The sequence below is a fragment of the Amycolatopsis sp. GA6-003 genome (assembly GCF_046267895.1).
Lineage (GTDB): Bacteria > Actinomycetota > Actinomycetes > Mycobacteriales > Pseudonocardiaceae > Amycolatopsis.
This window is the reverse complement of sequence record NZ_CP176499.1, coordinates 7,905,490-7,963,160: the sequence shown is the minus strand read 5'-3', so window position 1 is coordinate 7,963,160 and position 57,671 is coordinate 7,905,490. Positions and strand designations below refer to the sequence as shown.

Annotated in this window: 43 protein-coding genes and 2 tRNA genes (2 of these 45 only partly in view); 24 read left to right on the top strand and 21 right to left on the bottom strand. The window is 69.4% G+C overall.

Annotation, left to right across the window (positions count from 1 at the left end):
• Both F9C12_RS35860 and F9C12_RS35855 read left to right on the top strand, forming a co-directional pair.
• Positions 1 to 172 carry the 3' end of a hypothetical protein gene (locus tag F9C12_RS35860; protein ID WP_409463404.1) on the top strand. The gene continues 302 nt to the left of window position 1, outside the view, so the window shows 172 of its 474 coding nt (coding positions 303-474); the start codon falls outside the window, past its left edge; its stop codon occupies positions 170 to 172.
• Positions 173 to 990: 818 nt separating this feature from the next.
• A complete protein-coding gene (locus tag F9C12_RS35855; protein WP_409463403.1) occupies positions 991 to 1,455 on the top strand; it encodes a hypothetical protein in 465 nt (154 codons plus the stop codon).
• Between the two features lie 96 nt (positions 1,456 to 1,551).
• On the opposite strand, the gene F9C12_RS35850 is transcribed toward F9C12_RS35855, so the two are convergent.
• From F9C12_RS35850 to F9C12_RS35835, 4 genes are all read right to left on the bottom strand, one after another.
• On the bottom strand, positions 1,552 to 2,166 hold the full coding sequence (locus tag F9C12_RS35850) for a hypothetical protein (protein WP_409467131.1): 615 nt from the start codon (positions 2,164 to 2,166) through the stop codon (positions 1,552 to 1,554).
• A gap of 1,126 nt (positions 2,167 to 3,292) precedes the next feature.
• Complete coding sequence (locus F9C12_RS35845) at positions 3,293 to 3,661, bottom strand: hypothetical protein (RefSeq protein WP_409463402.1); 369 nt, start codon at positions 3,659 to 3,661, stop codon at positions 3,293 to 3,295.
• Between the two features lie 60 nt (positions 3,662 to 3,721).
• Positions 3,722 to 12,955: a DNRLRE domain-containing protein gene (locus F9C12_RS35840; protein ID WP_409463401.1), complete on the bottom strand. Its 9,234-nt coding sequence runs from the start codon at positions 12,953 to 12,955 to the stop codon at positions 3,722 to 3,724.
• Between the two features lie 100 nt (positions 12,956 to 13,055).
• Positions 13,056 to 14,993 (bottom strand): tachylectin-related carbohydrate-binding protein, encoded by a 1,938-nt coding sequence (locus F9C12_RS35835; protein WP_409463400.1) that lies wholly within the window; start codon positions 14,991 to 14,993, stop codon positions 13,056 to 13,058.
• Positions 14,994 to 15,464: 471 nt separating this feature from the next.
• On the opposite strand from F9C12_RS35835, the gene F9C12_RS35830 reads away from it, so the two are divergent.
• Complete coding sequence (locus tag F9C12_RS35830) at positions 15,465 to 16,694, top strand: hypothetical protein (RefSeq protein ID WP_409463399.1); 1,230 nt, start codon at positions 15,465 to 15,467, stop codon at positions 16,692 to 16,694.
• Between the two features lie 191 nt (positions 16,695 to 16,885).
• Here the strand turns inward: F9C12_RS35830 and F9C12_RS35825 are convergent, their stop codons facing one another.
• Entirely contained in the window at positions 16,886 to 18,085 is a 1,200-nt protein-coding gene (locus F9C12_RS35825; protein WP_409463398.1) for a citrate/2-methylcitrate synthase, read from the bottom strand.
• 46 nt (positions 18,086 to 18,131) lie between these two features.
• On the opposite strand from F9C12_RS35825, the gene F9C12_RS35820 reads away from it, so the two are divergent.
• The 3 genes from F9C12_RS35820 to F9C12_RS35810 all read left to right on the top strand — a co-directional run bounded on the left by F9C12_RS35820 (position 18,132) and on the right by F9C12_RS35810 (position 20,946).
• Positions 18,132 to 19,346 carry an MFS transporter gene (locus tag F9C12_RS35820; protein ID WP_409463397.1) on the top strand — a complete coding sequence of 405 codons (1,215 nt, stop codon included), beginning with the start codon at positions 18,132 to 18,134 and terminating at the stop codon, positions 19,344 to 19,346.
• Between the two features lie 191 nt (positions 19,347 to 19,537).
• On the top strand, positions 19,538 to 20,293 hold the full coding sequence (locus tag F9C12_RS35815) for a nucleotidyltransferase domain-containing protein (RefSeq protein WP_409463396.1): 756 nt from the start codon (positions 19,538 to 19,540) through the stop codon (positions 20,291 to 20,293).
• Complete coding sequence (locus F9C12_RS35810; RefSeq protein WP_409463395.1) at positions 20,290 to 20,946, top strand: GDSL-type esterase/lipase family protein; 657 nt, start codon at positions 20,290 to 20,292, stop codon at positions 20,944 to 20,946. Before F9C12_RS35815 ends, F9C12_RS35810 begins: the two co-directional genes overlap by 4 nt.
• A 66-nt stretch (positions 20,947 to 21,012) precedes the next feature.
• On the opposite strand, the gene F9C12_RS35805 is transcribed toward F9C12_RS35810, so the two are convergent.
• Together F9C12_RS35805 and F9C12_RS35800 are read right to left on the bottom strand one after the other, a co-directional pair.
• Positions 21,013 to 21,210 carry a hypothetical protein gene (locus F9C12_RS35805; RefSeq protein ID WP_409463394.1) on the bottom strand — a complete coding sequence of 66 codons (198 nt, stop codon included), beginning with the start codon at positions 21,208 to 21,210 and terminating at the stop codon, positions 21,013 to 21,015.
• Positions 21,211 to 21,325: 115 nt separating this feature from the next.
• Complete coding sequence (locus F9C12_RS35800) at positions 21,326 to 22,219, bottom strand: NADP-dependent oxidoreductase (protein ID WP_409463393.1); 894 nt, start codon at positions 22,217 to 22,219, stop codon at positions 21,326 to 21,328.
• A gap of 113 nt (positions 22,220 to 22,332) precedes the next feature.
• Here F9C12_RS35800 and F9C12_RS35795 point away from each other — a divergent pair, with 113 nt between their 5' ends.
• Entirely contained in the window at positions 22,333 to 23,259 is a 927-nt protein-coding gene (locus tag F9C12_RS35795; protein WP_409463392.1) for an ankyrin repeat domain-containing protein, read from the top strand.
• On the opposite strand, the gene F9C12_RS35790 is transcribed toward F9C12_RS35795, so the two are convergent.
• Entirely contained in the window at positions 23,256 to 24,176 is a 921-nt protein-coding gene (locus tag F9C12_RS35790) for a DMT family transporter (RefSeq protein WP_409463391.1), read from the bottom strand. The genes F9C12_RS35795 and F9C12_RS35790 overlap by 4 nt on opposite strands.
• Here F9C12_RS35790 and F9C12_RS35785 point away from each other — a divergent pair.
• Positions 24,175 to 25,584, top strand: a complete 1,410-nt coding sequence (locus F9C12_RS35785; RefSeq protein WP_409463390.1) for a PLP-dependent aminotransferase family protein — start codon at positions 24,175 to 24,177, stop codon at positions 25,582 to 25,584. The genes F9C12_RS35790 and F9C12_RS35785 overlap by 2 nt on opposite strands.
• On the opposite strand, the gene F9C12_RS35780 is transcribed toward F9C12_RS35785, so the two are convergent.
• Together F9C12_RS35780 and F9C12_RS35775 are read right to left on the bottom strand one after the other, a co-directional pair.
• Entirely contained in the window at positions 25,585 to 27,075 is a 1,491-nt protein-coding gene (locus tag F9C12_RS35780; RefSeq protein ID WP_409463389.1) for a class I adenylate-forming enzyme family protein, read from the bottom strand. It abuts the gene before it with no gap.
• Between the two features lie 190 nt (positions 27,076 to 27,265).
• Entirely contained in the window at positions 27,266 to 29,083 is a 1,818-nt protein-coding gene (locus F9C12_RS35775; RefSeq protein WP_409463388.1) for an NAD(P)-binding domain-containing protein, read from the bottom strand.
• Positions 29,084 to 29,237: 154 nt separating this feature from the next.
• Between F9C12_RS35775 and F9C12_RS35770 the strand changes: the two genes are divergently transcribed.
• From F9C12_RS35770 to F9C12_RS35755, 4 genes are all read left to right on the top strand, one after another.
• Positions 29,238 to 30,428 (top strand): transcriptional regulator, encoded by a 1,191-nt coding sequence (locus F9C12_RS35770; RefSeq protein WP_409463387.1) that lies wholly within the window; start codon positions 29,238 to 29,240, stop codon positions 30,426 to 30,428.
• Between the two features lie 83 nt (positions 30,429 to 30,511).
• A tRNA-Val gene (locus F9C12_RS35765) sits at positions 30,512 to 30,583 on the top strand.
• A 34-nt stretch (positions 30,584 to 30,617) separates the two neighbouring features.
• Positions 30,618 to 30,692 (top strand) — tRNA-Val (locus F9C12_RS35760).
• 145 nt (positions 30,693 to 30,837) lie between these two features.
• Positions 30,838 to 31,167 carry a hypothetical protein gene (locus tag F9C12_RS35755; protein WP_409463386.1) on the top strand — a complete coding sequence of 110 codons (330 nt, stop codon included), beginning with the start codon at positions 30,838 to 30,840 and terminating at the stop codon, positions 31,165 to 31,167.
• Between the two features lie 34 nt (positions 31,168 to 31,201).
• Here F9C12_RS35755 and F9C12_RS35750 read toward each other — a convergent pair whose 3' ends face one another.
• Genes F9C12_RS35750 through F9C12_RS35735 form a run of 4 tightly spaced genes read right to left on the bottom strand, consistent with a single transcriptional unit; the run spans position 31,202 to position 36,873 of the window.
• Positions 31,202 to 31,732, bottom strand: coding sequence for a hypothetical protein (locus tag F9C12_RS35750; RefSeq protein ID WP_409463385.1), 531 nt, complete (start codon positions 31,730 to 31,732; stop codon positions 31,202 to 31,204).
• Positions 31,720 to 35,994, bottom strand: a complete 4,275-nt coding sequence (locus F9C12_RS35745; protein ID WP_409463384.1) for a DUF6531 domain-containing protein — start codon at positions 35,992 to 35,994, stop codon at positions 31,720 to 31,722. Before F9C12_RS35745 ends, F9C12_RS35750 begins: the two co-directional genes overlap by 13 nt.
• A complete protein-coding gene (locus F9C12_RS35740; RefSeq protein WP_409186159.1) occupies positions 35,991 to 36,323 on the bottom strand; it encodes a type VII secretion target in 333 nt (110 codons plus the stop codon). Before F9C12_RS35740 ends, F9C12_RS35745 begins: the two co-directional genes overlap by 4 nt.
• 13 nt (positions 36,324 to 36,336) lie before the next feature.
• The gene (locus F9C12_RS35735; RefSeq protein WP_409463383.1) at positions 36,337 to 36,873 is read right to left on the bottom strand and encodes a YbaB/EbfC family nucleoid-associated protein; all 537 of its coding nucleotides are present in this window, start codon (positions 36,871 to 36,873) and stop codon (positions 36,337 to 36,339) included.
• 367 nt (positions 36,874 to 37,240) lie between these two features.
• Between F9C12_RS35735 and F9C12_RS35730 the strand changes: the two genes are divergently transcribed.
• Positions 37,241 to 39,376 (top strand): phosphocholine-specific phospholipase C, encoded by a 2,136-nt coding sequence (locus tag F9C12_RS35730; RefSeq protein WP_409463382.1) that lies wholly within the window; start codon positions 37,241 to 37,243, stop codon positions 39,374 to 39,376.
• Between the two features lie 118 nt (positions 39,377 to 39,494).
• Here the strand turns inward: F9C12_RS35730 and F9C12_RS35725 are convergent, their stop codons facing one another.
• Together F9C12_RS35725 and F9C12_RS35720 are read right to left on the bottom strand one after the other, a co-directional pair.
• Entirely contained in the window at positions 39,495 to 40,685 is a 1,191-nt protein-coding gene (locus F9C12_RS35725) for an acyl-CoA dehydrogenase family protein (protein WP_409463381.1), read from the bottom strand.
• Positions 40,682 to 41,806, bottom strand: coding sequence for a CaiB/BaiF CoA transferase family protein (locus tag F9C12_RS35720; RefSeq protein ID WP_409467130.1), 1,125 nt, complete (start codon positions 41,804 to 41,806; stop codon positions 40,682 to 40,684). The genes F9C12_RS35725 and F9C12_RS35720 overlap by 4 nt, the downstream gene beginning before the upstream one ends.
• Before the next feature lie 106 nt (positions 41,807 to 41,912).
• On the opposite strand from F9C12_RS35720, the gene F9C12_RS35715 reads away from it, so the two are divergent.
• Together F9C12_RS35715 and F9C12_RS35710 are read left to right on the top strand one after the other, a co-directional pair.
• Positions 41,913 to 42,659: an IclR family transcriptional regulator gene (locus F9C12_RS35715; RefSeq protein WP_409186155.1), complete on the top strand. Its 747-nt coding sequence runs from the start codon at positions 41,913 to 41,915 to the stop codon at positions 42,657 to 42,659.
• 41 nt (positions 42,660 to 42,700) lie between these two features.
• The gene (locus F9C12_RS35710) at positions 42,701 to 43,027 is read left to right on the top strand and encodes a hypothetical protein (protein ID WP_409463380.1); all 327 of its coding nucleotides are present in this window, start codon (positions 42,701 to 42,703) and stop codon (positions 43,025 to 43,027) included.
• A 6-nt stretch (positions 43,028 to 43,033) separates the two neighbouring features.
• Here the strand turns inward: F9C12_RS35710 and F9C12_RS35705 are convergent, their stop codons facing one another.
• Entirely contained in the window at positions 43,034 to 43,441 is a 408-nt protein-coding gene (locus F9C12_RS35705) for a MarR family winged helix-turn-helix transcriptional regulator (protein ID WP_409463379.1), read from the bottom strand.
• A gap of 95 nt (positions 43,442 to 43,536) precedes the next feature.
• Between F9C12_RS35705 and F9C12_RS35700 the strand changes: the two genes are divergently transcribed.
• From F9C12_RS35700 to F9C12_RS35670, 7 genes are all read left to right on the top strand, one after another.
• Positions 43,537 to 44,607 (top strand): substrate-binding domain-containing protein, encoded by a 1,071-nt coding sequence (locus F9C12_RS35700; RefSeq protein WP_409186152.1) that lies wholly within the window; start codon positions 43,537 to 43,539, stop codon positions 44,605 to 44,607.
• Positions 44,608 to 44,695: 88 nt separating this feature from the next.
• Positions 44,696 to 45,322, top strand: coding sequence for an AmiS/UreI family transporter (locus F9C12_RS35695; protein WP_409186151.1), 627 nt, complete (start codon positions 44,696 to 44,698; stop codon positions 45,320 to 45,322).
• A gap of 25 nt (positions 45,323 to 45,347) precedes the next feature.
• Complete coding sequence (locus F9C12_RS35690) at positions 45,348 to 46,385, top strand: aliphatic amidase (protein WP_409186150.1); 1,038 nt, start codon at positions 45,348 to 45,350, stop codon at positions 46,383 to 46,385.
• Between the two features lie 43 nt (positions 46,386 to 46,428).
• Complete coding sequence (locus tag F9C12_RS35685; RefSeq protein WP_409463378.1) at positions 46,429 to 47,484, top strand: AAA family ATPase; 1,056 nt, start codon at positions 46,429 to 46,431, stop codon at positions 47,482 to 47,484.
• Positions 47,485 to 47,563: 79 nt separating this feature from the next.
• On the top strand, positions 47,564 to 48,718 hold the full coding sequence (locus F9C12_RS35680) for a sialidase family protein (protein ID WP_409463377.1): 1,155 nt from the start codon (positions 47,564 to 47,566) through the stop codon (positions 48,716 to 48,718).
• A gap of 29 nt (positions 48,719 to 48,747) precedes the next feature.
• The gene (locus F9C12_RS35675; RefSeq protein WP_409186147.1) at positions 48,748 to 49,482 is read left to right on the top strand and encodes a thioesterase II family protein; all 735 of its coding nucleotides are present in this window, start codon (positions 48,748 to 48,750) and stop codon (positions 49,480 to 49,482) included.
• Positions 49,483 to 50,170: 688 nt separating this feature from the next.
• Positions 50,171 to 50,650: a nitroreductase family deazaflavin-dependent oxidoreductase gene (locus F9C12_RS35670; RefSeq protein WP_409463376.1), complete on the top strand. Its 480-nt coding sequence runs from the start codon at positions 50,171 to 50,173 to the stop codon at positions 50,648 to 50,650.
• Positions 50,651 to 51,625: 975 nt separating this feature from the next.
• On the opposite strand, the gene F9C12_RS35665 is transcribed toward F9C12_RS35670, so the two are convergent.
• Genes F9C12_RS35665 through F9C12_RS35655 form a run of 3 tightly spaced genes read right to left on the bottom strand, consistent with a single transcriptional unit; the run spans position 51,626 to position 54,370 of the window.
• On the bottom strand, positions 51,626 to 52,870 hold the full coding sequence (locus F9C12_RS35665; protein WP_409463375.1) for an RNA polymerase sigma factor: 1,245 nt from the start codon (positions 52,868 to 52,870) through the stop codon (positions 51,626 to 51,628).
• On the bottom strand, positions 52,870 to 53,253 hold the full coding sequence (locus F9C12_RS35660) for a YciI family protein (protein ID WP_409186144.1): 384 nt from the start codon (positions 53,251 to 53,253) through the stop codon (positions 52,870 to 52,872). Before F9C12_RS35660 ends, F9C12_RS35665 begins: the two co-directional genes overlap by 1 nt.
• Before the next feature lie 34 nt (positions 53,254 to 53,287).
• Positions 53,288 to 54,370 carry a TetR/AcrR family transcriptional regulator gene (locus tag F9C12_RS35655; protein WP_409463374.1) on the bottom strand — a complete coding sequence of 361 codons (1,083 nt, stop codon included), beginning with the start codon at positions 54,368 to 54,370 and terminating at the stop codon, positions 53,288 to 53,290.
• 44 nt (positions 54,371 to 54,414) lie between these two features.
• Here F9C12_RS35655 and F9C12_RS35650 point away from each other — a divergent pair, with 44 nt between their 5' ends.
• A complete protein-coding gene (locus F9C12_RS35650) occupies positions 54,415 to 56,013 on the top strand; it encodes an FAD-dependent monooxygenase (protein ID WP_409463373.1) in 1,599 nt (532 codons plus the stop codon).
• An 815-nt stretch (positions 56,014 to 56,828) separates the two neighbouring features.
• On the opposite strand, the gene F9C12_RS35645 is transcribed toward F9C12_RS35650, so the two are convergent.
• A complete protein-coding gene (locus F9C12_RS35645) occupies positions 56,829 to 57,449 on the bottom strand; it encodes an L-threonylcarbamoyladenylate synthase (protein ID WP_409463372.1) in 621 nt (206 codons plus the stop codon).
• Positions 57,450 to 57,555: 106 nt separating this feature from the next.
• On the opposite strand from F9C12_RS35645, the gene F9C12_RS35640 reads away from it, so the two are divergent.
• A protein-coding gene (locus F9C12_RS35640) for an MgtC/SapB family protein (RefSeq protein ID WP_409186140.1) crosses the window boundary here: on the top strand, positions 57,556 to 57,671 show its start. Its footprint extends 604 nt past the window's final position; the window shows 116 of its 720 coding nt (coding positions 1-116); its start codon is at positions 57,556 to 57,558; the stop codon falls past the right edge of the window.

The following is a 57,671-nucleotide window of genomic DNA, read 5'->3' as shown; positions in this document are numbered from 1 at the left end:
CGCTGTCTTGCGCATCGTCGTCCGCAACGGCTTCAGCCACGACTTCGTCGAAACCCTCCGGCTCGCGCTGCCTCGGCTGCGAGGACAGGACAAACCGCAGCGAGGCAAGGAAGCAGCGACCTTCTCCCACCAGGCCGACACTCGCGACACGCCCGGCGAGAGCTGGCCGTGACTGATTCAGCAACGAACCGGCCGGACGCCCCGGAACCTGTGGTGACCGGACGGCCTCCGCTCTCCGCATCATGTCCGCATTTCCTTGCACAACAAGACCTGAGCCGATGTCGAGCACAGCGCCGCCCGAATTTCGGCTCGGAACGGGATGGACGGTATTCCCCCGGACCGGCTCCGGAACCCAGTCCAGGCATGAGGAGAAACGCGGAGACGTTCGCTCATCGCTCCTAGGGCATACGCAGCGGACGGCGGCAGCGCCGCGAAAATCGCATAGCCACCAAAAGGTTATTGATCTTGCGAGTCGGTTCACCGCCTCACCAGGGTCGCCAGCCGAAACTTCAGCACTCCGCAACGGTGCCTCGACCCAGGTTTGCCCTCAGTGAACCAGGCGAACTGCGGTATCGGTGCGCGGTCACTGAACTTAAGCAGCGTTGCCAGAGCGCGGAATACGGTACACCCGAGCAGGCCCTTCCAGACACGGGGACGCCACGCGCCGGTTGTCGTCTCCCGCGATCCCGGCCCGCCCGTCCCCACGCCCGGGTAGCGCTCCGGCGCGGTGCCTCGAATCCACGAGCGGATCGCGCCGGGAGGGGTCCCGGGCGTCTGACGCAAACTTTTCCCGTCGCACAGACGGCAGAAATTCCCAAGAAAGTCAACATCGTCTAATGGTTAGCAAGTCGACACGGGAGAGGAACGAGAATGCGTTTCAATAATTGTGCGATCGCGATCGCAGCGCTGGTGACACTGGCAGTATGCGGCGGCGCGGATTCCGCCGCCGCGGCCACCGCCAGCTCACGCGTCCGCTTTACGTCGCAGGCCGTGAGCGCCGGGCTGACCCTGGAACAGGCCACTGCGCTGCAATCGACGGCCGACCGGTATCTGGCCGCATTGGGCGGCAGGCAGGTCGCGGCGAACCAGATCGACCTCAACGGCAAGGGACTGTTGACGATCGCGCTGCCCGGGGAGAAGAAAGCGCGCGGCATCGGGAACCACGCCGCCGTTCGGTCAGCGGACGACCCCTGCCTCGGCGGCGCTTTTCCCGGCTACTTCTGCGCATACAGCATGGCATGGGGCGACGGTGACTCGCTGGCCATGTTCATGTGTTCCGAATACGTACTGCCCGGCTGGACTGGGCTCGGTTCGTGGGACAACAATCAGACGACCGGAACTCAGGCGCAAATGAGGGGAAGAGGCGGGAAGGTCCTTTTCACCACGCCCGGAGCGTACAGCAATCAGATGACCGGATTCGACTGGAATCCGGTCTGGGGCGTCTCCCCTTGCTGAACATGCCACGCCAGCCCGTCGACTGGACGATCGCCACCGCGTCGTCCGGTCGACGCGCACAGCATGGTCGGGTCGGCCCCGGCCGCAGACGAGGACTCAGCCGGGCGGGAGGTCGAGGACGCGGGCGAGTGCCGTGGTGACCCGGGAGGTGTAGCCGGGCAGGTTGCGAGCGGTCCAGTCGGCCGCCAGCGCGAAGAAATCGACGAGGTCCTGCTCGACGCCGGCAAGCAGGCGCTGCACTGCGACGACTGGCAGCTCGAGCACGGGACTGTCGCTCTGCTCGGCGTTGACGGCAAGCCGGACCAGGTCGCCGCGACGCTCGGCGCACGGGGTGGGATCGTGCCCGAACCAGGCCTGGCCGCCGACCTCGAGGACGCGGCTCCACTCGCGCCAGTCCTCCAGGCCGTTGCAGCAACCCGGCAGGAACACCACGGCCGCCGCTGTGTCCGTGACCCGCACGCCGCCGGACGCGAAAAGGCGGTCGCACGTCAGCAGGCCGTGCAGGAACGACCCCAACTCGTCCGCAGGACGCGGCGGGCGGCCATCGTGTTCCGGGTCGACGTCGTTGCAGCTGGCGATGCACATCAACGCCGTTCCGACCTCATGAGGCGTGAGATTGCCGCTGAGCGCTAGATAGCTGCGCGGCTCGACCGCAGCGATCGGCCAGAGGGCAAAGCCGTCTTGCGCACATACCTCGACGACCGGCTGCATCGTGATCACCTGCGCAGTGTCGCGCACCCCGCTTGCCCTCGCCTCCCATTTTGCTCTGGCACGCATCCCGGCACCGGCGGTGCAACCGCGGGCATCGCCGCGCCGGAAACGTTCATACTGATCGAGAGCCGGTCGCACCACCGACTACACCTCCGCCAGCGTCATCGACCCGCTTGGGGACGTCGACGTCAACCCCGAGAGCAAACTCGGCACCATCACCGCGCCGCTGGCCAAGAACGGAGCACTCAGCGGCAAACTCCGCGACGAGTTCATGGCGCAAAGCCTCGTCGGACGGCTGCTCATCTCCACCGCCTACGCTTCCCCGCGGTCAAGAACCGCCAGAAGGAGTGCGTCGGCGATAAGGCCGTCCACCCGCGGCCGCTGCCCGAAGGCGGGTGCGCTGACGCCGGAGCGAGTGGACGCTGCCGGCTCGACTGTCCCGCAGCAGGGGTGCAAGATCCACGGGTCCGCAAGCGTGAGCGATGCCGGTTCGCAGCAGAATCAGCTTGGGCAGTGCATCTCTCGTGGCATTGCAGTCAAATACTTGGCCGATCGCGCTGCGCTGTTCATACGGAACGCGAAGTACTCCGACCGCTCTCCCAGAGGCAGGCTCGCGACCCTCAGATGCATTCGGCGCTTGATACCTGGACGCCACTGTCGAAGGTGAGCCCAGACCGTGTTACCAGCGACCTTCGCTGGGAACACGGTCCGCTGTACGTGCGGCACGGAGGCTTCGTCGACCGTTACTGCGAGACACCCGCCGATGCGGCGTCGGCCATCGAGGATCCGGACGGGAATCTGATGTCAGATCGTTGGCTGCCTGCCTTTACTCAGCCAGACTGGGTGACCATCCTCCGATTCCTGGAAACGTCTCTTAACGGCCCGCTTACCAGAAAGTCCAACTGCCGCGAGAAATGTGCCAGAAGTGCACCTCCGCCCAGTGCCCCACCCCGCTGCCGGGACCGGCGACCGCGGCCCAGATGCTCAAGGCCGCCAGGACGACGACTCTCGGGCGGCTGTGCCGCAGGCCGGATTGGAGCATGCCGGAGGCGGATGGACCCGCCCAAACCAGGACGACAAGACACGCTACGGCATATCCGACGCCAAGCAACCGGACGAAACGCCGTCAATCAGCGTTGCGCTTAACCCAGTCCCAATCAGGATCTCGAGAGAATCTCGCAAGGACCTCTTCAAATTCTATGAGCTCGTCGAAATCCGTGTCCAAAAGACCGGAAAGACCATTCAGTACAACCTGCAGGAGCGGGCGAATGCATGAAACACCCGAATACTCGAGCGCAACTGGTGCGACAGACCCGAACCGTTCGATTAGTTCCGCCTTCTCATGGTCGTAGTAATCGTCCATCACATCCCCGGAAAGATCGACTCCAAACGTGCAGTCTCCCACCACGAGGTAGTCGAAAATTTCACCATTCTCATAGCGGCCCGCTCCGCGCAATCGAGTTTCGATTGTCTTGCGCGTATCCGGGTCGCACAAGAGCACTATAATCGGACGCACAGCAAACCTCCCTCGGCCCAGGAATTCCAATAATGGGAACTAGGGAGCAAGCAAGTCCAACAGCAGGTTCTTGTCACGAGTGACCATGATGCCAGCACGCTCCAGGCTCTTGACAACACTTCCCCGCCCCTGAGGAAGGTATACGATCACAGGGTAATCAGTGAGTCCCTGCGTAATCACTGCCTGTCTCAACGCCCCCTTGCCTGACCCTGTCTTGACTTGGATCACCGCGTTGCGGGTCACGATGTCGAAGTCGGTCAGCGACTCCCCATTGGCGCCGTTGACCACGACTCCCTGTGCACGGACATGTCCGGGATACCGAGCATTGATGTCCGCGACAAGCTCCGGAACTGCGGGATCGTCACCTTTGCCGACCACATGACCATCAGCCGTCGACGTCTCGCCGACCGCGTCATGGACGTCGCCAGCTTCGCAGACCACTCCGGTTCTGGCGGCCCCGCCGTTGAAGTCGTCGCGGAGCACGCCGCCCCCGCAGTTGTCCCAGGCCGAAACCTGGGTCGGCAGCAGCGGCGACAGGATCGGCAGATCCGCGTCGCGCACGACCGGGTTCTTCGGGTCCAGGACCTGCTGGAGGAAGCCCTGGTAGAGGCTGGCCAGATCCTGCAGGTTTCCGAGCAGGCCGGCCACCGCGTTCGCCGGCAGGTTCGGATCGGACGAGACCACACCGCCGCCGTAGTACGGGTTCTTGGCTTGGTCCGGGATCGGGTCGGCTACGTTGCGCGCCCTCTCGTTCTGGTCGATCCGCGCCTGGATGCCGGGCGGCGGCGGAGGCGGAGGAGGCGGGCACCAGCATCCGCCCCCACCTCCGTGCGGCCATCCGCCCCCGCCTCTGCGGGGCGGGTGCTGGTGCCCGCCGCGGCCGCCGGGGCCGGGCGGGCTGACGCTCTGCGTCCTGCCGGGACGCCAGGACGGGTTCCAGCTGCGGTCGCTCTTGCCCCAGCTGCTCGTGTCGACAGCGGGAAGGCAGGCAGACGGGTGCCCATGGCAATACGCCCGCCATTTGATCGGGCTCAGCCCCGGGCAAGGCCGCCCGGCCGAATCGCTGATCTCGCACCCGTAGCCGGCGGGATCCACGTCCCAGAAGAAGCGGTAGAGATTTCCCAGCGGGCCGGTAAACCGGCCGCCCAGCCTGCCGAAGATGCTCTCGAAGGTCTTTTCCCCGACCTTTCCTCCGGTGCCGGGCGGAGCGAGGGTTCCGGTGGAGTGACCGTCCCGGTCGATGCCGTTGACCGGGCTTGCGTTGCCGTAGGCGAAGCGGTTCGCCGCGGCCGACGGGGTGCTGGGCAGCGGCACGCCGTCACGGGCGCTGAACGTGCCCGAGCCCGGCGAATACCAGCGCGCCCCCATGTCGACCGCGCCGGTCGCCGGATCCGTGTAGTCGGACTGGAAACCCAGCGACGACATAGCACCGGTCTGAGCCGTCCGCGCCCCGAACGGGTCGAAGCTCGAAGAGCCGGCGAGCCCGCCCGTCGGCGACAGGCTGCCGATGACGTCGGCGTGCAGGTCGGTGAGGACGACCTGGTTGCTTCCGCCGCTGCCTTGAGCTTGCAGTTCGCCTCGCGGACCCCGGGAGAAGCTCGACGTGCCGTCCGAGATCAGGTCGAGGCTGGCGCCGTCGTAGGTCAGCGGCTGATCGTTCCTCGACGATGTCCGGTCGAGACCGTCGTAGGAATACGTTGCCGCGCCTTGCTTCACCATGCGGTCGAACGCGTCGAACCCGGATTCCGTCGTCGCGGCAGGGCCGGTGCGGGTGTTCAGGGTTCCTCGTGCGCTCCACGTCAGCGCGTCGGAGCCGTCGGTCAGCTGGCGGTTCCGTTCGTCGAACGTCGAGGTTCGGTCGCCTGCGCGCACGCGGTTGCCCGAAGCGTCCCACGAATACTCGGTCGCGGTGCTCCCGCTTGTCCAGGACGTGAGCCGGCCGGCCTGGTCGTAGCCGTACGCGTTGTCGCCTGCTCCCGCCAGTCCGGTCGTCTTTTTGCCGGTGAGCCGGTCGTCCAGGTCGTAGCTGTATGCGAGCGCGGCGAGGGTCGCGCCGTCGCCGCCCTTGAGCTCGTCGCTGGTCTGGCGACCGAAGTCGTCGTAACCGTACGACCGGACGCGGCCGCCGCCGTAGTCGACGGACCTGACGTTGCCGGCATCGTCGTAACCGAGCGTCTGCCGGACGCCGGTCAGCCCGTCCTGCTGGGTCGACAGGCGGCCCTGCGAGTATCCGAAGATCGCCGTGCCCGCGCCGTCGGCTCGTTGCGTCAGCCGCCCGGAACCGTCGTAGGAATAGGTCGCGGCGCCCGACGACGGGCCGGTGCTGGAGAGCAGGTCGCCCCGGTCGTCGTAAGCGAACGTCTTCTCTCCGCCCGGCGCGCTCACCGCCAGCAGCCGGCCGGCCGGGTCGAACCGCTGGACCCGGTCCGCGGTCGGCTCAGCAGCGCCGGTCCCGGTCTCGAGCGTCAGGCGTCCGAGCGCGTCGAACGTCCGCTGCCGGACTACCCCGCCCGGCGCCCGGACGGTCACCGGTCTGCCCGCGGTGTCGTAGGACGTCGTCCAGGTGCGGTCTTCCGCGGCCGGATGCGCCGCGGTCGCCGGCTCGACGACCGATTCCGGCAGGCCCAGCGAGTTGTACGTCTCGATCGTCCTGTTGCCGCGGCCGTCGGTCGACCTCGTCCGGTTGCCCGCTGGGTCGTAGCCGAACGAGGTCGTGATCGACTCCGTGTCGGAGACCGGCTCTTGCTGCCGGACGAGCGATCCGCGGGCGTCGTAGCCGAAGCGGGTCACCCGGCCCAGAGCATCGGTCGCCGAGATCTTGTTGCCGTCCGCGTCGTAGCCGGATTCGCTCTTGCGCAGCACATGCTCGGCCGGATCCAGGCTGTAGAAACCGGTCGCCCGGCCCGCGGGATCGTAGCTCGTGTAGCCGGTCCGGCCGTGGCCGTCGGACAGCCTTACCTGCCGTCCGGCGAAGTCGTAGCCGAACCGCGAGACGACGCCTGCCGGGTCCGTGGCAGCGGTCCGCTGACCGAGCACGTCGTATTCGTTCTTCGTGATTTCGCCGGTCGGAGCCGTCGTCGAGACGAGGTTTCCCGCGTCGTCGTAGCGAAGCTTGGCGGTGTAGGCGGCCGGTGCGGGGTAGCGCTCGATCCGGGTAGCGGTCACCTGCCGCCCGAGGTCGTCGTAGGTGGCCTCCGTCCGCGACCCGGTCGGGCCGGTGATCGACAGCACGTCCCCTTCGGTCGTGTAGCCGTACTGCCACACTCCGCCCGGCTGATCGCCGGCGGCCGGAGCCGGATCGATGCGCTCCACCGGCCTGCCGAGCTGGTCGTACCGGTACCGGGTGATCGCGCCTGCCGGGTCCGTGACGCTCAGCAAGTTGCCGAGCGCGTCGTACTGCCGGGTCGTTGCGACCTTCGCCGCCGCGGTGTCGCCCGGTTTCCGGTAATCGGGCGACGCGGCCTTGACGACCCGGCCTGCCCGGTCGTAACCGACCGTCCGGACGTTGCCGTTCGGATCCTTCGTCTCGGTCTGGTCGCCGAAAGTGTCATACCCGGCAACGGTTTCCGGGCGCACCTGTGCCGGCGCGGCACCTCCGGACTCGGCCGCCACGAGCGGCTGCGCGGTCCGGACGAGCCGGCCGAGCTTGTCGTAGGTCAGATTCGTCGTGAACGCGGCCGGGTCCGCGTCGCGGACGTTGCCGCGCGGCGAGGTGATCGCGGTGACCTGGCCGCGCTCGTCGTAGCGGTAGGTCGTAGTCAGCTTCTCGGTCGCGCTCTTGACCACCGACTGGCCGGTCTGGCGACCGGCCTGGTCATAGGCGTACTCGACGGTCTCCCGGTTGCCGAGGTCCAGCCGGGTGCTGTTCGAGCTTTGTCCGGTGTGGACGGTCTTCACGACGTCGCCGCCCGGTCCATACGTCCATTCGGTCCGGTTGGCCAGTCCCGCGGGATCGACCGTCTGTGCCGTTCCGCGGCCGGACGCGTCGTACTCGAACGTCGTGACGCGCCCGCCCGGCTCGGTCAGCCGGATCTTCTGCCCGGCAGCGTCGTAGGCGAACTCCCGCAGCGTGACATCGCGCTTCGGGGCCGCCGCATTGAACGGATCGCGCAGGTCGTGGGCGATGACCTTCCAGACCTTGCCGTCTCCGAAGTACTGGTATCGAGTGGTGCGCCCCATCGAGTCGGTCTCGCGCACCCTCCGGCCGGCGAGGTCGTAGGCGTAGGAAGCGAGCACCAAGGTCGGCGCGGAGGTCGTGTCGCCGGCGCCGTCGGTGTCACCGCCCCCGCTCGCCGGATCGGTCGCTTGGCCGCTCCAGGCTCGCAGCCGCACTTCGGCCAGTGCGTTGCGCGCGGTGTAGCCGAATTCGTACTTGTTTCCGCCGGCGTCGACCGTCCACACGCGGTTGCCGAACGGGTCGTAGCCGGAGGAGGTGATCCCGCCTTCCGGGTCGACGACCCGGTTCGCCCTGCCGAAGTCGTCGTAACCGGTAGTCGTGACCCGCACGGGGTCGCCGCCGGTCAGGTCTTTGTCCTCGGTACGGACGACGTTGCCGTCGGCGTCGTAGCCGATCAGCGTCTGCGCGGTGTGGGTGACCCCGGTGATCGCGTTGGAGACGCCTGGCCCGGTCGCGGCGGTCTGGCGCGACCGGGAGTCGTAGGCATAGGTCGTCGTCGCGCCGGCCGGATCGGAAGCGCTGCTGTGCGTTTCGGTCTTCTTGCGACCGAAGACGTCGTAGGTGTAGCTCGTGGAAAGACCGGCCGGATCGGTGACTTTCGCCAAGTCGCCGTTCCGGTAGTAGGAATAGCTGGTGACGCCGTTGCGCGGGTCGGTTGTCTGCAGACGCAGGCCGGCGGGCACATTGCCGCCGCCGACCGCCGCTTCCGTGCCGTCCGAGTACGTGTGGCGAGTGACCGCGCCGTCCGGTGCGGTCTCCGTAGCCAGCAAACCCCGGACGCCCACATCCGTGTAGGTGTAGGTCGTCGCGTAGGCCGGATCGTCCGCGTTCGCCGAGCGAGCGTCGCGGACGGACAGGACCTTGTCGTTGCGCGGGTCCGTGACGTCGGCGGCGTTCACGTAGTAGCTGGAGTACGACGTCTGGCAGTCGCCAGGCGCGACACGGCAGGTTTTGCGAGCGAGGATGTTGCCGCGCTCGTCGTTGGTCAGGACGACGGCGTTGCCGAGCTCGTCGCCGATCGTGGTCTGGAAGCCCTTGTCGTCGTAGTCGTAGGTCCGGACGCCTTGGCCGTTGACCGGTCCTCCGACCCACGTGCCGTCGCCGCCGACCGGACCGCCGCAGTACGACGGGTCGCTCGGGTCCTGGGGCGCCGAAGGATCGCAAGACGGCTTGTCCGGCGGCAGCGGGTTGCCGTCGCCGTCGCGCCGGTCCTCCGGACGGATGCCCTGGCCCAGCGGAGCGATGTAGCGCAGGATGCGGCCCCGCGCCGGGTCGTAGTCGTAGAAGTGCAGGCGGTTCCCAGGGTCGGTGACCTGCGTCGTGCGGACCAGGTTGTTCTCGGCGCCGGTCACGACCGGCCGACCGACGCCCCAGTGCCCGCCGTTGCGGTCCACGACCTCGGTGAGGCGGTCGGCGGCGGTGTCATAGCTCAGCTGTGCGGCCGTCCGGCCGCTGGGAAGAGTGATCTTGGCCAGCGAGCTGGCCGCCGAACGAGCCTGGAAGTGGGCCGCCGCGGTCGTCGGACCGACGGCGTACTCGTAGTACGCGGCTTCGGCGATCTGCCCCGAGAAGAAGCGGCGTGCGTCGGTCCCCCAGGCCGGCCAAGCCGAGGGCGGGACGGTGTAGGCGGCGCCGATCTGGTTGTAGACCACGTCGTCGTGCGCGATCTCGCCCTGGACCGTGCCGACGGCCCGGCCGTCCAGGTAGAGCGTCTGGGTGGCCAGTGCCCCGGAAAGCACCACATGGTGCCACGCGTTGTCGTTGACCGCCGCCGCCGAGGTGATCGGGGCGGCACTGCCATTCCAGAACTGGCCGCGCAGCTTGCCGTCCGTGCCGACGTACAACGCCGGCACCGCGCCGGTCGGGATGCCGCTGATCGGCGCTCTCTGATAACCGAACAGGGGACCGCCCGCCGTGGTGCGGAACCACATTTCCACGGCCAGGTCGCGGTTTTTGCGGACCAGGCCGTCCGGCAGGGTCACCACCGACGAGGCGCCGTTGAACGTCGCCGCGGTCCCGGTTCCGGTCAAGGGCCCCGGCTGCCCGAGAACGACGTCCTTGTACGTCCCGGCGTCCTTGCCGAGCCTGAGCCCGTTCTCGCTCGCGGCGACCGTGCCGGTGGTCTCCGCGAAGCGCCAGTACGACGAGGGGCGGGCATCGACGACGGAGCTGCGGTAGTGCGAACCCGCCGTGTGGTCATAGCCGGTGCAGCCGCCGTCGGGGTCGCAGACCTTCGTCAGCCGGTCGCCGTCATAGGTGTAGGTCCACGTCAGCTGCTTGCCGTCGATCGGGTCGGTGCTCACCGAGGTGACGTGGTTGCCGGTCCACGTGAAGTAGAGGATCCGGTCGCTGGTGCGGCTGATCGCCCGGCGCAAGTGCTCCGGCGTGCCGTAGTCGAGTTCGATGTGGTGCCCGGCCTGGTCGTAGATCTCGATGAGCCGGCCGTCGGGACGGAAGCGGTAGAGCGTGGCGGCCTTGTCCGTCAGCACCCAGCCTCCGCCGGCGGCCTCGACCTCCGTCCGGAAGTTCGCCTGCCTGCCTGGCGGCGGTGCGAAGGTGCCGTCGCTGTTGCGGCCGAAACGAACCTGCTGCCCGTCGGGATAGGTCACCACGACGTTGCCCGAGCCGTCGTCGTCGGGCACGACCTTCATGTCGTAGCGCGTTGACCAGCCCGCACCGAACGTCAAGTCAGTACGGGGGTCGAGGCTGTTGTACGTGCGGGCGACGGTCAGCTCCGGTCCCGTTACTTGCACGGCCGCGTCGACCGCGCTCGAGAAGTAGTTGCCCGTCTGCGGGTCGAAGTCCCGCTGCGCGCCGCTGTAGGGCGCGTTCGCCAGGTGCGAGGTGATCTCCGGCTGCGGAACCGCCGTGAGCAGATGGCTCGGAGTGAGCTTTTCGCTCTCGGCGTTCCCGTCGTAGGCGAAAACGCGCCACTGGTAGTCCTTGCTCCAGCGCAGCGCCCCGGTCGGGACGGTCCACGTCCGCTTGGCGACGTAGCCGGAATCCACGCAGGACACACCGGTCAGCGTTCCGTCCGGCTTGGCGTCGTATCGTTCGCAGACCTCGAAGCGGTACTTGAGGGTCGAGGACACCGGAGAGTCGACGTCGACCGCGTCGGCCCACAGCTGCGGGGTGAGCGTGGCCGCCGAGAAGCCGTTCGGCGGGTACTGCGCCTTGACGATCGGGGGGACGTCGAACACGGTCATCGACAGGCGGGTCGGCGGGATCTGCTCGTCGGTGAACCATGCTCCGCCGCGGCGGAGCATGCTGAAGTCGAACATGTAGTTGCCCGGCTCGGTCGCCTTGACAGTGGCATCGAGCGTCACCGATGCGCCTCGCGGCACGTCGCTGGGCAGCGAGGCGGCTTCGACCGCCCCGACCGGTGCCCCGGCCGCGGTGAAGACCCGGTAGCCGAGTGCGAAGCCCGCCGCGGTCCAGGTGTCGGCGCCGCGGTTGGTGACGGTGATCTTGACCTTGCCGGACTGGGTGCGGGTCACCGGCGGCTGGGGAACGCCGCGGTCGACGCGGTATTCGGCGTCGTAGGCGGTGTGCGTGACGAACAGCCGCGGCGGGTTCGCCGTGCGGTTGCCGGTGAACTTCTTCCAGCCGTACGGGTCGGTTTCCGAGGCGCGGACCGCGAGGCCGTAGTTGGGCTGGGCACCGGTGACCCAGCGCTGCACGAGGTCGCGGCCGCCGGTCCCGAGCGGAATCAGCTCGGTCGCCGACGGGCAGCTCGAAGCGTGCTGCTGGAGACCGATGTAGCCGTGGGCGAAGGATTCCTGGGCGAGGGCGGGGCCGAAGCCGGGGCCGGGGAAGCCGGACGCGGTGTTCCACGGCGCCGTGACTCCGTGCACCGTCACCGGCCGCGGCTGGCACGACCAGGACCACGTGCTCTTCAGCGTCAGCTGGGCGCCGAGGATTTTGTGGTTGTGGAGCCGGTTCTCGACGCCGCCGAAGGACAGATAGCTCGCGGCCTTGATCGACCCGGTCGTCCCGATTTTCAGCTCCGTCCCGCCGTCGAGACGGGATCCGTTCTGGAACACGGCGCCGCCGTCGGACGCCGTGGTCTCGACGCTGGGGTCGACCTCCACCGGATAGAGCCGCGCCGGATCGTTCAGCCAGCTCGCGTCCAGCTTCACCCGGAGCGTGAACGCACCGGCGTTCTCCACCAGTTCATAGGTCACGCCGTCGGACCGAGCGGGGTCGCCGGTCGCCGGATCGCGCCGGGAGTCGGTCATGAATCCCGCCGGGATCCGGGCGCGCTCGCGTCCGGCAGCGTCGGCGAGCGAGATCCTGCCGTCCACAAGGGACGGACGAAGACCCCTCAGCCGCAACGGAAAGTCCCATGTCGACGCAGCCTGCGGCGTGTTCAGAACCAGCGTTTCCTTGACACCGCCGGGCACCACGTCGAGCCGGAGATCGGCACCGGGCCGCACACCCGGGTAGACGATACGGCTGCCCGACACCGTGCCTGCCGACGGCACGGCACCGCCGAGGCCGTATCCGAATTCATGCTCACCGTCGACAGCGATCCGGACGAGATCGCTTTCGCCCGCCTTCGCGGCGAAGGTGAGCCGTTCGGCGTCGGCCGCGTTGGACCAGCCGTTGCCAGCGGGGACGATCGCCGTGTCGACCGGCTGGTAGCTGCCGTCCGGTGCGCGGAAGTTGATCGGTTCCTGGCCGAACTCCGTGGTGAGGGTGCCGTCGGTGTTGGCGTAGGTCCGGTCGGTGGCGGTACGCCGGTCCGGCAGCTCACGGCTGGTTTTCTCGTCGAACCCGGTCACGTGCGCGGGCGGGCGTTCGACCCGCACGGCGTTCTCGCCGACCTTCGCCTCGCCGGCGGCCACCGCAGGATATTTCGACTGCGACGACTTCGGCGCGGCGGTATTGGCTCGGCCGCGCACTTCGTCCGCCTGCTCCCCCGCCGTCCCCGCCAGCTGCTTCGGCGCGAGGGCCGCGGCTTCCTGCAGAAGCTGAGCGCCGACGTCCGGCCCGGACGGAATCGACGGCCCGACCACTCCTGCCATCAGCGTGACAACGAGGACCAGCAACCCGGCGCTGCGCACATGCCCGGTCTTGCGTCGTGGAGAAAACATCGGGAATCCCGCCCTCTTCGGTCGAACCACAGCACGGCTGGGAGACAGCCGGGCGGCCCCCGACGACGTCGAGGCCCGCCCGTCTGCCGGGCAAAATGGGTCAGAGAGACGGCTTCGGCAGCGGACCGCCGGTGAACGCCGTCCCCGGGGACGTGCTGCGCGCCGTCGTGGAAGCGGCCGTGGCACCCGAACCGAAGGCGTAAGTAACGCCGTCGCTGTCCCGGTAGGTCACCGCCACGCCGCCGGCCGAAAGCCCGGTGAACGTCGGGTCCGTCGCAGTCTGGTACGCCGCCCCGGTCCGGGAGTCGACCAGCTTCTGCCATGCCTGGTAGCCGGTGCTGCCGGGCGCGTTCTGCTGGCTGACGTAAACGAAGCCGTCGGTGGCGCGGACGGCCACGTGGACCACGCCGCCGCCGTCGACCGCGGCGGCCGGGGACCCCTGCGCGGCGACTCCGGGAATCGGCTTCCAGACGCCGGTGAAGCCCGCCGCCTGTTCACGCTGGGTGACGACCGCACCGTCCGGCTGGACGGCGAAGGCTTCGAGGTTCTGGTCGGGGTTCGCCGTGGCGGCGAGCTTGCCGGTCCACCCAGTTCCCGGTACTGCGCTCCACGCGCTCAGGGCGCCGTCGAGGTAGGTCGTCTTGGTGAAGGAACCGTTCGTGGTCCGGGCGACGATGTCGATTCCGTCCGTTTGGACTACCGCGGTCAGGTCCGAGGTCAGGCCGGACGAGGGCAGAGGCCGCCACGGCAGGAACTGCTTGCTGGCAGGGTCCTGCGGGCGGGCCCACAGGACGCCCGCGCCGTCGACCGCGAATGCCGTGCCGACGCCGGAGCGCTGGACGAGGACGGCGGCGCCGGGGGTCCAGCCGCCGAACCCGGTGGCAGCGGACCAGGTCGTGGTGGCAGCGGCCTGTGTGCTGCGGCGAGTCTCGCTGTCCTGGCCGAGAGCCGTCACCAGCAGACTGTCGTCGCTGGCGCGCAGCGCGCTCGGGGTACCGGTGTACTGCTGATAGCCGGGTACCACGGCGAAGTCGACGACAGTGAGGTCCGTGGACCGCTGTCTCCCATGGATCAGACGGCCGAAGCCGTCGACGTAGAAGTGCTGGAGCTTGCCGCCGACACCTTCGACGACTGCGCTCGCCGCGTCGCCGGCAACCGGGACCACCGGGCGAGAGGGCAGCCCTGGGTCGACCAGCTTGCAGTCGTCGGTCGTGACGCTCAGCTGGTAGTCCGCGCCGACCGTGCCGATGACGTTCCGGCCCGTCCAGTTGCCACCGCCGAGATAGCGGTACCACCTGATCTGCCCGGTGGACTTGTCCAGCGCGTAGAGCACGTCACCGCCCGCGGACGCGATCTGGCTGTAGTTCTGCCAGCCGCCGTTGCCCACTAGCCGGGCGTACTCGAGCCACCGCTGGCTCGACGGGTCGTACTGGAAGCGGTAGAGATCACCGCCGGGGGTGCGGGCGTAGAACACGCCTGCGCCCGCACCGACGATCAGGTCGTACTTGGCCTGCGTCCAGCCGGTGTCGATCCGCCGCTCAGTCCAGGTCTTCGCGGTCTCGTCGTAGCGCAGCCACGCGAGGATGTCGTCGTGCGTCCAATAGAAGTCGCCCGTGGCATCGACCGTGGTCCGGTTCCGCTGGGAAGGAAGGGTTACCCCGTACCAGCCGGTCGCGATCGTCTGGCTGACTCCGCCGTTCTCCCAGCCCGTCGCCAGACGGCGGTAACGGCGTACTGTGCCGTCGGAACCGACGAGGTACATCCGGCCGTCAGGGCCGGCGAGAGTCTTGCCGTTCCAGGCGTTCCCGATCGTCGTCCGGCCCGTCCAGGACACGGCACCGGTCTCCGGCTCGTTGTGCCGGTCGAGGTCGAGACGGGTGTCCGGGAGGGTGTAGAAAACGCCCGCGCTGGCTCGGCAGGTGATCGTGTCGGCCGCGGCGGCGACGTTCGTGCCGACCGCGCTCACAGTGCTGGCGAAGGCGACGGTGAAGGCGCAGCAGACGGCTGCGGATCTCCGGACGAACGGTGGTTGAGGCATCGGGTTCCCCTCGGCGTCAAAACGACAGCAGCCAGCACGGATCGCCTCGCCGAAAGACGGCGAGGAGCAGGTCAAGGTTCAGAGAAGGGCTGGTCAGCAGAGACCGAGCAGCCTGCTTGCCGTGGCACCTCCCATGCCACGCGGCGACGAGCCCACTGTCCCGTGAGCTGTTCGATCTACGAATCGATCTCCTGACCCGGCCGTTACTTCGTCTTTGCCAAATAATCCGTCCGGCCTACAACGAATGTCGGGGGGCACGACGCCGGCCACGGTCGGCGCCGCGACCGATCCCGGCCCGACAGCGCGGGACATCTCGCACCACCACACCGACGAGTGAGACGACGCGCAGAACTACCGCCAGACCGCCTCGTACCCGCTGAGCACCGCAGGATATGACCACGACACCGAGCCGAGCGGGCTTGCCGATGAGTCCCTCATCGACAGCGGCCACCCTTGGTTACGCTCACGCAGGTGACCACAGGGATCGAGCCGTCCACTCCCGTCTCGCGCAAGACCGCTGAGCGAAGCACGGTCGTCCGGCGGGCGGCGGTGTACCTGACGCTGGCAACCGCGGCGCTGATCAACTTCATCTCCTACGCCCCGCTCGACGCGCGCGCACACGAGAAAGCCTGGGGCGACGCGCTCAGCTACTACGCCATGTCCGAACACACCGGGGCGCAAGTCGACAACCCCTTCGCGCTCAGGATGCTCAGCCCGTGGCTCGTGCATCTGGCAGGCAAGGTAACCGGACTCCCGCTCGACGTGCTCTGGCTCGGGTTCACCGCCGCCGTCACGCTCGCATGCACCCTGGTGTTCTTCGAATTCTGCTGGCGGCACCTCAACCTGCAACTCTTCACCTCAGCGCTCGCCGCCATCGCCCTCTCCTGCACCTTCTGGTACGGCCCCTACGCGTTCAGCAACCCATTCCTCGTCGACCCGCTGAACAACCTGCTCTACCTCATCGCCTTGTGGCTGCTGTTCAAGCGCAAACTGCTGCTGTTCACCCTCGTCATCATCGTCGGCACCATCAACAAAGAGACCACCCTGCTGCTCGCCCCGCTGTACCCGCTCTTGGCCTGGACACGGTCGCGGTCACTGCGTGATCGCCAAGTGTGGTTCGGCGTGCTCGCAACGGCAGCCGCGGCGCTGGTGTATGCCGGTTTCCGCCTGTGGGCACAGAACTTCATCGGCGGCAGCTACAGCTTCGGCAGCGGCCAAGGCAACCACAGCCTCGCCTCGAACATCGTCTTCGCGCTGTCATCCAACAAACGCAGCGAACACGCCGCACTCTTCGACACATTCCACTTCTTCTGGATCATCTTCGCCTACGGGCTCTACCGCCTGTACCGCCAACGCGGCCCGCTCAACCCCTTGCTCGTGTCCAGCATCTACCTGACGCTCTGCTGCCTCGCCGGGCGGATGGTCGCCACCGACACTCAGCGGGTATTCGTGATGCTGGCACCCCTGGTCATCGGTGTAGTCGCAATCACCCTCGACAACCAGCGCAGCGACATCCGACGCTTTCTCGCCGGCCTTCTGGTCTTCGTCTACATCGCACTCAACCTGCGACTCGTGCCCGACAACGTGAAGTTCATGGTCGAAATCGGCGGCCTCATCCTCTTCGCCGCGCTGCTTTATTCGCAGCCCTGGCTACCGCGAGGCCGTCCGGCCCGCGAACCTGTCCACGCCGAACGCGCTTAGTGGCGTTACCGAGCACGCGACGACACCTCCGACGGCGCGCCGGTTCGCGGTGCCCGGTTGGGTCGCACCGCTGGCGGCACCGAGTGCGCCACCTCAGCCGAACCAGAGCTGTCCCGCACTCGGATGCATCCACATTGGACACATCCGGCTCCTACCCGAAAAGCGTTCTAGGATCTGCCCCACACATCGAGTCAGCGATCACGGCGTCGCGGTCCGATGTAGACGGCGCGAGGCCGTATCCGCGACGGTCGTTCGTAGGCCTCGGCCGCGTGAGCGAGCCAGCCCGCTGTCCTGGCCACGGCCACCAATCCCATCGAAACGTCCTCGGGCCAGCGGCAGAGCCAGCTCATGGCGCCGAGCGCGAAGTCGACATTGGGTTTGGGCAGGCCGCATCGCATCGCCGACTCCTGTACCGACCACACCAAGGCCAGGCGAGCGCTGTCCGCGTGGACCCGCTCGAGGGCGGCCAGCAGGTACGGGGTTCGGGGATCGAAATCGGTGTAGACCGGGTGGCCGAAGCCCGGGAGCGCCCCCGTGCGTCGCGCGTCGGATTCCACAGTGGACGCTCCGGCTTCTTCAGCCCGTTGCAGCATTCGGTGGACCTCGCGGGCCGTCCCGCCGTGCTCGGTCGCTCGCAGGGTTTGAACTCCGACGTCCACGACGGCATAGGGATCCGCGCCAGCGGAGGCGGCGATCCGGGACGCGAAGGTCGACGCCGCCAGTTCGTGATCGGCCAGCAGGCACAGGGCCAGATCGACCGGCGCCGAGCGCAGCGGGTCAGCACCGGCGATGGTGTCGGCGACGGATCCTGGCCGCGGGGTTCGGTGCGCGGCGACAGCTGAGGCCATCGCCGGGATGAGTCGCCTGCCGACGTCGGCGGCTGCGTCCGGCCCGAAGGTTTGCCGGGCCGGGTCCAGCATGCCCAGGACCGCTACCGCCGCGCTCATCCGGTCGAGCACCCCCGCGGTCTTCGGCAGCGCGGCGAGCACGCGGCCGATCTCCCGCCGATTCGTGCTCGGCCAGGAAATCGGGCCGGACGGCAGATCCCCGGTCCAGAGCAGCTCCGCGACGTCCTCGAAACTCCGGTCCAGCAGGTCCTCGATCGCGTAACCGCGAAACGCCAGCGCACCCGACGGCCGGAGGTCGGTGACAGCGGTTTCGACGCGGATCTCGACCTGCCCGGCTCGTTCTCGTTTCGCCGTGCGGGTAGCGAGCGCCTCGACCTGTGCTCGCTCGTACTGAGAACGACGACCGCCACCGGCGCGCACGGGCCGTGCGGTCAGGACGCCGCGGCTCGCGTAGGCGTAGAGGGTGCGCACGGTGACGCCCAGTCGATCCGCGGCCTCGGTCGCGGTCATCCATTCGCCGTCCACCTCCGGACCATAGTGCACTCAATCAACGTTGACAACATTGATTTGCGCAGGTCAGAGTCGGTGCATGGCCAATTCGAGCACGGGCGCGAGACTGGCGGGCAACGGCGGGCTCGGGCCACGTTTCCTTGGCTTGTGGTGCTCGACCGCGCTCTCCGACACCGGCAACGGCATTTTCCTCGTCGGCGCGACGCTTCTCGCCATCCACAGTTTGAGAAGCCCCGCGCTCGTCGGGCTCCTGCTCACCCTGGCGACCATTCCGTGGCTGGTCGCGGCCATCCCCGCGGGAATCGTCGTGGACCCCATGGCCGGGCACCGCGTGATCCAGTTCGCCAATCTCGCGCGCGCCGGGACGATGGTCGCAGTCGGCGTCATCAGCGCCGCTGGACACATTTCCGCTGTTGTTCTCGTCGTAGCGGTCTTCGTCGCGGGAGTGCTCCAAACCTTCGTCGACGGCGCGGCGGAAGCACTTGTCCCCGAAGTCGTCGACGGCGAGCGGCTCTCGGACGCGAACGGCGCGCTTTCGGTGTCGACTCGGGTCTTCTACCAGTTCCTCGGACCCCCGATCGCCGGCCTGACCTACGCGCTCTGGCCATCGGCAGCACCGCTGCTATCCGGCCTGCTCTGCGGGATATCGACGTTGTGCATCGCCGCGGTGCGACAACCGTGGCCCCACCGACGCGGCGGCCGGGGCAAGGTCGACCTCCGGAGCGGCCTGCGTGTCATTGGTCGAAGCCGGATCCTCAAAGCGGCCATCGCCATCAGCTGTGTCACGAGCATCGCGAACGGCATCTATCTGACCGTCTTCGCCGTTTACGCCAACTCCGCCACCGGCCTCGGCTTCACCCCGACGACCTATGGAGTGCTCACCGGCCTCGTCGGCGCCGGAGCGGGAGCGGGGGCCTATCTCACCGGCAGGGCCGAACGGCTATTCGGAGTCGTCGTCACCATGCGACTCACTCGAGTCGGCTGGGCATTGCTATTTCTCAGCCCCTTGTTGCGGTCCCCCTGGCTTATCGCACCCGTGATGGTCGCCGGAAGCGCGTTCGGCGCGATGTGGGCCGTCCAGGCGATGAATCTGCGCCAACGCGCCACCAGCCCTGGTCAACGAGCCCAAGTTCTGGGGGTCTTCCGAGCCTTGACCTACGGAGCCACCCCGCTCGGGAGCCTCCTCGCGACCACGTTCCAGAACACCGTCAGCAGCCCGCTTCTGCTCGGCACAGCGGCGGTGCTCACTGTTGCCACCATCGCCCTCGTGCCCACCCTCCAGAGCCGCTGCTGATCGTGCGGCGCTCAACCTTGCGCTCGTCGGTGCCAGCGAACCTCCGCCTGGCGAGCTTTCCGGATAAACTCGGCGCGGCGGCCGGCGTTCCCCTCATATTCTTGTGCGACGGGTTTTCCTTGCGGCAGAGGAGAGTCGTGACGAGCATTCGGTTCCCCACTCCCCTGCACCGCCGCGTCCTGGAGGACATCGTGGTCGAGCTCGGGGCCGATCCCGGTGTGCGCGGAGTGGTGCTCGGCGGTTCGGTGACCCGCGGCACCGCGCGGGTCGATTCCGATCTTGACGTGCTGGTGGTGACCGTCGCGCCGGACCACGTTGCCTCGTGGCGTTCGCGGGGCCGCCCGGTGCCCGTTGATTTTCTCGCGTACACCGCGAATCAGTGGCGGAAACGCTTCGCTCCTGACCGCGTCGGCGACGAGTCTTGGGGGTATGCGTTCCTTGACGGCGTCATCGTTTACGACCCCGAAGGCGTAATCGCCCGCCTTGTCGCCAGCGTCGCCGAAATCCATGCGCGCTACCGGGTTCCAGCGTCGATCAAGGCCCACTATGCCTCGCTCTGGCACCACGTCCGCCCCAAGATGCTGGACGTGCTCCGCCGGGACGACCCGATCGAGATCGGCTGGGCGGCTGCCGTGATGGCCGAAGACCTGCTCCGCACGGCCTGGGCCGTCAACGACCTGCCCAACCCTTCCCTCGATCTGGGCACCCCCCAGCGGCACCTGGGCGATCTCACCGTTCCCGCGGACGTCTCGTCGCGGATCCGGGCCATCCTCCGGGCGGCACCGAAAGAGGCGCTGCGGCTGCAACTCGGACTGGTCACCGTGCTGGAAACTCATCTCGGGGCCCACGGATCTCCGGCGAGTGCCCGAATACGTGAGCGCGGCGGTGTTCGCCGAAGCGAAACCTGGGGAATAACGGTGCCGCAGAAGCGTTGCGCAATTGCATGATCAGCGTGCTCTGCTACGGCGATTCCAACACCTACGGTCAGCGTTCCGAGGAAGTCGACAAGGGACGGTGGCCCGCCGAGGTGCGGTGGACCGGGCAGTTGGCGGCACTTCTCGGCGGCGGATACCACGTGATCGAGGAAGGGCTCGGCGGCCGCACCACCGATCTGGACTATCCGGAATCCATGAACCGGCCAGGCCGCAATGGGCGCGCCTACCTGCTGCCCGCATTGCTGAGCCACAACCCGATCGAGGTCGTCGTGCTGATGCTCGGGACCAACGACCTGAAGATTCAATTCGGGCGCACCGCGGCGGAAGTGGTCGCCGCGATCGGTCGGCTGCTGGAGGACATCGCCGAATACGGCAGGACGGAGGCCGGGCAGCCGCCGAAGGTGGTGCTGGTGTCACCGGCGCACATCGACGTCGCCGCGCCGGACTTCGCGGACGTCAACGGTGCCTCCTACGACACGACATCGGCGGCGAAGGCGAAGCAATTGGCCGAGCCGCTAGCGGAACTCGCGGCGGCGCACGGAGCGACGTTCGTCGACGCTGCCACCGTGGCGGAAACGGGAGCCGACGGGACGCACTTCAGCGTGCCCTCGCACGGAAGGTTCGCCAGGGTGATCGCGGATGAAGTGCGGCGAGTGACTGGTTGAGGGCGTCGAGCGTGCGACGCGGTGCCGCTGGCGGCGCCGAGACGGGCCGCCAGCGACGGCGGTGGGTCAGACCCCCATGCTGGCCACCACCCGGGCCCCTGGGTTACGGGCCCAGCCCGCGAAGTCGTTCGCGGCGCTGTTGGAGACGGTGAAAGTGCCGTCTCCCTTCGAGAACGCCACCGGCAAGGTGTACCACCACGGAGTGTTCGGACCCGGCGTCAGCGCGAGGTCGGCACGACCGTCACCGTTGAAATCACCGACCACCACCGGAGCGCGTCATGCGCCACCATCGGCGCGACCGCCCGCGACAGCGCCTCTCCCAATTCTCTCGCCCCCGCGCAGCGGAACGAGCGCGAGCGGAGCCCCGGCTCTTGACAAGTCAGACCAGCAGAACCCGGCGCCCGCGGGTGTGTCCGGCCTGGCTGTCCGCGTGTGCTGCCGACGCTTCGGCCAGCGGATAGGACTTGTCGACCGGGATGCGGAGTTTTCCGCGTTCGATCAGGTCGACCGTCTCGGCCAGGGCTTCCCTCATGTTCCCGCCCACCCCGGCGAACCGGATGCCGAGCATCGGGGCCTCGAGGTCGGCGATGGTGATCACCTTCTCCGGATCCCCGGTCAGGTCCAGCAAGCCGCGGAGCACTCCGGTGCCGTTGAGGTCGAGGGCGGCGTCGACCGGGCCGAACTGGCGCACCCGGTCGACCCAGCCCTCGCCGTAGGTGGTCGCGATCGCGCCCAGGCTTCGCACGTACTCCTGGTTCGCGGGGCTGGCCGTGCCGATCACCTTGATCCCCCGGTCGCGCGCGACCTGCAGGACCGCCGATCCCACCCCGCCCGCGGCGCCGCTCACCGCCAGCGTCTGTCCAGTGTGGACACCGACCAGGCGGAGGACGCGGAGCGCGGTCTCGACCACCGACGGGTACCCGGCCGCCTCGGCGAAGGTCAGCCCGGACGGCAACCGCGCCCAGGACGACAGCACCGCGTATTCGGCGTAGGTCTGGGAACCTCGGCCCAGCACCTGGTCGCCCACTGCGACGCCGGTGACGCCCTCGCCGACCTCGTCGACCACCCCGGACGCGTCCTGGCCGACGCCGGAGGGCAGTTCGATCGGCCGGATCCGCTGGAACTGCCCCTCGCGGGTGCGCCAATCGTGCGGGTTCACCCCGGCCGCGCGCACGGCGACGCGGATCTGGCCGGGACCGGCGTGGGGTTCGGGCACTTCGGCCAGTTCGAGGACTTCGGGGCCGCCGTAGGCGGCGAAGCGCACTGCTTTCATGCCGCCAACGTAACAACAACGGTTAGCATTTTGCAACGGTTAGTGTTACGGCTGCTCCGGCGGTTTCCGAGTTCCGCACCGATCGGCACGCCTGGTCCGGCATGCTGGGCGGCATGAGGAACGAGGGGTGGAGAGGCTTCGCCTGGCAAAACTGGACAGACCTCGGCGAAGTCCGGGCCCGGCTGGACGAAGGGGTCGACCCGAACGTCGGTTTCCTCTACGACCCTCCGCTGCACACCGCGGCCGAGTACGGTTCCGCGGAGGTCGTCGCCGAACTGGCGGCGCGGGTGGCCGACGTGGACGCCCTGTCGTACGGCCGGACCGCGCTGTGGCGGGCGGTGGCCGCGCATCGGCCGGACAACGCGCGGGTCCTGGTCGCCGCGGGAGCGGATCCTTCGCGGGAGATGATGTCGGGCTGGCCGCCGGCCCGGCTGAGCCTCGCGAGCCCCACGCCGGAACTGCCTGGATCGGGGTTTTCGTTGACAACAGAGGAAATCGCGGTTGTCGAAGAGAGCCGGCGGCTGATTCCGGCGGTCGGCACTCCGTACGTGGAAGGTTTGGGCATCGCGTGCGTCGCGGGTATCGACGTCGCGGAAGCGGTGCGCAGGCTGGCCGCCGAGGTCGTCGACGGCGTCTACGAGGAGATGATCGACGACCCGTTCGATCCCTTGGTCGCCCGCACCGTCTGGGCCACCGAGGTGCCCGGCGGGTGCGTGCTCGCGCAGCCGTGGGGGTTCGCGCCGCAAATGCCCGGCGTGACCAAGGCTTTGTCCGCGGGCACGACTTGCTACGGCATGTACGCGAACCCCAAGAGCGGCAATCAGGGCAGCATCATCCGCGACGGCGAGATCATCGGCTGGGACTTGCACCCCGGCGGCGAGCCCGAGGAGGACGGCGACGTGCTGCTGTCCTGCCTGTACCAAGGCCACGCACTCGCCTACTGCTTCGCCTACGCGGGACTGCGGCCCGTCGACAACCGCTCGGTCACCGGTCCGCCCGACGCCTGGATCCGGCTGCCGGACCGCGACTACTGGGCCTAGCCGCGAGAAGTCCGCACCCGCACCGCACTTCCCGCGCAGCCGATCACCGCCAGCCCGCCCAGGACGGTCTGCCAGGTCAGTGCCTCGCCCAGGAACACCGCCGCCCACGCCAGGTTCAGCACCGGCTGCACCAACTGCACCTGGCTGACCCGCGTCATCGGCCCGAGTCCCAATCCCCGGTACCACGCGAAGAAGGCCAAATACATGCTCACCACGGCCAGGTAGCCGAACGCGGCCCACTCGCCCACTGTCGCATGTGGAGGGTGGCTCGCCATCGACACGACGGTCAGCGCGACCATCAACGGCGAGGCCACCACCAGCGCCCACGAAACGGTCTGCCACGCGCCCAATTCCCGCGCCAGCAACCCGCCCTCGGCGTAGCCGACCGCGGCGGCCAGCACCGCGCCGAAGAAGAGCGCGTCCGACCATTGCAGTCCATTGAGGCCACCGCCTTGCAGGACAGCGAAGCCGATCGCCGCGACCGCGCCGACCGCGGCCAGCGCCCAGAAAGTCGCGGGCGGACGTTCGCGCGTCCGGAGCACCGCTACTACGGCCGTCGCGGCGGGGAGTAACGCGATGACGACGGCGCCGTGGCTGGCGGAGGCCGTGGTGAGGGCGTACGAGGTCAACAGGGGGAACCCGATCACCACGCCGCCCGCGACGACGGCGAGGCGGAACCACTGGGTGCCGCACGGGAAGCGTTGTTTGGTGGCGACGAGCGCGACGGTCGCGAGCACCGCGGCGACCACCGCGCGTGCGGAGCCGATGAACATCGCCGAGAGGCCGCCGTTTTCCACCGCGATCCGGGTGAACGGCACGGTGAACGAGAACGCCACCACGCCGAGCAGGCCCCACCAGAGCCCGGCCCGGGGTAGCGCCGGTGCTGCCGGGAGAGTAGCGCTATCCTTCAGTTTCATGTCCGACGATAGCAGCTCCCGCATCGCCTCGACACTGCGCGAATGGATCGCCACCGCGCCTGCCGGGGCGAAGCTGCCGTCGTCGCGGGAGCTGGTCGCTCGGTACTCGGCCAGTCCGGTGACTGTCCAGAAAGCACTGCGCAGCCTGTCTTCCCAAGGACTGGTGGAAAGCCTGCCGGGAGTCGGCACGTTCGTCCGCGCCGCGCCGGCCACCGGGTCCGGCGACTACGGCTGGCAGACCGCCGCGCTCGGCACCCCGGGGCACGGGCTGCTCAAACCACCCGCGTCGCTGCAGCCGGCCTCCACTGACACAGTAGCGCTTCATTCCGGCTACCCCGACCCGGAGCTGCTGCCGGAGCGGCTCGTCCGGAGCGCGTTCTCCCGGGCGGCGCGAACCGCCGCACTGGTCGGACGGCCGCCGACCGCGGGCGTTCCCGAACTGCAGGCCTGGTTCGCCGCGGAACTGCGCGCGGTCACCCCGGCCGGGATCGCCCCGGTGACCCCGCGCGACGTGGTGATCACCCCGGGCAGCCAGAGCGGCCTGGTCACCGCCTTCCGCGCGCTGGCCGGGCCGGGACAGCCGCTGCTGCTGGAATCCCCGACTTACTGGGGCGCGATCCTCGCCGCGACGAAAGCGGGCGTCGCGGTGGTGCCGGTGCCGAGCGGCCCGAACGGACCGGACCCCGACGTGCTGGCCAGGACGTTCGAGCAGACCGGTGCGCGGGCCTTCTACGCGCAGCCCAGTTTCGCCAGCCCGACCGGTGCGCTGTGGCAGCCCGACCTGGCCGACCGCGTCCTCGACACCGTCCGCCGGCACGGCGCGTTCCTGATCGAGGACGATTCCGCGCACGATTTCGGCATCACCGCGGAACCGCAGCCGCTCGCCGGCCGCGACGACGACGGCCACGTGGTCTACCTCCGCTCCCTCACCAAGAGCGTCTCCCCCGCGATCCGCGTCGCCGCGCTGATCGCCCGCGGCCCGGCGCGCGACCGGATTCTCGTCGACACGCTGGCGGAGTCGATGTACGTCAGCACGGTCCTGCAGACGGTCGCGCTCGACGTCGTGACCCAGCCCGCGTGGCGCACCCACCTGCGCCGCGTCCGGCACCAGCTCAAGACCCGCCGGGACCTGCTGCTCGCCGGCCTCCGCGAACACGCGCCCGCGGCGCGGGTGGAATCCGTGCCGCAGGGCGGGCTGAACCTCTGGGCGCGGCTGCCCGGAACGGTCGACCTGGCGCGCGTCGTCCGCGACTGCGAGTCCGCCGGGGTGATCATCGGCCCTGGCGACGAATGGTTCCCCGCCGAACCGACCGGCCGCTACCTCCGGCTCAACTACGCCGGGCCGAATCCGGACGCGTTCGCCGACGCCGCCCGGGTGATCCAGGACGCGGTCGAGGCAAACGCCTGATCAGCCGTTTTCCGTGCGCAGGGCGGCTTTTCGCACCTTGCCGGCCGGGGTGAGCGGCAAGCTGTCCCGGAGCACGATCTGGCGCGGAACCTTGTAATCGGCCACCTTCGCCGCGCAGAACTGTTTCAGTTCCGCTTCGGTGACCGCCGAATCCGGTGCCGGGACGACGTAATACCGGCCGATCTCCCCCAGCACCGGATCGGGCACGCCGATCCCGGCGGCCAGCAGCACCCCGGGATGCGCGGCGAGGACGTTTTCCACCTCGACCGGATAGATATTGAAGCCCCCTTGGACGAACATATCCTTGGCGCGGCCGTGCAAGGTCAGGTACCCGTGCTCGTCCGCGCGGGCCATGTCGCCGGTGTGCAGCCAGCCGTCCGCGTCGATCGCGGCCGCGGTTTCCGCGGGCAGATTGTGGTACCCGGCCATGATCGACGGGGTGCGGAGCAGCAATTCGCCAGTTTCCCCCACCGGCAGCGCTTCTCCGGACGGGGTCGCGATTTTCGCTTCCACATCGGGAAAAGGAACTCCGATTGAGCGTTCGGTCGCTTCGGTGCTCGCACCCCACGGCGTCATCACCACGGCCCCGGAGACCTCGCTCAGCCCATACAGATTCATCACGACCGCATTCGGGAACGCGGCCGTAAGCCGTTGCAGCAGAGCCGGTTCCGCATTCGCCCCGCCGGTGACCACGACGCGGATCGCGGCGGTGTCGACGCCAGCGAAACGCTCGTGATTCAGCAGCAGCGTGTGCATGGTTGGCACGCCGACCCACAAGGTCAGACCGGCCGTCCGGAACAGCTCAGCGGCGGCACCGGCGTCGAAGGACGGCAACAACACCGTCCGGCTGCGCGCGACCAACGCGGACAGGATGCAGCAAGTAATGCCGCTGACGTGGTTCAGCGGAACGGCCACCGGAAGCACGTCGGCAGGATTCAACTGGAGATGGTCGGCTTCCGCGGCGGCGGACGCCAGCTGGCCGCGATGGGTCAGCGTCGCGCCTTTGGGCCGCCCAGTGGTACCGGAGGTGTAGATGATCATCACCGGGTCGTCCGCTTCGACCGCCGCCGCGGCGGCATCCAACGTCTCGTCGGGCTCTGCGACGCCCAGCTCGGCGAAAGTCGCCACCGGCGCCCCGAGGTTTCCCAGCAGGGCAAGGAAATCGACGTCCCCTACCGAAGGTTCGGTCACCACGAGCCGTGCGCCGGAGTCGTTCAAGATGTGCGCGAATTCGGTTTCCCGGTACCGCGGGCTCAATCCCACCACCACCGCACCGGTCTTCGCCGCGGCGAAATACACCGCGAGCCATTCCGGCGTCGTGCGCCCGTTGACCGCGATCCGATCGCCGCGCCGCACGCCCCGCCGCAGGAAATCGGCGGCGATCCGGTCCGACCAGGCGTCCATTTCGCCGAACCGGAGGTCGCGGGACCCGGCCGTCCAGCCGACGGCGTCCGCCGGAGCGCTGCGGAGCAGGTCGTGAATACGCGTCATCGCTCGTCCTCACTGGGCCAGGTGGACGGCGAGGAAGCCGAGCTGATCCGCGACGACCTTTTCGACCACAGGCGGATGGTAGCCCGTGAAGCGATCCGCGTCGCAGCGCTTCAGCCCGGCTCGCGACGACGGCCCGGCCGCGGCAAGGAAAACCCCGGCGACCGCAGCGAGGCGGCCACCGGGTTCCCGTTCAAGACAGGTGATGCACTTCCTGCAGCCCGTACACCGGCGTCTCAAGCCCCTCGAACCGCGCCTTCAGCTGCAACGCCAGATACAGCGAGTAATGCCGCGACTGGTGCAGATTCCCGCCGTGGAACCACAATCCCTCCTGCTGGGTGGGTTTCCACATGTTGCGCTGCTCGCCCTCCCACGGGCCCGGGTCCTTCGTCGTTTCCGAGCCGAGGCCCCAGCATTTGCCGACCTTGTCCGCGGTCTCCTGCCCGACCAGGTCCGCGACCCAGCCGTTCATCGAGCCGTAGCCAGTCGCGTAGACGACCACGTCGGCTTCCAGTTCGGTGCCGTCGGCCAGCACCACCGAGTTCGCGGTCAGGTGGTCGACCTGGCCGTGCGCGAGCTTGATGCTGCCGTTGGCGACGAGCTCCGACGCGCCCACGTCGATGTAGTAGCCGGACCCGCGGCGCAGGTACTTCATGAACAGGCCGGAGCCGTCGTCGCCCCAGTCGTGCTTGAAGCCGGCGGCCTCGAGCCGGGCGTAGAAGTCCGCGTCGCGCTCGCGGATCGCCTGGTACACCGGGATCTGGAACTGCGGCATGATCCGATACGGGATCGACGCGAAGATCAGGTCGGCCTTCTCGGTGGTGACGCCCGCGGCCACCGCGCGCTCCGAGTACAGGTCTCCGAGGCCGAGGTCCATCAGCGAATCCGACTTCACGATGTGCGTGGAGGAACGCTGCACCATGGTCACGTCCGCGCCGTGTTCCCACAGCGCCGCGCAGATGTCGTGCGCCGAGTTGTTCGACCCGACGACGACCGCCTTCTTGCCCGCGTACGCGTCCGGTCCGGGGTGCTGCGACGAATGGTGCTGGTCGCCCTGAAATTCGTCCATGCCGGGGAACGACGGCAGGTTCGGCTTGCCGGACATGCCGGTCGCGAACACCACGTGCCGCGGCGTGAGAACGACCTGCTCGCCGTCCCGGTCCACCGTGACGTGCCACTGCTTCGCGGCGTCGTCCCACACCGCCGAGGTGACCGTGGAACGCGTCCAGTACGGCACCTCCATCAGCCGCGTGTACATCTCGAGCCAGTCGGCGATCTTGTCCTTGGGCGCGAAAACCGGCCAGTTCTCCGGGAACGGCAGGTAGGGCAGGTGGTCGTACCAGACCGGGTCGTGCAGGCAGAGGTTCTTGTACCGCTTGCGCCACGAATCGCCGGGCCGGTCGTTGCGCTCCACCACCAGCGACGGCACGCCGAGCTGGCGCAGCCGGGCGCCGAGCGCGATCCCGCCCTGCCCGCCGCCGATCACGACGACGTAGGGCTGCTGGCCGTAGCCGAGCGTCTCCTGCTCCTCGGCCCGCTTCTCCGCCCACGACCGGCGGCCGCGCACCACGCCGTGCTCGACGCCCTTGGGCCGCCGTTCCCGTTGCGGCTCCTCGAAACCCTTCAGCTCGCGCAGGCTGGTGAGCAGCGTCCACGCGCCTTCGTCCTTCAGCCGCAGGTGCCCCTTCGCGCGTCCGACAGCGGTCTCGAACTCGATCCACGCTTCGGTGACGCCGTCGGCCTCGGTGGCCGGTTCGGTGGTGCGGAACCCGCTCGGGTCAGTCGTCTCCAGACAGCTGCCGAGAAGCCCGGCGACCCCGTCGCGGCCCTCGACGGTCTTGAGGTTCCAGGTGAACGAAACCAGGTCGCGCCAATAGGAATCGACCGCGAACAATCCAGCGGCGGCCTCGATGTCGCGGGCGGCCAGCGCGGCCTCGAACCGGCCCAGCCAGTCCTCGACCCGGGCCTGCGGCGTGCTCGCCTCCGCGATCCGGTCGACGGTCTGTGTCATCGCTACTCCTCGGACGTCGCTGTCGTGGGTGTAGCGCCGATCACACTCCCCGGCCGAGGCGCGCGGCAAGGGTTGCAGCGAGTTGCACGCGCCGAGGCATGACAACGTCGGCGCAGGTCACCTATGCTGGGCCGCTGACGCGACGGTGCGGGAGGTGACTGTGGTGGTGCACAGCGCGGTGCCTCCGGGCCGCAACCTGCCCACCTACGCCCGCGACCTCGTCCGCATGCACGAGGCGGTCATCGGCGGCAGCCGTCCCGCGGTGCCGCCGCGTCCGCTCGTCTCGCGTTCCTGGTCCCGCGTGCTGAGCCTCGGCCTGACCGCCGACGGGATGAACGCCCGCGATTCGGTGCCCGGCGACGAGGTCGAACGCCGCCGCCACGACTCCCCGCTGCGGCACGTCATCGAAGACCTCCGCCAGGTCGTCGGCGCGACCTCCGATTCGGCGCACATGCTCCTGGTAGTCACCGACGCCGACGGCATCATCCTGTGGCGCGAAGGCTCGTCCGCCGTCCGGCGCAAGGCGGACACGCTGGGTTTCGTCGAGGGCTCGGAATGGACCGAATCCCGCGTCGGCACCAACGCGATCGGCACCGCGCTGGCCGAGGCCGCACCGATCGAACTGCTCGCCGGCGAACACTTCGAGCAGAACCAGCACCCGTGGTACTGCACCGCCTCGCCGATCCACGACCCGCGCACCGGCGAACTGCTCGGCGTCATCGACGTCAGCGGCCCCGCGCTGACCCTGCACCCGGCGATCGGCGCCCTCGTCGAAACCGGCAAACGGCTGGCCGAATCGCAGCTGTGGCGCACCCACCGCCAGCGCCTCGAACGACTGCGCCAGATGGCTGAACCTGTGCTGTCGTCCGGCCCCGCGCTGGTCGTGGACGAGGACGGCTGGGTCGCGCACAGCGTCGGCGTCTCCGCGGGCGAACGCATCGCCGCGCCCCAAGCCGGCCAGGTCGTCGCCGTCCCCGGCCTGGGAGCCTGCCTCCCCGAACCCATCGCCGACGGCTGGCTCGTCCGCCCCGCCGACACCGCCCGCACCGTCCGGCTCGACCTGGACCTCACGCCCGCCCCGCTGCTCAGCCTCCAAGCAGGCGACACCGGCTGGCGCCGCCCGATCACCAGACGGCACGCGGAAATCCTGGTCCGCCTCGAAAAGGCCGGCCGCGACGGCCTGTCCGCGGTCGCGCTGAGCCACGCCCTCTACGGAGACGCCGAGCACCTGGTCACCGTCCGCGCCGAGGTTTCGCGCCTGCGCCGGCTCCTGGGCGCCATCGTCGACACCCGCCCCTACCGGCTGGCCGAAGGCGTGCGCATGACTGTCCACGCAGGACAGTGACCAGCGCAGTCCGGCAACGGGCCCCCCGGTGCGAGCGGCGCCGAGGCGTCCGCTAATGTTTACGACACGTTGCACGGCAGCAAGCGCGATTAGCTCAGCGGGAGAGCGCTTCCCTGACACGGAAGAGGTCACTGGTTCAATCCCAGTATCGCGCACTCCAGTCCCCCCCAGACTGGTGCGTTGCACAACGGGCGATTAGCTCAGGGGGAGAGCGCTTCGTTCACACCGAAGAGGTCACTGGTTCGATCCCAGTATCGCCCACCAGCATGATTGTTCTCCGCGCCCGGCCCGTCGATGATCTTCACCGGCGGGCCGTTCGCGATTTCCGGCAGCGTCCTGGCTGTCAGCGAGACGGCCCGTCTCCGCGGTATCCGCCGTCGCTCCTTCCCTCCTCGTCGCGAGGTGCCCCGTGTCCGCTGATTTCATCGTCGATCCGCCGGGGAAGGCCGATCTGGACTTCCTCGACTGGATGCCGAGCCGCGGGCTGCTGCGCCGGGTCCTCGGGTTCGTCGCGGACGAGGTCGAGGACCCGGCGTTGGCCGCGGACCTGCGCGACTTCGTGGCCGGGGGTTACGCGTTCTTCTCGCTCGGCGTCTGCTCCGCGGAGATCATGAAGGTCATCCGGGAGAAGCTGCCGGCCGCGGCCGAAGAATGGTTCCCAGGCGACGAGGCCGCCCGGGAGCACATCGCCGAACTCGTCGAGATGGCCGAGGAAGCCGAGGCCGCTCCCCCGGCGTGACCGAAACCGGGTCGACAGACTCCCAGCCGGGGCCTCAGGTCGCGCGGTTCGCGGCGATGTTGCGGATCTTCTTCGTCCGACCGTGCTCGGCCAGCCATGCCAGCACCTCCCGCGAAGCGGAGAAGTCAGCCAGCCGCCGCTGCATCCAGTCGCTCGCCGACTCCAGGCCGGCGGCGTCCGGGACCCGGCCGTTTTCGGTCTCCAGCCACACTTCCCAGTCGCGCACCCGCTGCCGGACGAACTCCCGGTCCTTCGCCGGCGCGAGCCGGTCCGCCTCCGCGACGATCCCCTCCGCCAGCCGCCGGAACTCCGCCGGGTCGGCCGTCTCCCCCGCGACCTGGTCGACCAGCTCCACCACCGCCGTCTTGGCCGTCAGCGGCTGCGGATCCCGCACCAGCACCGCCGCCAGCTCGCGGGGATCCGCCCCGCCCGCCGCGACGACCCGGCGGTAAGCGGCGGACCGGACGTGCTCGTCCGCGACCGCCGCGTCGACGTCCACGCCGGTCAGCCCGGCAGCGGCGAACAACGCGGTCAGATCGGCTCGCAACGTCGTCACTTCGTGCATCCCTTTGCGGCCCGCTTCCGCTCTTCCTCGGCCCTTTCCTCCGCCTGGTTCCGCTTGCCGAGCTTGCGGACGGCCTTCCGGACCTCCTTTTTGTATTCTCCCACCACGGCGCGCTGCCTGCCGGAAAGCTCCGGCTGGCCGTCGATCGGATGGCCGTTCGGCCCGATCCGGACCTCCCGGCCCCCGCCGCCGGTGACGTGCGCGTGCGCGGGCTTGTCGACGTCGTACTCGTGCACCACGATGCGCACGCCGTTCTTGCTGACGTCGAGCAGGGAAAGACCGAGCGGGTCGAGCCAGGTCAGCGGGTTCGGCACGTAGCTGTGCGGCCAGTAGCCGCCGGCGAGGCCGACCGGGTCGGCGCTGAAATACCGGGCGGTTTCCGGGTCGTAGTACCGGAAATAGTTGTAGTTGAGCCCCGATTCGGGGTCGGCGTACTGGCCGGGGAACCGCAGCGGGGTCGTCGTCGTGCCGCCGTGCGCGATCGGCTTGCCCCACACCGTGTTCTGCCCGAACCACGCGACCCCGCCCTGCTCGTCCAGCAGTTCGGTCGGCGCGCCGACGAGATCGGTGACGATCGCGTAGAACCGCTCGTCGGCGCCCCCGCGCTCCACCTGGACGAGCGGCCGGTGCGAGGACGGGTCGTAGTCCCAGGTCAGCGACTGCCCGGCGGTGTGCTGCTCGGCGAGCGCCGTGCCGTCCCAGACGAACTCGACCCGCTCGGCGACCTGGCCGCCGACGTGCCGTTCCTTCGCGATCCGCCGGCCCAGCGCGTCGTAGCGGTAGCGCCACCCGGTCCCGTCCGGCGTGACCAGGCCGACGAGCTGGTCGTCCGCGTTCCAGTCGTACTGCCACACTTCGGCGCCGCGCTGCTTGCGCACCACCCGGCCTTGCGCGTCGTACTGGTAGCGCAGCGCGCCCGCGTCGTGCAGCAGAGTTCCGGTGCTGCGCCACACCTCGGCGCCTTCGCCGGCGAGGTTGCCCGACCCGTCGTAGGTGTACTGCTCCGACCAGCGCTCGCCGCGCACCCGCGTGACCCGGCCGAACCCGTCGAGGTCGAACTGGCGCGCGCCGTGGATCCGGTCGGTCATGGCGACGACGCTGCCGTCCGGGCGGTAGCGGAACGTCCGGTGCTGCACCTGCCGCGCCGGGTCGCCGCCCCCGCCGAGCACGGCCTGCCCGACCAGGCGGTCGGTCTGGTCCCACGACTGCGCGAGCCGCACGCCGGACGGGGTCGTCCGAACAGTTTCCCGGCCCGCCGCGTCGTACCCGAAACTCAGCACCCGGCTGCCGTTGCGCAGCGCGACCGGCGACCCGGCGGCGTCGTACTCCCACGTCGTCACGGTGCCGCTCGGGGTCCGTCGGCGCACGCAGCGGCCGAGCACGTCGAACTCCGACTCGACGGTCCGGCCGTTCACCGTCTCGGCGCGCACGCGGCCGAGCACGTCTCTGGTCAGCTCGACGGTCGAATCCCGGTTCGCCGCGGACACGAGCCGGCCCGCGCGGTCGTAGGCGAAGCGCTGGCTGTCCGTCGGGGACTGGGCCGCCACGATGTTGCCGCGGGCGTCGCGCTGGTAAGTGACACTTTGCCCGGCCCCGTTGGTTTTCCCGGCGAGCCGGCCGGCCGCGTCCCGCGCATAGGTCGTCACGCGTCCGTTGAAATCCGTTTCGCGGACGAGGAAACCGGCCGCGTCGTACTCGTAGCGCCAGACCGCGCCCTGTGCGTTGGTGACCGAGGCCAGATTCAGCTCGGTATCGTAGCCGAACTCGATCCGGCCGCCGTCCGCGCCGGTCTGCGCGACCGGCAGGTCGAAATGGGTCGTGGCGACCGACAGCTGCGGGACCCCGTCGACCGAGTACTCGGCGAAGTTGCCCTCCGGGTCGTGCCGCCAGCGCTCGACCGTCCCGTCCGCGCGAATCCGGGCCAGCGGCTTTCCCTCCACCGTCCACGACGTCCGCACGGTGTGGCCCAGCGGGTCCGTTTCCGCGGTGATCCGGCCGAACTCGTCCCGGGCGATCCGCGTGGTCCGGCCGAGCGGGTCGGTCAGCGCCACCGGCAGGCCGCGGGCGTCGGTCTCGATGCGCCGGACATTGCCGAGCGCGTCGGTTTCGGCGCGCAGATGGCCGAATTCGGCGTACTCGTATCGGGTGACCGCGCCCGCCGGATCGGTTTCCTCGACGATATTCCCGCGTTCGTCGCGCCGGTATGTCCACTGTGCACCGTCGGCGTCGACCACCGCGACCGGCAGGCCGTGCTCGTCGCAGACCGTGCTGGTGACGCTGCCGTCCGGATGGATCGTCCGGACGGGTTCGTCGGTCAGTCCGTATTCGTGCCGCGTGGTGTGCCCCAGCGGATCGGTTTCCGCGGTGACCCGGCCGAAGCGGTCTCGCTCGAACAGGGTGGTCGCGCCGAGCGGGTCGGTCTGGCGCACCAGCTGCCAGGCGGAGTCGAACTGGAAAACGCTGACCGCGCCGAGCGAATCGCGGTAGGTCGTGACCCGGCTGCCGGGGTCGTAGCCGATCGTGCAGGCGAGCGCGCCGCCGCTGCCGTCGGTCCGCACGACCCGGCCCGCCTCGTCGTAGTGGTAGGTGTACCAATGCCCGTTGCGGTCGGTCCACGTGGTGACCCGGCCCGCCCGGTCGTACTCGAACCGCAGGGCCCGGCCGGAGGAATTGCCGACCGCCGACAGCCTTCCCTGGGCGTCGTACTCGTAGCTGGCCAGCGGAATGTCGCCGCCGGACGCGCGGGCCAGGCGCAGTGCCACGACGCGGCCGGCCACCGTTTCGACCGCGATGCGGCAGCCGCCGGAATGCTCGAGCGAAGCCGGGAAGCCGTCCGGATCCCGGACGATCGTGACGGTGTTCCCGTTGCGGTCGGAGATCGCGGACAGCAGAACCCGGTGCGGAGCCCCGTTTTCCGGCGCGGCGCGGAAATGCCGGACCAGTCCGTCGGCCGGGCTGGTGACGGTGAACTCGGTGGCCGACAGCGCGCGCAACGGCCAGCGGACGCCGTGCGAGGGAACGACCGGCGAACCGTCCTCGGCGGGCAGCGGGTAGGTCAGCGTGACGCCGTCCTCGCCGACATAGCAGACGCCTTCCGCGTCCAGCTCGACTCTCTGGTCCATTGTGGACGCCCAGGACGAGCCGAAGGAGCGGCCCAGCCGGTAGCTCGACACGTGCGTCCGGCGCAGCACCAGCGGCAGCACGCCGGGCAGTTCGACATCCGTCTGGGACATCAGCATTTCGCCGGTGGCGAGGTCGACCGGGTCGCCGCCGGTGCACTTCCCGTCGTTGGGCCGCCCGTCCTTCGCCGGATCGGTGCTTTCGCGGGCGTGGGGTTCGCCGGGCTTCCCCGGAGAATCGTGCGGGCTGCCGCCTCCGGGTTCCGCTCCGCTGGGCGCGGTTCCCTCGTCCGGCGCGTGCGCCCCGTCGCCGTGCGACGGCTTGCCCGGCGGGGTGTGCGGCTCGTCCGCGGACGAGACATGGGTCGCGTCGCCGCCTTCGCGCGGCTTGCCGTGGAGGTCGGACAGCACCTTCTTGATCGACGCGAAGATCTCTTCGAGCTTCGACATCATCGGCCGCAGCTTCTCGACCGAGTTGATCAGCTTCTTGATCAGCGCACCGATCTTCTCGATCCACGCCGACACCTGCTCGACCACCTGCGCCACCACGACCGGCGTGCCGAGCCCGAGGGAGAAGACCTCCTCCAGCGCGTCCTGGATGAAGTCGCCGACCGCCTGGGTGATCATGTCGCGGACGAGGCAGCGCACCGCGGCGGTGACCACGCCGACGACCTCGACCACCGTGCCGATCGTGTTCGCGCACGTCGCGGCGGCGTTGATGTGGTCGATCTTCTTCTGCAGATTCTCCCGGTACGCGTCCGCGCCGCCGCCCAGCCAGTTCGCGGTGTCCTTCCGCACGGTCTCGGCCAGGTCTTTCGCCGCCTGCTGCGTGGCGGCGCCGACGTTCTTCCACGTCTGCGAGTACGCCGCGATCTGGTCGCCGTCGCCGGCCAGCTGGTTCAGCGCGTCCTGCAACGGTTTGACGTGCTCGATCAGCCAGTTCAGCCCGTAGGAGATCAGCGTGCCGACCGGGTTCATCGCGATGGTCAGCATGTCCAGGCCCGCGCCGAGCCCGGCGATCCCGCCCTCGATCCAGGAACCGGACTGCACGCCGTCGTACACGCCCGCGGCGTCGTCGAGAACGCTGATCCCGGAATGCCAGGTCGTCGAATCCTGCCGCTGCGCCACCAGCGGATTGCTCATGAAAGCTTCTCCCCCAGCTTGCCGATGGCCCGCGCGTGGTTCTGCTCCGCGGTCTGATAGGTCGTGACCGCCGTGGTCACCGCGCCGGACACCTCGCCCATCGCCTCGGCGGCAAGCCCGAGCGTGGCGAGGCCGGGAGCGCTCACCGCCAGCACGATCGGCACGAACAGCGGGCCGCAGATCATGCCGTAGGCCTGCACGCCCATCGTCACCTGTTCGGCCGCGGACAACGCCTGCCCCAGCGTCTTGCCGACCTGTTCGACCGCCTTCGCGTGCGCGGCCAGTTCGTCCGGATGGACCTGGTAGCCGCCGGAACCGCCGTCCGCCATCGCCTTCCCCCGCTCATCCCCTGGTCATGAACGACTGGCCGAAATCGTCGTCGCCCTCGCCGGGATCGGCCGCCGGACGGCGGGCCGGGCGAGGCTCCGGCGCGCCGGCTTCCTCTTCGAGCGCGCCGAGCCGCACCTGGTTCCCCGGATCCGCGGATTCCGGTCCGTCCGGTTCGGGTTCCGGGAACTTGGCCCGGTAGTTGCCGACGATCGTGTCCACCGTCGCCGGGTCGTCGCCGATCGTGGCGGCCATGACCTCGCCCAGCCGTTCCGGAAGCCGGGACTGCGCGCGGCGCAGCGTGCCGAGCACCGCGGCGGCGATCCGGTCGCCGGACAGTTCCCGGATCCGGTCGGAGACGCGCAGGTCGGTGACGTTGCCCGCCGAATCGACCGTGACGGTGACCAGGCCGTCCTTGCCGGTCTCGGTCACCGAGACCCGCCCGGCGGCGGCCTGCATCGCCTGGTACCGCTCGGCTTTCGCCTTCGCCTGCGCGACCATCTGGTCGATCCGCGCGGCGGGGCCCGGCCCGTTCGGCGACGGATCGCTCATCGTGTGCTCCTTCTTCCGTCCGTGCCGCGCGGAACCCCCATGCTCCGGGCCGTCCGCCAGGAAAGCACATTCCGGCCCGCGCAGTCGAAGTGCTTATGCGGCAAGAAGGAACAATGACTTTTTTGTCCGGAAACTGTTTTCCGTCCGCCCCCGGCGCTGTCGCGGAGGGCGCCGGGAGCGTCACCGGACCCGGGCCGCCGAGATCGCCGGACATCCCGCCCGGACCGCGGCGAGCCGCCCCCGGACGGAGTATTCACCCGCGCGCCAGATCCGGGACACTCGGCTCGTCCATGCTCTTCCCGGGCGAGCGGCGGCCGGTAAATCCGGGCGACCGCTGTCTCGCCGCGAACACATGGAGGACGCGAACATGGCGGGTACGAGTCGCCGGAACTTTCTCGGCTTGGCGGGCGCTTCGCTGGCCGGCGCCGCGGCCGGAGGGCTGCTGCCCGGTTCCATCGGCAAGGCGCTCGCGGTCGAACCGGCCCGCCGGTCGGGGACCATCGAGGACGTCGAGCACGTGGTCGTGCTCATGCAGGAGAACCGGTCCTTCGACCACTACTTCGGCACCATGCGCGGCGTGCGCGGCTACGGCGACCCCCGGCCGCACCTGCTGCCCAACGGGCGGCCGGTGTTCTACCAGCCGCCGGCCAAGGTGCGCACCGCCGGCTACAACGGCCGCGGCCTGCCCGACGACGCCGAGTACGTGCTGCCGTTCCCGCTCGACGCGTTGCGCACCAGCGAGCACATCGCCGGCACCCACCACGGCTGGGGCAGCGGCGAACCGCTGTGGAACGGCGGGCGCTACGACGGCTGGGTGAACGAAAAGCAGGACGTGTTCACCATGACCTACCAGCAGCGCTCCGAGCTGCCGTACCACTACGCGCTCGCGGAAGCGTTCACCATCTGCGACGCCTACCACTGCTCCGTCCCCGCCGACACCGCGCCGAACCGGATCCTGCTGTGGTCCGGCACGATCGACACGCAGAACCGCCTCGGCAGCAAGCAGAACGGCCCCGGGCTGTGGGAGCGGCCGGACACCAACGGCTACAGCTGGACGACCTACCCCGAACGGCTCCAGCGGGCCGGCGTGAGCTGGAAGCTCTACCAGGGCGGCAGCGGCATCCCCGGCGAGCCCACGGACAACTACACCGACAACAGCCTCGAGTTCTTCGCGAAGTACCACCCGAAGGAAGGCGCGTCCGGTCCGCTGGTCGAGCAGGGCGTTTCGACGCACACGCTCAAGGAGTTCCGCGCCGACGTGCAGTCCGGGAAGCTGCCGCAGGTCACCTGGATCGTCCCGCCGTACAAGTACAGCGAGCACGCGGCCGCGTCCGCCAGCGACGGCGCGTACTACCTGAACCTCGTCCTCGACGCGCTCGTGTCGAACCCCGAGGTGTGGAGCAAGACCGTCTTCTTCATCAACTACGACGAGAACGACGGCCTGTTCGACCACGTCGTCCCGCCGATGCCGCCGCTGGTCAACCGGCCCGGCACGGACGGGCTGGTCTCGCGCTCGCTCGCCGCCAGCCTCCCCGACGAGACCCTCGACTTCGACAAGCTCCCGAAGGGCACCGGCGGCGCGCCGACCGGCGTTTCGCTGACCGGCAAGCACCCCGCCGGGCTCGGTTCGCGGGTGCCGATGCTCGTCGTGTCGCCGTGGTCGCGCGGCGGCTGGGTCTGCTCGGAAACCTTCGACCACACCTCGGTGCTGCGCTTCCTGGAAGCCCGGTTCGGCGTGGCGGAGCCGAACATCAGCGCGTGGCGCCGTTCCGTCTGCGGCGACCTCACCTCGGCGTTCGACTTCTCCCGCCCGCAGACCACGCCGGTCGCGACCCCGACGCCCGCCCCGCTGCCGAGCAAGAACCAGCCGTTCTCGGTGAAGCTGCCGCAGACGATGCCGAAGCAGGAGCCGGGCGTCCGCCCCGCGCGGGCGCTGCCGTACCGGTTCACCACCGCGCTCGCCGGAAAGCGCGACGGCCGCTCGGTTTCGGTGCAGTTCACCAACGACGGCACCGCGGGCGCGTACTTCTACGTCTACGCGCACGGCGATTCGCCCCGCCGCTACACGGTCGCCGCGCACGACAGCATCAGCGACACCTGGGAAGGCGCGCCGGGCACCGACGAGCACGGCAACTACGACCTGCGCGTCACCGGCGCGAACGGCTACCTCGCGCAGTTCACCGGCACCACCGCGGACACGACCGAGCCCGAGGTTTCGGTGTCCACGAACAACTACGGCACCCCGCTGCTGACGCTGACCGTCACGAACCCGGGCCGCCAGCGCCGGAAACTCAAGCTGCGCAACGACTACAGCCGCAGTGCCGCCCGGACGATCGTGCTCGGCCCCGGCGAAACCCGGCGCGTGCCGTGCGAAACGGCGTCCTCGTTCGGCTGGTTCGACATCTCGCTGACCGACCCCGCCGCACCGGGCTACCTGCGCCGGTTCGCCGGGCACAACGAGACCGGCCGGCCCAGCTTCAGCGACCCCGGACCGCGGCGGTAACCCCAGCGTGAACGCCCCGGCCGCAGGTTTCCGGCCGGGGCGTTCGCGCGTCGGGCTGAAGTCCGGCGCATGAAGCGCGCATCGGCGGCCGCCGGGCTCGGGATGCCGGCCGGAACCCTCAGCGGAAAGCGGACTGCCCGGTGATCGCCTGACCGACCACCAGCGTGTGCATCTCGACCGTGCCCTCGTAGGTGAGCACCGATTCGAGGTTGTTCATGTGCCGGATCACCGGGTATTCCAGCGAAATCCCGTTCGCGCCGAGGATCGTGCGCGCGGTGCGGCAGATCTCGATCGCCTCGCGGACGTTGTTGAGCTTGCCCAGGCTGACCTGTTCCGGACGCAGCACCCCGGCGTCCTTGCGCCGTCCCAAGTGGATCGCGAGCAGCAACGCCTTGGTGTACTCGAGCGTCATGTCGACAAGTTTCTGCTGCGTCAGCTGGAACGCGGAGATCGGCTTGCCGAACTGCGTGCGGTCCTCGGCGTAGGACATCGCCGCCTGCAAACAGGACCGCGCCGCGCCGACCGAACCCCACACGATGCCGAAGCGGGCTTCGTTGAGGCAGCTCAACGGTCCCTTCAGCCCGGTGACCTCCGGCAGCACCGCGTCCGCGGGCAGCCGCACGCCGTCGAGAACGAGTTCGCTCGTCACCGAAGCGCGCAGCGACAGCTTGTGCTTGATCTCCGGAGCCGAGAAGCCCGGCGTGTCCGTGGGCACCACGAAACCGCGCACGCCCTTGTCGGTCTGCGCCCACACCACGGCGACGTCGGCGACGCTTCCGTTGGTAATCCACATCTTCCGGCCGTCGAGGACCCAGTCGTCGCCGTCGCGCCGCGCGCGGGTGCGCATGCTCGCCGGGTCCGAACCGGCGTCCGGTTCGGTCAGCCCGAAGCAGCCGATCGCCTCGCCCGCCGCCATCGACGGCAGCCACTGCTGCTTCTGCTCCTCCGAACCCCACTTCCAGATCGCGAACATCGCGAGCGATCCCTGCACCGACACCAGCGAGCGGATGCCCGAGTCGGTCGCCTCCAGCTCCAGGCAGGCCAGGCCGTACTCGGTCGCCGACATCCCGGCGCAGCCGTAGCCCTCCAGGTGCATGCCGAGCACCCCGAGCGAACCGAGGTCCTTGGCCAGGCCGCGGACGTCGGGCAGCTCGCCGCGCTCGAACCAGTCGCCGACGTACGGGTCGATCCGCTCCGCGCAGACCCGGCGGACCGCGGCCGCGATCGCCTTCTCGTCCTCGGTGAACAGGTCGCCGAGCCCGGCGGGGTCGCGCGGATCCAGCGGCGGCAGGGACTTCGTGGCGCTCATTTCTTCTCCTCTGCGAGCCAGCGGCGAATCTCGTCGCTGTGCTGCCCCAGCCGGGGCGGGGCGGTGTAGCGGGCGACCGGCGTCTCCGAATAGCCGATCGGATGGCGGACCTGGGGCGGCGCGTCGTCGCCGACCGGCACCGTGGGTTCGAGACCGAGCGATTCCGCGAGCTTGAACCCGTCCGCGAGATCGCCGACCGGACCGGCGGGCACGCCGACCTCGGTCAGCCGGGCGGCCCATGCCTCGACGGTGTCGGTGCCGAGCTGCTGTTCAAGAGCGGCGCGCAGTTCCGGACGGTTGCGCACGCGTTCGGCATTCGTCGCGAACCGCTCGTCGCCGGCCAGCTCCGGAACGCCGAGCGCCTCGGCGAGCCGGCGGAACTGCCCGTCGTTGCCGCAGGCCAACGCGAGCACGTCGTCCTTGCAGCGCAACGTTTCGTACGGCGCGATCGACGGATGCGAGTTGCCCATCCGGCGCGGCGCGCGTCCGGTGGTGAGATACGAAGACGCCTGGTTGGCCATCGAACCGAGCAAACTGGACAGCAGATTCACCTCGACCCGCTGCCCCCGCCCGGTTTTCTCGCGGGCCCGCAACGCGGCGAGGATGCCGATGGCGGCGTCCTTCGCGGCGAGCACGTCGACGAGCGCGACGCCGGCCTTCGTCGGTTCGTCGGTGCCGGTGACGCTCATCAGGCCGCCCATCGCCTGCACGAGGAAGTCGTAGCCGGGCAGGTCCGCGTCGCCGCCGAAGCCGGAAACCGAGCAGTACACGATCCCGGGATTACCCACGCGGACCGATTCGTAGTCGAGCCCGCGCCGCCGCAGCGCGCCGGACCGGAAGTTCTCCACGAGCACGTCGGCGCGCTGAGCGAGTTCGCGCGCCAGCACCAGGTCGTCCGGGTCGCCGAGGTCGAGCACCACGGACTTCTTGGACCGGTTGGCGCATTCGAAGTACGAGCTGGAGTGCGCGGTCCACGGAGGACCCCAGCCGCGGGTGTCGTCCCCGGAACCGGGCCGCTCGACCTTGATCACCGTCGCCCCGAGGTCGGCCAGGTTCACGCACGCCAGCGGACCGGCCAGCACCCGGCTGAAATCCGCGACGACGACACCGTCCAGTGGCATGCTCACGAGCGCACCTCCTCGCTACGCATACTGGCATCAAACTACGTATTTACGCAACCTGCAGGTCCGGGTAGAGTTCGCGACCACCCGAGGAGAGAAAGCACCGATGCCGACGCACCCCACGCCGGACGGCCGCCCGAGGCCGCACCACCGGATGATCGACCGGGTGTCGACCATCCTGGAGCGGGCCGCGCGCTCCCGCGGCGGGGTCACGCTCACCGAATTCGCCCGCGAACTCGACGCGCCGATGAGCTCGATCCAGGGCCTGGTCAACGGCCTCGTCGCCACCGGATACCTCGACGAGCACGACCGCCGCTACTCCCTCGGCCCGGCCCCGTTCCTGCTCGCCCGGCTGGCCGGCCGCCCCACCGTCACCACGGTGTCGCACGAGGATCTCGAAGCGCTGCACGAGGAAACCGGGATGACCGCGGTGCTGGCGATCATGGTCGGCAGCGACCTCTATTACGTCGACTACGCCTCGCACGACCCGCGTTACGCCTACCTCGCCGAAGGTTTCGTCCGCCGCTCGCCGATCCGCACGTCGACCGGCTGGATCCTGCTGGCCGCCCGGGAAAACCGCGACCTGTGGCCGCAGATCGGCGCGCTGCCGCCGGCGGACGCGGAACTGGTCGAGCGGTTCGTGCAGGACCTGACCCGGATCCGCGCCGAAGGCCTGGTAGCCGCGCCGAGCGCCTCGACCGAGGCGGACGGCGTGTCGGTCGCCGTCGTGGAGGACGGCCGGACCGTCGCCGCGGTCGGGATCATGGGCAGCCACACCGAAGTGGCCGAACGCAAGGACGAGCTGATCGAAGTGCTGACCCGGCACCGGCGCGAATGGGAGAAGCGGCCCTAGCCGCAGGGAATTCCGGGGGCGCCGTTCGGGGTTCGCACCGGATGGCTTCAGGCCCGAACCAGGCAAGGCTGGAGGCATGGCGCACCCGCTTGCCCGGCGGCTGCCTCTACGTCGTCGGCAACGCAGCCGGACTGCTCGCGCTGCGAGGCCGGACGTGGACGTTCTGGGTCGTCGTGGCGGTCAACGTCACCCAAGCCGCCGGAGTCTTCGTCATCCCGCCCGCGGTCTTCGACGCGTCCGTCACCCTCCACGGACCGGCGGGAATCCCCCGGTCCCTGCTCACCGACGGCGGAGCGGTCCGGCTCGCCTCGGTCTTGCTCGGCAGCCTCGCCGTCTTCCGCACGCCCTGGGCACAACGCCGGGGCTGACTCGCCTTACTCGACCTCGACGTCCGAAAGCTTCGCCAGCACCCCGCCGTCCGGGTCCAGCTCGCGTTCCACCTCGGCCAGCCGCGCCGTCGCCCGCTGATGCGCGCTGCGTCCGCGCGGCGCGAGATACACCCGGACGCGGCGCCGGTCCTCCACGTCCACCTCGCGATACGCCGCCGCGGTGGTGACCAGCCGGTCGACCACCCTGGTCAGCGTCGGCCCGGTGACCAGCGTGCGCCCGGCCAGTTCGGTCATCGTGAGGCCGTCGCCCGCGGCGAGCGCGTCCAGGACCAGCCAGCCGTCGAGGCTCAGCCCCTCTTCCTTGAGCAGCGGCTCGATCCGCAGGGTGACCGCGCGTGCGGTGCGGGTGAGCGCGCGGATGAACGACGCCTCGGCCGCCTGTGCCTGCCTCATCCGACTGCCCTCGTTCCCGCCCTTGCGCAAATGCCTTCGCATTGTAAGACTTTCAAATGGAAGCAAGTCAACCGGCAAAGAAGCCCGGAGCCGGCATGGGACTCGGAGTCGCCAGCCGCGCGAGCGCGTTGCGCGTCGCGCTGGTCGTCCCGCTGCAGGGACCGGCGGGCCTTTTCGGGCCCTCGTGCGAGGCGATCAGCGAACTCGCGGTCCGGGAACTCAACGACGCGGGCGGAATCCTCGGCCGCGAAGTGACGCTGGAAGTCGTCGACGGCGGCGCTCCCCCGGCCCAGGTCGCCGCCGCCGTGCGCCGCTTGGTCGACGCGGGCGAGATCGACGCGGTCACCGGCTGGCACATCTCCTCGGTCCGCAACGCACTCGCGCCGGTCCTCGCCGACCGCGTGCCCTATGTGTACACATCGCTCTACGAAGGCGGCGAAAGTCGTTCTGGCATCTACTGTTCCGGGGAAATCCCGCGCGTGCAGATCCAGCCCGCGCTGCGGTGGCTGCGCGACAACTGCGGCGCGCGCACCTGGTTCGTGGCAGGCGACGATTACGTGTGGCCGCGCGGTTCCGCGGACGCGATCCGGCGCTACGCAAGGGAACTCGACCTCCAGATCGCCGGCGAAGCCTTCGTCGGGCTGGGCTCGGGCGACATGGCGCGGCTCGTCCGGCGCGTCGAAACCTCGGCGTGCGACGGCGTTCTGATGCTGTTCGTCGGACAGGACGCGGTCCGGTTCAACCGCCAGTTCGCCGCGCGCGGCCTCCACGAGCAGATGCTGCGCTTCAGCCCGCTGATGGAAGAAAACATGCTCCTGGCCAGCGGAGCCGAGGCGACCCGAAACCTGTTCGCGTCCGCCGCGTACTTCCGTTCGCTGGTCACCGCGGACGCGATGGACCTGCTCGGCCGCTACGTCCGCCTGCACGGCCCGGCCGCGCCGCCGCTCAACAACGCGGCCGAATCCTGTTACGAGGGCTTGCATACGCTCGCCGAACTCGCCCGCCGCGCCGGCGCCCCGGACCTGCGCGCGTTCAACGCGGCCATCGACGGCGTCGCCTACGACGGACCGCGCGGCACCGTCGAATTCCACGGCCAGCAAGCCGCCCAGCACGTGCACCTCGCCGCCGCGCGCGGCTGCGACTTCGATCCGATCACCCGGCTCTGACCCGTCCCGTTCCGGTCTTGACGGCATCGTCCCGCCCATTTATTTTCACTTGACAGTATTTCATCTGGTACCAACTGAGGAGCGTGCGATGAACAACGTCGGCCTGCTCTACGTCGGGGCGGTACTGCTGGTCAACGGGCTGATGCTGCTCGGGCGCGTGCCCGCGCGGTCGGCCGCCGCGCTGAACCTGTTCGTGGGCGGGCTGCAGTGCGTGACGCCGACGGTGCTGATCGTCCAGGCGCACGGGGATTCCGAAGCGATCCTCGGCGCGTCCGGGCTGTTCCTGTTCGGCTTCACCTACCTGTACGTCGGGATCGCGAACCTCGCCGGGCTCGAGCCCGAGGGCATCGGCTGGTTTTCTCTGTTCGTCGCGGGCGCCGCGCTCGTGTACGCCGGTTTGGCGTTCTGGCGGCAGGACGATCCGGTGTTCGGCGTCATCTGGCTTTCCTGGGCTCTGCTGTGGGGCCTGTTCTTCCTCGTGCTCGGGCTCGGCCGCGAGGGGCTGACCCGGTTCACCGGCTGGACGACCGTCCTGCTGAGCCAGCCGACCTGCACGCTGCCCGCGTTCCTCGCGCTCACCGGCGGCTACCGCTCCACCGCGACCACCGCGCTCATCGCCGCCGCGGCCGCGGTCCTGCTCGTCGCTCTCGCCGCGGTGCTCGGTTTCCGCGGCCAGCCCCGCTCCGTCCCCGACCGCGCCGCGGCCGCGGCCTGACCCTCCCACCAGAAGGAGAAATCCCATGCGACACGGTGACATTTCCTCGAGCCCGGACACGGTCGGCGTCGCGGTCGTGAACTACAAGATGCCGCGGCTGCATTCGAAGGCCGAGGTGCTGGAGAACGCGCGCAAGATCGCCGACATGGTGGTCGGCATGAAGGGCGGCCTGCCCGGAATGGACCTCGTCGTGTTCCCCGAATACTCGACGCAGGGAATCATGTACGACGAGCAGGAAATGTACGAAACCGCGGCGACCGTCCCCGGCGAGGAAACCGCGATCTTCTCCGCCGCCTGCCGCGAAGCCGACACCTGGGGCGTTTTCTCGATCACCGGCGAACAGCACGAGGACCACCCGGACAAACCGCCGTACAACACCCTGGTGCTCATCGACAACCACGGCGAGATCGTGCAGAAGTACCGGAAAATCCTGCCGTGGTGCCCGATCGAGGGCTGGTACCCGGGCGACCAGACCTACGTCACGGACGGCCCGAAGGGGCTCAAGATCTCGCTGATCATCTGCGACGACGGCAATTACCCGGAAATCTGGCGGGATTGCGCGATGAAGGGCGCCGAGCTGATCGTCCGCTGCCAGGGCTACATGTACCCGGCGAAGGACCAGCAGGTCTTGATGGCGAAGGCCATGGCGTGGGCCAACAACTGTTACGTGGCGGTCGCCAACGCGGCCGGATTCGACGGCGTGTACTCGTATTTCGGCCACTCGGCGATCATCGGTTTCGACGGCCGGACGCTCGGCGAAACCGGCGAGGAAGAGTACGGAATCCAGTTCGCCCAGCTGTCGCTTTCGGCGATCCGGGACGCCCGCGAGTACGACCAGTCGCAAAACCACCTGTTCAAACTGCTGCACCGGGGCTACTCGGGCGTGCACGCGGCCGGCGACGGCGACAAGGGCGTGGCGGACTGCCCGTTCGAGTTCTACCGCACGTGGGTCACCGACGCGCAGAAGGCCCAGGAAAACGTCGAGGCCATCACGCGCGGCACGATCGGCGTCGCCGAATGCCCGGTCGGCCAGCTGCCCGCGGAAAAGACCAAACAGGCCTGATTCCGCGCTGGCTGCCGGTTTTTCGGTTCAGGGAAAGGACACCATGCCGTTCATCACCGACAGGTACCACGACCAGAACCGGAACCGGCAGCCAGCCGCTCCGGCCGCCGCCCCGGCATCGTCCACTCCGGACACTCCGGACACTCCCGCCGCGCTCGCCGAACGCCTGCGCAGCCGCGTCCTCGGCCAGGACCCGGCCGTCGACGCCGTCGTCCGCGCCATCACCCTGGCCCGTGCGGGCGCGACTGAACCCGACCGTCCACCCGCGACAGTCCTGCTCCTCGGCCCCACCGGCGTAGGCAAAACCGAACTGGTGCGCCAAGTAGCCGCCGCGCTGCGCTCCGGCCCGGACGATCTGTGCCGGGTGGACATGAACTCCCTCGCCCAAGAACATTACGCGGCCTCGTTCAACGGCGCCCCGCCCGGATACGCGGGAAGCAAAGAAGCCTTCACCGTCTTCGACCGGTCCACTGTGGAAGGTGACCCGTACACTCCGGGAATCGTCCTCTTCGACGAGGTGGAAAAGGCGCACCCCACTGTTCTCCGCGCTCTCCTGGGCGTACTGGACAACGGAATGCTGCGCCTCGCGAACGGACAGGAGAAAATCTCCTTCCGCAACAGCTTCGTCTTCCTCACCTCGAACCTGGGCTCGAAGGAATTGGCCCGCCGCCGCGGTTCCCGCTGGCGCGCGCTGCTGGACCGCGGCCGCACCCGCCGTGCCGTCGTCGACAAAGCCCTGCAGTCGTTCTTCGACCCGGAATTCCTGAACCGCATCGACGAAACGGTGATCTTCGACGAACTGGACCGCACCACCATCGAACAAGTCGCCCGCCTCGAAACCGACCTGCTGCGCGCGAGGCTCCGCCGCCGGGGCGTCGACCTCCAGGTAGAGGAATCCGCCGTCCGCCTGTTAGCCGAGCAGGGGTTCGACCCGGTCTACGGCGCCCGCGGCCTGCGCCGAACGCTGCGCACCCATCTGGCCGCCCCGGTAGCCGCCGAAATCATGCGAGTACGCCCGACCGGAACCGCCCCGCTGCGGATCACCGCGACCGCCGCGTCCGGCGCCATCCGCGCGACCGCCACCGATCCGGAGTCTTGACGCCGCGCGACCGCCTCTCTAAGTTCTCCGGACATAGGACGTCGGACATCCCATGTCCGGAGCGAGAGGCGGTCCCCCGGTGCTCCCGAGAACAGTCACGCTCGCGCTCGCCGCAGCACTCTTGACTTTGGCCCCCGCCCCGGCCAGCGCCACCCCGAGCTGCACTTCTTCGACCCCGTTCGTCTCGGGCACCGAGGGCTACCACACCTTCCGCATCCCCGCGATGGTCCGCGCGGCGAACGGCGCGCTGCTCGCCTTCGCCGAAGGCCGCCGAGATTCCCCCGGCGACTCCGGCGCGATCCAAACCGTCGCCAAAACCTCCCGCGACGGCGGCTGCACCTGGGGCGACCTGCGCGTCGTGGACAGCAACGGCGAAGCCACCGCCGGAAACCCGACCCCGGTAATCGCGCGCAACGGCGACCTCGTGCTACTGACTGTCCACAATGGACCCGTCAGCGAGAAAGCCATCATGTCCGGAACCGTGTCCCCGCAAGACACCCGACGGGTTTTCGTCCGGCGCAGCACCGACAACGGCCGCACCTGGACCCCGTCGAGAGACATCACCGCCGCGACGAAACTCCCGTCCTGGCGCTGGTACGCCACCGCCCCCGGCCACGCGACCCTCCTGAAACACGGCCGCTACGCCGGGCGAATCGTCGTGCCCGCCAACCATTCCAGCGCCCCTCCCGCGGGTTCGCCGGACGTCGGAACCGAAGCCAAGTACTACGGCGGCCACGATCTCTACAGCGACGACAACGGCCGCACCTGGCACCTCGGCTTCACCGACGACCCCACCGACGGCGTCCTCGCCCCGAACGAAACCACCGCCACCGAGCTGCCGGACGGCACCGTCTATTTCTCCAGCCGCAACCAGGGCTCCGCCCCGGAACACAGGCTGGACGCGTACAGCACAGACGGCGGCCGCACCCTGACCCGCCCGTATCAAGTGCAGCCGACCCTGTCCGGCCCGAAAGTAGAAGGCAGCGTCCTGCAAACGACCGACCGCCGCGTACTCCTCTATTCCGGCCCGTCCGACCCAGCGATGCGCCGCACAATGCAATTGAGGACGAGCGCGGACCACGGCAAAACCTGGCAACCGTCCACCGTCGTCGCCGATGCCCCCGCTGGCTACTCCGATCTGGTACAACCGGACCGCTTCACCGTCGGCGTCCTCTACGAAACCGGCGTCACCAGCGCGTACGAGAAGATCGAATTCCGCCGCTTGCCCCTTTGACGTCGGTCGTGCCCGGTAAAATCGCCCGCATGACGGACCTGTGGCTACGCCGCTTCCATCCCGCCGACGACGCCCCCGCCCGTTTGGTGTGCCTGCCGCACGCAGGCGGCGCAGCCCCGTTCTTCCACCCGCTGTCGAAGTCTCTGTCCCCCGCGGTCGACGTCCTGGCGGTCCAGTACCCCGGGCGACAGGACCGAATGGCCGAACCCGCCCTGCGAACCATCGAAGAACTGGCGGACGGTGTCACGCAGGCCCTTCTGCCGTGGCTGGACCTGCCGATGGTGCTGTTCGGCCACAGCATGGGCGCGACGCTGGCGTACGAGGTAGGACTGCGCCTGGAATCGAGAGGCACCCCCGCGGAAGCAGTGGTCGTCTCCGGCCGCCGAGCCCCGTCCCGCCTGGTCAACGAACAAGTCCACCTCCAAGACGACGACGGTTTGCTGGCCGAAATCGAAGGCCTGGCCGGCACCGACCCGAAGGTGCTGCGAGACCCGGAACTGCGAGAACTGTTCCTGCCGGCCCTGCGCGCGGACTACACGGCCATCGAGACGTACCACCCGAGCGCGGGCCCGATCGCCGCGCCCATCCACGCGCACACCGGAGACGCCGACCCGCACGCCCCCGTGGCCGACGTACAAGCCTGGTCGAGGCACACCACCGGCGACTTCACCCTGACCACCTACCCAGGAGGCCACTTCTACCTGGTAGACCACGCGGCTGCCCTCACGGACGCACTCCTGAAACTGACGACGAGCGGGTTCTAGCTTCGCTCCCCGGCTGGGCCATCCCGCTCCGCTTGCCCACCCGCGGCTTGCTTCCGCCCGGCTGACCGTCGGGCCCTGCCTGCGCCCCGGAGGGGTCGGCCGGACTGCGGACATTCCGCCCCCTGGCCTGACATGCCATCGGTCGCTCGATCCTTGGCCGCCGGACCGCTGCCTCCAGCACCCGATCAGCATCCTCAGAATCTGCCCGGCGAAGGACGCCCGCGCCGATCCGCCCCGCGGACTACCGCCAATACTCCGCCGCCACCTGCTCCTGGCACTCCCCCCTTCAAGCCCGCCCGATTGCCGCCCCGCCTCGCCGTCCTCCCAAGCTGCCACCCCACCGACCCCCTTCGTCCCGCCGACTCCCCCTTGCTTCCCCGACTCCCCCTTGCTTCCCCGACTCCCCTTCGCCTTCCCGCCGGACTCCCCTTCGCCCCCCGACCCCCCTTTGCTTCCCGACTTCTCTTCGCCTCCCTGCCGGGGCTCCCCTCACCGCCCGAACCCCCTTCGCCGCCGGCTCCCCTTTGCCTCCCCGGCTCCCGTCCGCCTCCCCACCGACTCCCTTTCGCCCCCCAACTCCCCTTCGCCTCCCCGCCGGGCTCCTCTTCACCACCCGACTCCCCTTGCTTCCCCGGCTCCTCGTCGCCTCCCCGCCGACTCCCCTTCGCTTCCCCGTAGGCTGCCGCCCATGGAACTGCGCAGGATGTTCGCCGGTCTGGGCCGCAGCAAGGCATTCGCCGCGTTCGGCCAAGCGATGATGCCCGCCGACCGCCTGCTCCTCCGCATCACCGGCGGCCGCCTGGGCGTAGGCGCCGCAGTCGGCCTGCGCACCCTCCTGCTCACCACGATCGGCCGCACCACCGGCGAACCCCGCCAGGTCCCACTGCTGTACGTCGAACGCTCCGGCGGTTATGTAGTGATCGGCTCCAACTGGGGCGGCGAAAACCACCCCGCCTGGACCGCGAACCTCCTGTCCCACCCCGACGCCACAGTCTCCGTCCACGGCCGCACCGTGCCAGTCCGAGGCCGCCTCCTGAAAGACGCCGAACGACAGGAAATGTGGGACGCCGTCGCCTCCTACTGGCCCGCCTACGACCGCTACGCCGAACGAGCCGCCCACCGCGAAATCCGGGTATTCCTCCTGGAACGCGCAACCCCCACCACCTGACCGGACCCGTCTTCCCTGCCTAGGTCTCCCCAGATCGGCCCGGGCTCCCCTGCTAAGCCGCATTCCCGCCCTACGCGCCAACTGCCCAGCAGCCCCCTCGCGACCCGCCCAGGCCAACGCTCTTTGTCCGCAAGATCCGACCGATCCAGCGCACCTTCCCGGCACGATCCGCCCGGGCCAACTCCCGTCCTCGACAACCTTCGCGCAGCCAGATCCCCTACTCAGCCACTCGCGCCCGACCAACTCCTCTTCTCGGCAAGGTCCCGTCCAGTTCTCTGCCGGGTCCCGTCCAACCGATGGGTCCACGTCGGGACGGTCCGCCGAGCAGCCCAGTGACTCCGGCCCCGCCGCCCCGCCGTTCCCGCTGAGCTAGCCACCTCAGCCACCGCTCGTCCGACGCTCCTCCCGTCCACCGACCAGACACCTCACCCGCTCGCTCACCTCACGATCCACCCGCCCGCCGAACTGACCGCCTCGGCCACCCGCTCACCCGACAGCCCGCCCGCTGACCGACCAGACACCTCAGCCGCTCGTCCCACGATCCGCCCATCCGCCGAACCGACCACCGCGGCCACCCGCTCACCCGACAACCCGCTCACCGACCGACCAGACACCCCGGCCACTCACCTCACGATCCACCCGCCCGCCGAGCCGACCACTTCGGCCACCCGCTCATCTGGCGGTCCACCCACGCATCGACCAGGCGCCTCGCCTGCTCGCTCGCCCCACGATCCAGCCGCTCGCCGAGCTGATCGCATCAGGCCCGTCCGCATGAGGGTCCACCCGCCTCACCGGCCAGGCACTGCACCCGCCCGCTCGCCTCACGATCGACCGGCTCACCCAGCTGACCGCGTCAGCCGCCCGCTCACCCGACCGACCACCGGCCCACCGGCAAGCACCCTCACCCGCGCCCGCTCACCTCATGAGCCACCCGCCCACCAGCGAGGCACTCGCACCCGTGCGGCGAACCCACGCTTACCCTCCGCGCGAAAGGAACTTCGCCGCCTTCGCCTGGAGATACCGCCGTTCCGGCATGCTGCTCGTCCGTTTCGCCGCGCGCAGGTAGTGCTCGTGCGCGCCCGCGGTGTCGCCGGCGAGTTCGAGCAGGTGCGCGCGGACCGCGTCGAGGCGGTGGCCCTGTTTCAGGCGCGCGTCGTCCTCGAGAGTGGCCAGCAGCGCCAGCGCTTTCTCCGGACCGTGCACCATCGCGACCGCGATCGCCCGGTTGAGCGTCGTCACCGGACCGGGCGCGAGTTGTTCGAGCAGGCCGTACAACTCCAGGATCTGCGCCCAGTCCGTGGAATCGGTGCCCGCCGCCTGGTCGTGCAGTGCCGCGATGGCAGCTTGCACCTGGTACGGCCCCACCGGGCCCTGGCCCAGTACCCGGTTCACCAGCTCCAAGCCCTCGACGATCAACGGCACTGTCCACTGTCGACGGTCCTGTTCGGCGAGCGGCGTCAACGCTCCGTCAGGCCCGGTGCGCGCCGGCCGTCGCGCGTCGGTGAGCAGCATGAGCGCGAGCAGCCCCGCGACCTCGCCGTCGTCCGGAAGCAGCGCATGAACGGCGCGAGTCAGCCGGATCGCTTCCTCGGACAGTTCGACCCGATGCAGATCCTCGCCCGACGTCGCCGTGTATCCCTCGTTGAAAATCAAGTACAGGACATGCAAGACGACCTGCAGCCGAGCCGGCCAATCCTCGGCGGACGGCGGAGTAAAGGTCGAACCAGCCGCCGCGACGCTTTCCTTCGCCCGCGTGATCCGCCGCGCCATGGTGCCTTCCGGCACAAGGAACGCGCGCGCGATCTCGGCCGTCGTCAACCCGCCGACCGCGCGGAGCGTCAGCGCGACCTGCGAACTGGGCGTCACTGCCGGATGGCAGCACAGGAACAGCAACGTCAGCGTGTCGTCCTGTTCCGGCGGCTGTTCGTCCTCCGGCCCGGGCACGACCGCGGTCAGCGCGACGTCTTGCACCGCAACGGTTTCCTCACGCCGCCGCCGAGCGCTCTCGCTGCGCCAAAGGTCGGTCAGCCGCCGCGTGGCGACCGTGAGCAACCACGCGCGCGGGTTGTCCGGCACCTCGCCCGCCGACCACTGCTCGACCGCCGCGACCAGCGCCTCCTGCACCGCGTCCTCGCACGCCTCGAACTGCCCGTACCGCCGCACGAGCGTCCCGAGCACCTGCGGCACGAGCGGCCGGAGCAGCTCGCCGACGTCCGCCATCAGCCGAAGTCGGACTGTGTTTCCGCGTCAGCGAAGAACACGACCGGCCGCACCTCGATGCCGAGCCCGTCGATCCCCGCGTCGGGAATCATCGCGGCGACCTCCAGCGCCCGCTCCCGGCTCTCGCATTCGACCAGGTAAAACCCGGCGAGGAACTCCTTCGACTCCGCGAACGGGCCGTCGGTGACCGCAGGCACCCCGCCGCGCACCCGCACGACAGCGCTGTCCTCCGGTCCGCCGAGCGCCTGCGTGTTGACCAACTCGCCGGACGCGCGGATCTTGGCGATGAAGTCCGCGTGCCCGTCCATCACCTCCTGGCGGGTCTCCTCGCTCAGCCCCTCCCATATCTCGGGGTTCATGTGCATCGTCAGCAGGAACTTCACGTCGTCCTCCGCGCAGCCGGTCCAGGCGACCAACCTAGCGGAGCCGCGCGGCGATGCCGTCCAGCAGACATTCGAGGCCAAGCCGGAACTGCGCGTCCTCAGCCGCCGCCTCGCCCACCTTCCGCGCATCCGCGGCAGCGTCCGCCTCCTGGTCCAAGACCGCCTGACCCGTCCCAGCCGTCTGGCCTGCCCCAGCCGACTGCTCCGTCTCAGGCACCCGACCTGCCCCGGCCGTCCGACCCGAGCCAACCGCCCGCCCAGAACCAGCCGTCCGACCAGAACCAGCCGTCCGACCAGAGCCCGCACCCTCGCGATCCGCCTCAGCCACCCGCCCAGTCCCGGCCGCGTCCGCGCCCGGCCGGACGCCCGGCTCACCGGCATCAGCCACCCGCTCGGAGCCGTCCGCCTCGGCACCCGATCCGGCACCGTCCGCACTGGCGTCGCCGCTCTCGCCGTCCGCGTCGTGCCGCTCGGCCAGGAAGCTCTCCAGCACCCGCACGAGCAGCGGATACGGCCCGTCCTCCGCCGCGACTCCGCCGAACCAGGCGCGCGCCTGCCGCTGCACGTCCACCACGTCGACGAACGCGTTACGCTGCCACATCGCCCGCTCTTCCGCCCACTGCAGCGCCTGACCGATGACGTAGCCGTCGAGCAACCGGGCGTACCCGAGCGCCGACGCGAGGTCCTGCCCCAGCCGGTCGAACGTCGCCAGCACGAACTCGGTCCGCCTGCTCGCGTTCGGCCCCGCCGGAGGCCGCTGGTGCACGAGCCGCGCATACCACGGATGCCGCTTCGTCATCGCCCACGTGTCCAGCGCGACGGCCGTCAGCTCGCCCCGCCAGTCCTCGCCCGGGACTTCCGGAGTGCGCACCTCGCTGTTCGCCAGGTCGAGCATCAGGTCCACCAGACCGTCTTTGCTGTGCACGTAGCGGTACAGCGACATCGGAGTGGACGCGCCCAGCTCCTTCGCCACTGCCCGCATCGTGAGCGCCTCCGCGCCGCCGTGGTCGGCCAGGCGCACGGCCGCGTTGACGATGTCGACTCGTCCGAGGCCCCATCCGCGCTCCGGCGGCTCAGGCAACAGCCAAATCGGCGGTGTCGGCCCTTGATCTCCCATTCATCTCCCTGTCTCCAGCCCGCTTGCGTACATAGTACATCGTCATGTACAACGTACACAAGATGTACAACGTACACGACCCTGGGGGTTACGAGATGACTGCACGAATTCCTGTTCTGATCTGCGGCGGAGGGCTCGCCGGACTCACCGCGGCACTGCTGCTGCACCGCGAGGGAGTAGCGCCGGTGCTGGTGGAGAAGCACGCCGGCACGTCCCCGCAGCCGAAAGCGCGCCGGTTCAATCCGCGCAGCACCGAGGTGTTCCGCCTGCTCGGCCTCATGGACGAGGTCGAGCGAGCCAGCGCACCGCTCGCGTCGTTCACCGGAATGCTCACCGGCACGACGCTGGCCGACGCGACCTGGCCGGAGGTCACCGGCACCTTGCGCGAACGACTCGTCCAGCACGCGAAAATGCCGGACCTCAGCCCGGCGCCCAGCGTGCTGTGCCCGCAAGACGTGCTGGAACCGGTACTGCGGCAGGCCGCTGTCGAACGCGGAGTGTCTGTCCGGTTCGGCACCGAGCTGGTGTCGTTCGAGCAGGACGACGCCGGAATCACGGCCGAGTTGCGCCCGGCCGACGGCGAGCCATACCAGGTCCGCGCCGAATATCTGATCGCGGCGGACGGCGCGCGCAGTCCGATCCGCACCGCGCTTGGGATTCCGCGCAGCGGACGCGGCCACCTGGCGGACAACCTCGACGTGTGCTTCCGCGCCGACCTCGCCGAACTCGTCCGCGACAAGCCGTTCAACCTGTGCCGCGTCGAAAACCCGGCCGCTTCCGGCGCGTTCGTGTCGGTCAACGGCACCGACCGGTGGCTCTTCTCCACGTCCGACTTCCCTGGTTCGGATTCTCTGAACGAGGACGGCTGGCGCGAACTGCTGCGCACCGTCGTCGGCGTGCCGGACCTTGAAGTCGAAGTGCTCAGCAGGATGCACTGGGAGTCGGGGATGTACGTGGCCGACCGGTTCTCCTCCGGCCGGGTCTTCCTGGCCGGAGACGCCGCGCACGCGATGCCGCCGATGGCTGCCGCGGGCGCGAACACCGCGATCGCGGACGTAGCCAACCTCGCCTGGAAACTCGCCGCGGTGCTGGCCGACACGGCGACGCCCGCCCTCCTCGACACCTACCACGCCGAGCGGTACCCGATCGGGTACGCGACAGCGGAGTTCTCCAGCATGGCCAGCGGCCATCTCGGCACCATGATCGCCACGATCACCAGCGACGACGCACCGCGCGTCGACCCGCTCGCCGCGTTGTTCGGGGCGCAATACGAACAGGGGGCGTTCGTCCCGGACGGACGCGGTCCCGCACCCGAGGGCCGGTATGGCCCGGCCGGTCGTCCAGGCACCCGAGTGCCGCATGCCTGGCTCGACGCCACGACGTCCACAGTGGACTTGGCAGGGCCTGGCCTCGCCTTGCTCTGCGGACCGGACCACGCCCGCTGGACCGCCGAAGCCGACCGGCTGGGCCTCCGCCTCGTGGCCGTCGAGGACGAAGCGTGGCTGGCCGAGACAGAACTGCCTGCCGACGGCGCGCTGCTGCTCCGGCCGGACGCCATCGTCGGCTGGCATTCGACGTCGGACGTGCCGCTTGCCGACGCCCTGTCTCGCCTGCTCAGCACCCCCGTGGAGGCAACCGTGTGATCTCTTCGACAGTGCTCGGGTTCGCCCGCCCCGCGCGCCGAGTTACCCCACGGTCAGCGACAAGAGAGGAGCTTTGATCGAACACACCTGACAAGCGCGGACCCTCGGTGCCAGTACTTGCCAGCCCGCTTCGGCACCGACTGGTTGAGATCCGCAGCTGTCTCTCCTGTTCAGGCCTAGCCGCACTACCGTGCCAGCCCGCACCTGCCGCGCTCGTGCCTGAAGAAGACTGCAGCTGCCGACGCCAGGACAGTGAGGATCGCTGTGGCCCGCGCCGACAGGAATGTGGAGAGCCCGGCCGGTTCGCCGGATGTGCTGGAGGGCGACCAGCTGTGCTTCGAACGGCGGACGCGCCGCCGGATCGCGTCAGTCGCAGCTGACGGTGCTCGGGGTCTCGGCCTCGAGAAGCATGCGCGGCCTGGCACCGAGAGGAGGAGTCCCGCCAGCGGCCTGCACGACCGCGCGTTCCGCAGGCGAGACGTCGGCCGACCAACCGCTGCCGTCACGTCGTGGGGCCTGCGTAACCGTGCGCGCGTATCCGCAGCAGGTCGGGGCTGGGATCGTCCGCCACGCGACGTGCACTGGCAGCCTCGCCCGAGCAGGTGAGCCGGGAAGCGGCCGGTTCAAGCCGCTGGCGTCAACCAGATCGGCAGCCGCCGTGTCAGAGAAACCGCGTGTCAAGAAGCCGTCATGAGGAGCCGTCGAGTCAAGCAAACCGCGTCAACAGCCGTCGCGCTCAGCGACCCGAAGCCACTGCCCGCATCAGGATCGGATCACCACGCCTCAGGAGGAGACAAAACCGATGACGACCCCGCTCACTCGAACCGGGACGGGTCTCCCGCCCCATGCCGCACGACCTCCGCCTCTCCGGAGGAGAAGTCGATCACCGTGGTGGGTTCCACGCCGCAGTCGCCGGAGTCGATGACGGCGTCCAGCACGTGGTCGAGTTCTTCCTTGATCTCCCAGCCCTGGGTGAGGGGCTCGCCGGAGTCGGGCAGCAGCAGCGTGCTCGACAGGATCGGCTCGCCCAGTTCGCCGAGCAGTTCCTGGGTCACCACGTGGTCGGGGATCCGCACGCCGACGGTTTTCTTCTTGGCGTGCAGCAGCCGCCGCGGGACTTCCTTCGTCGCCGGGAGGATGAACGTGTACGGGCCGGGGGTGCTGGCCTTGACGGCGCGGAACACCGCGTTGTCGACGTGCACGAACTGGCCGAGCTGGGCGAAGTCCTGGCAGACGAGCGTGAAGTGGTGCCGGTGGTCGAGCTTGCGGATGGCGCGGATCCGCTCCATCCCCTGCTGGTTGCCGATGCGGCAGCCGAGCGCGAAGCAGGAGTCGGTCGGGTAGGCGATCAGCCCGTCGTCGCGCAGCAGGTCGACCACCTGGGAGAGCGCGCGACGCTGCGGGTTCTGCGGGTGCACGTCGAAGTAGCGGGCCATTACCCGAGCTTAGGCGTGCGCGCCGGGCCAGGCGCGCGGGCTCTCCGGGGGCGGGGCGCAGTGCTCTTCAGGGGCGAGGCACAGTGGCGGACGAGGAGGTACGTCCGTGCATGCTCTCTGGTCCACCGGCGAACAGTGGGAACTGCTGCCGCCGGTTCTGCTCGCCCTGCTGCTGAGCACGGTGATCGGCATCGAGCGCGAGGTCGGCAACAAGCAGGCCGG

Bases quoted from the DNA above. Each gene is read 5' to 3' on its own strand.
- F9C12_RS35735 (WP_409463383.1), bottom strand. From the start codon at position 36,873: ATGAGCGATCCGTCGCCGAACGGGCCGGGCCCCGCCGCGCGGATCGAC.
- F9C12_RS35645 (WP_409463372.1), bottom strand. From the start codon at position 57,449: ATGGCCCGCTACTTCGACGTGCACCCGCAGAACCCGCAGCGTCGCGCG.
- F9C12_RS35725 (WP_409463381.1), bottom strand. From the start codon at position 40,685: ATGAGCGCCACGAAGTCCCTGCCGCCGCTGGATCCGCGCGACCCCGCC.
- F9C12_RS35850 (WP_409467131.1), bottom strand. From the start codon at position 2,166: ATGCAGCCGGTCGTCGAGGTATGTGCGCAAGACGGCTTTGCCCTCTGG.
- F9C12_RS35800 (WP_409463393.1), bottom strand. From the start codon at position 22,219: ATGAAAGCAGTGCGCTTCGCCGCCTACGGCGGCCCCGAAGTCCTCGAA.
- F9C12_RS35700 (WP_409186152.1), top strand. From the start codon at position 43,537: ATGGGACTCGGAGTCGCCAGCCGCGCGAGCGCGTTGCGCGTCGCGCTG.
- F9C12_RS35820 (WP_409463397.1), top strand. From the start codon at position 18,132: ATGGCCAATTCGAGCACGGGCGCGAGACTGGCGGGCAACGGCGGGCTC.
- F9C12_RS35790 (WP_409463391.1), bottom strand. From the start codon at position 24,176: ATGAAACTGAAGGATAGCGCTACTCTCCCGGCAGCACCGGCGCTACCC.
- F9C12_RS35745 (WP_409463384.1), bottom strand. From the start codon at position 35,994: ATGAGCAATCCGCTGGTGGCGCAGCGGCAGGATTCGACGACCTGGCAT.
- F9C12_RS35740 (WP_409186159.1), bottom strand. From the start codon at position 36,323: ATGGCGGACGGCGGTTCCGGCGGCTACCAGGTCCATCCGGACGAACTG.
- F9C12_RS35730 (WP_409463382.1), top strand. From the start codon at position 37,241: ATGGCGGGTACGAGTCGCCGGAACTTTCTCGGCTTGGCGGGCGCTTCG.
- F9C12_RS35715 (WP_409186155.1), top strand. From the start codon at position 41,913: ATGCCGACGCACCCCACGCCGGACGGCCGCCCGAGGCCGCACCACCGG.
- F9C12_RS35690 (WP_409186150.1), top strand. From the start codon at position 45,348: ATGCGACACGGTGACATTTCCTCGAGCCCGGACACGGTCGGCGTCGCG.
- F9C12_RS35665 (WP_409463375.1), bottom strand. From the start codon at position 52,870: ATGGCGGACGTCGGCGAGCTGCTCCGGCCGCTCGTGCCGCAGGTGCTC.
- F9C12_RS35670 (WP_409463376.1), top strand. From the start codon at position 50,171: ATGGAACTGCGCAGGATGTTCGCCGGTCTGGGCCGCAGCAAGGCATTC.
- F9C12_RS35840 (WP_409463401.1), bottom strand. From the start codon at position 12,955: ATGTTTTCTCCACGACGCAAGACCGGGCATGTGCGCAGCGCCGGGTTG.
- F9C12_RS35775 (WP_409463388.1), bottom strand. From the start codon at position 29,083: ATGACACAGACCGTCGACCGGATCGCGGAGGCGAGCACGCCGCAGGCC.
- F9C12_RS35695 (WP_409186151.1), top strand. From the start codon at position 44,696: ATGAACAACGTCGGCCTGCTCTACGTCGGGGCGGTACTGCTGGTCAAC.
- F9C12_RS35720 (WP_409467130.1), bottom strand. From the start codon at position 41,806: ATGCCACTGGACGGTGTCGTCGTCGCGGATTTCAGCCGGGTGCTGGCC.
- F9C12_RS35810 (WP_409463395.1), top strand. From the start codon at position 20,290: ATGATCAGCGTGCTCTGCTACGGCGATTCCAACACCTACGGTCAGCGT.
- F9C12_RS35710 (WP_409463380.1), top strand. From the start codon at position 42,701: ATGGCTTCAGGCCCGAACCAGGCAAGGCTGGAGGCATGGCGCACCCGC.
- F9C12_RS35655 (WP_409463374.1), bottom strand. From the start codon at position 54,370: ATGGGAGATCAAGGGCCGACACCGCCGATTTGGCTGTTGCCTGAGCCG.
- F9C12_RS35650 (WP_409463373.1), top strand. From the start codon at position 54,415: ATGTACAACGTACACAAGATGTACAACGTACACGACCCTGGGGGTTAC.
- F9C12_RS35750 (WP_409463385.1), bottom strand. From the start codon at position 31,732: ATGCACGAAGTGACGACGTTGCGAGCCGATCTGACCGCGTTGTTCGCC.
- F9C12_RS35795 (WP_409463392.1), top strand. From the start codon at position 22,333: ATGAGGAACGAGGGGTGGAGAGGCTTCGCCTGGCAAAACTGGACAGAC.
- F9C12_RS35685 (WP_409463378.1), top strand. From the start codon at position 46,429: ATGCCGTTCATCACCGACAGGTACCACGACCAGAACCGGAACCGGCAG.
- F9C12_RS35705 (WP_409463379.1), bottom strand. From the start codon at position 43,441: ATGAGGCAGGCACAGGCGGCCGAGGCGTCGTTCATCCGCGCGCTCACC.
- F9C12_RS35675 (WP_409186147.1), top strand. From the start codon at position 48,748: ATGACGGACCTGTGGCTACGCCGCTTCCATCCCGCCGACGACGCCCCC.
- F9C12_RS35835 (WP_409463400.1), bottom strand. From the start codon at position 14,993: ATGCCTCAACCACCGTTCGTCCGGAGATCCGCAGCCGTCTGCTGCGCC.
- F9C12_RS35785 (WP_409463390.1), top strand. From the start codon at position 24,175: ATGTCCGACGATAGCAGCTCCCGCATCGCCTCGACACTGCGCGAATGG.
- F9C12_RS35780 (WP_409463389.1), bottom strand. From the start codon at position 27,075: ATGACGCGTATTCACGACCTGCTCCGCAGCGCTCCGGCGGACGCCGTC.